Source organism: Actinomadura kijaniata NBRC 14229, from assembly GCF_001552175.1.
In the GTDB taxonomy this organism is placed as follows: Bacteria; Actinomycetota; Actinomycetes; order Streptosporangiales; family Streptosporangiaceae; genus Spirillospora; species Spirillospora kijaniata.
This window is the reverse complement of record NZ_BCQR01000011.1, coordinates 1-52,540: the sequence shown is the minus strand read 5'-3', so window position 1 is coordinate 52,540 and position 52,540 is coordinate 1. Positions and strand designations below refer to the sequence as shown.

The following is a 52,540-nucleotide window of genomic DNA, read 5'->3' as shown; positions in this document are numbered from 1 at the left end:
CCCAGCATCTCCCCGGCGGTCCAGCCGAACATCCGCTCGGCCGCCGGGTTCCACACCGTGACGCGGTAGCGGTTGTCGACGGCCACGATCGCGTCGGCCGCGCTGTCGAGGACGGCGCGGGCGATCGAGTCGTGGGCGAGGTCGTGCACGACTGCCATCGTGCCACCGGATGGTGGGGCGGCGCCGGGCAACGGCCACCGAAAGGTTCTTGCGACCTTCCGGTCACCTCCGGAGGAACGCCACGTCACGGGTGACGGCCGCCGCCGGGCCCGGTCAGGACGACCGGCGCGCCAGCCGGCCGGCCAGCAGCGCCGCGAGCCCGGCCACCAGGAACGACAGCAGCGACGCGCTCATCCACGACTGCGGGGTGAACCCGACCGCGCCCTGGAGGTCCTTCCAGAACGCGGCCCACCAGCCCACCGCGCCGGGGTAGATCATCTGGTAGGTGACGAACCCGGCCAGCCAGGCGACGATCATGCTCCAGCGGGACGGCGCGTCGCGGTCGGTGTTCCAGCCGCGCCGACCGCCGCCGAGGAAGAAGTCGGCGGCCAGCACTCCCAGCATGGGAACGAACACCGAACCGATCAGTGACAGGAAACTGGCGTAGTCGCCGATGTCCAGCAGCAGCGCCAGCCCGGTGATCAGCACGCCGAGGGTGACGGTCAGCACCCGCCGGTCGGCCTTGGGCACGAGGTTCTGGATGGAGACGGCGGTGGAGTAGACGTTGGCGAACGACTGGTCGGCCTCCCGCAGCACGAAGACCGCGAAGAACACCACGCCCAGCGCCACGTGCAGGAACGGGTCGAACACCTTGCCCGAGTCGCCCGCGACCAGCGCCAGCGCCAGCAGCCCCAGGATGTAGGCGAAGATCTGCGTGACGGAGTAGCCGATCGCCGCCGCGCCGAACGCGCCCCGGGCGCTGCGCGCGTGCCGCGTGTAGTCGGCCGCGACCGGCACCCACGAGATCGAGACGGCCAGCGCCGCGTCCGCGCCGATCCAGAACCCGCCCCACGAGCCTCGCGTCAGGTCGGGCAGCGGCTCCCGGAGCAGCTGCACGTAGAAGTAGACCAGCGCGACGAGCACGGCGGCGGTGACGTACCGCCGCAGCAGCCGCACCGACCCCAGCGGCCAGATCGTCAGCGCGGTGGTGAGCACCCCGGCCACGATCACGTACACCTCGCGGGGCAGCCCGTCGTACAGGGCCCGCGCCGCGTCGGCGATGACGATCAGCTCGAACGTCCCCCAGCCGATGAGCTGGGCGATGTTGAGCACGGTCGGGACGTAGGACAGCCGCGCGCCGAACAGCCCGCGCAGCAGCACCATCGCGGGCTTGCCGGTGATCGCGCCGGGCGCGGCGGCCAGGCCGAGCATGAGCCCGCCGACGGCCGTTCCGACGATCATCGCGACGATCCCGGCGACGATCGACATCGTCGGCCGGCCGTTCTCGTCCGGGGCGAGCAGCGTGTACGCCCCGGAGAAGGCGAACAGGCTCACCCCGAGGTTGGCCCAGAACGCCCCCTGGTCCCAGAACCCGAGCACCCTGGGCGCGGGTTCGTCGAGGGTGAGGGGGGCCTCGGCGGGCTGAGGGCGTTCTTCGACGGCGGACGTCACGGGGTCACACTCCCTACGCCGGCATTACCCGGACAGGTTCAGGCGGTCGGTGACGCCTCCGGTCACCCTCTCAGCCCGGCTGACCCGAGCTCCCGCGTTGTTTCGGTCGGTCGGAAATCGTACCCTCACCGCCAGGCCACCCGATACCCCTGGTGAACCCGCCTATGCTCCGGAAATGAGGGCACGAGCACTGATCTTGACGGTGGGCGCGGGGGCGCTGCTGCTCACCGGCTGCGGCGACGGCGACGTGCGGTCGGAGTTCCGCAAGGGGTACCAGCAGGGGCAGCGCGAGGCGGCCACCGAGATCGCCGCCAAGGCCGCGCTGGCGGGGGTCGGGGTGCCGCTGGCCGGGGACCTCGACTGCACGGCGACCCCGCCCGCGCAGGGGCAGAGCTCCGGTCCGGTGGCCTGCACGGGCCGCACGAACGACGGGCAGGCCGTGGCGCTCAGCGGCCGGATCGACTCGATCTCCCCGGACGACCGGGCCGACTTCGTGCGCGGGGACTTCACGGTCACGGTCGGGGGAAGGCAGGTCCTGAAGGGGAACTGCCTCGGCCCCGGCTGCTGACCGGCCGGTCGGGCCCGCCGGTCAGGCGACGTGCGGTGGGCCGTCCTGGGTGGGGCCCGCCTCCATGGGGCGGCCGTTCTCGGCCCAGCGCTTCATGCCGCCGTCCACGTTCCGGGCGACCCAGCCCGCCTGGTTGAGCGCGACCGTGACCTGCGCCGACCGCATCCCGGACCGGCAGATCACGAAGATCTCGCGGTCGCGCGGGATCTCGGCGGCGCGGTCGCTCAGCTCCCCCATGGGGATGTGCACGGCCTCGGGCGCATGGCCCGCCTCCCACTCGTACTCCTCGCGGACGTCCAGCAGGTACGCGTCCTGCGGAACCTCGGCCGCGTCCACCGCCGGTACGTCGTCCCCGAAAAACATCACACCTCCATGGAACCGTGTGGAGCGCCCCTGCGTCGAATTCCGCATGCGGTATCGGACGCTCCTTTTCGCCACGTCCAGTCTGGCCATGATCCTGCCACTGGCGGGATGCGGCTCCCAGCAGGCCACGAACCGACCCGCTGACAAGCCCCCCGCCACCTCGGTCGTCCCCACGCCACCGGCGGGGGACTCCCTCACCGTCGAGGTCAAGGCGTCGCCCGAGGCGCCCGCGAAGACCTGGAAGCTGACCTGCGATCCGCCGGGCGGCGACCATCCGAAGGCCAAGGAGGCGTGCGCGGCGCTCGCCAAGGCCAAGGACCCCTTCGCGCCCCCGCCCAAGGACCGGATCTGCACGAAGATCTATGGCGGCCCCGAGGTCGCCGTGGTCAGGGGCACCTGGCAGGGCAGGCCGGTCGACGCCAAGTTCACCCGCACCGACGGCTGCGAGTTGCACCGTTGGAGCAGCGTGGGTCCGCTGTTCGGCGACGTCCCCAAGGTCCGCTGAGCCCGCGTTCCGACCGGTCCACCGTCCCCGGCTCCACAGGTCCGCCGACGCGGGCGAGACCTCCCCGTTCCGGCTCGACCGCGGGAAAAAGGCCCCGGCCGCCCGGCCGGGGCCGTTCCCTTGCCCGGGGACGTGCGAGACCATCGATCGAGTCGATCTTCCGTCAAGGCTTCGCGACGAAGAAACCCACAGGCTTGTGGAAAGCTGTGGACAGCCCTGTGGACAACTTCGCGACCCTCGGGAACTTCGCGACATTCACCCTGGCCATCCGGTCACCAGTGGACAAAAACCCTAGGGATTACCGACTCCGGCTCCACACATCCTGTGGATAACTTCCGTGTAACAAGGCGCCCAAAGTCCTCCCATCCACGGCCGTCCCCGCTAGACGGCGTTTCCGGTCACTCGCCGCGAGCGGGGAACGGGCGGCCCCGGGGGCCCGGGGCCGGGAGAGGCCCGCGCGGCGCCCATGGGGCGTCCACGCATCCGATGTGTCCCAGGTCACGGGGAACCCATACCCCCTAGGGGTTGCAATCCCGGCTCCGATGAGTACTATCGAGGCTATGGGATACCCCCTAGGGGTACTTGAGAGGGAGGTTCGGGATGAGCGTTGACACCACCTACACCGTCGCCGGGATGACCTGCGGCCACTGCGTCGGCTCCGTCAAGCAGGAGGTCGGCCAGATCGCCGGGGTGACCGCCGTGGACGTGGACCTGGCGACCGGCAGGGTGACCGTGACCAGCGACGGCCCGCTCGACGACGCCCGGGTGCGGGACGCCGTCGAGGAGGCCGGCTACGAGGTGAAGGTGTGACATGAACGTCGCGACCAAGCTGGGGGCGTTCGCCCTGGGCCTGGCCGCCGTCTTCGGAGGCGCCGTCGGGGTCGGGCAGATCACCGGCCCCGTCGGCGCGACCGCCGAGACCGGCGGACACGGCCACCAGGCGGGCGGCACCCGGAACGGAACGCAGAGCGGCGGCCACGGTGACGGCCACGGCGGCGGGAACGCACCGGCGTCCTCCCCCGTCCCGGGCGGGCTCCAGGTGTCCGAGGACGGCTACACGCTCGTCCCGGCCGCCACGACGGTCGAGCCGGGCGAGCGGACCGACTTCCGGTTCACGGTGAACGGCCCGGACGGCAAGCCCGTCACCGCCTACGAGACCCTGCACGGCAAGAAGCTGCACCTGATCGTCGCGCGGCGGGACCTGTCGGGGTTCCAGCACCTGCACCCGACCCTGCTCGAAGGGCAGGCCGGGGGTGGGGTCTGGTCGATCCCGCTGACCCTGCCCGACGCCGGGACCTACCGCTTCTTCACCGACGTCAAGCCGCAGGGCGCCAAGCGGCAGCTCACGCTGGGAACCGACGTCGTCGCGCCCGGCGGGCAGAAGCCCAAGCCGCTGCCCGAACCCGGGCGCACCGCCCGCGTCGACGGCTACGAGGTCACTTTGAACGGCGACCTCGTCCCCGGGCGCAGCAGCAAACTGACCCTGTCGGTGCGCAAGGACGGCCGGCCCGTCACCGACCTGGAGCCGTACCTTGAGGCGTACGGCCACCTGGTCGCGCTGCGCAGCGGCGACCTGGCCTACCTCCACGTCCACCCGGACGGGGAACCGGGCGACGGCAGGACCAGGCCGGGGCCGGACATCACGTTCTACGCCGAGGTCCCGAGCACCGGAACATACCGCCTCTACCTGGACTTCCAGCATGAGGGCAAGGTCCGCACCGCCGAGTTCACCGCGCGGGCGGGAACGGCCGCGACCCCGCCGCCCGCCGGAGACGGCGGACACGGGGACGACGGACACACGCACTGAGACATCCCGCACGAAGATCACAGAGAGGAGCGAGCAATGGGCACCGGCAGCACGTCCGGGCAGATCGAGCTGGCGATCGGCGGGATGACCTGCGCGTCGTGCGCCGCCCGCATCGAGAAGCGCCTGAACAAGATCGAGGGCGTGACCGCGACGGTCAACTACGCCACCGAGAAGGCCAAGGTCGAGTTCCCCGAGGGCATCTCGGTCCAGGAACTGATCGCCTCGGTGGAGAAGGCCGGCTACACCGCCGCGCCGCCCCCGCCGCCCAAGGACGACAGCGCGGGCGCCGAGGAGACCCCGGAGGTCGACGAGCTGCGGCCGCTGCGCCAGCGGCTGGTCACCGCGCTGGTGCTGGCGGTCCCGGTGATCGCGATGGCGATGGTTCCGGCGTGGCAGTTCACCAACTGGCAGTGGCTCTCGCTCACCCTGGCCGCCCCCGTGGTGGTCTACGCCGGATGGCCGTTCCACAAGGCGGCCTGGACCAACCTGCGGCACGGCGCGGCCACCATGGACACCCTGGTCTCGCTGGGCACCCTGGCGGCGTTCGGCTGGTCGCTGTGGGCCCTGTTCTTCGGCACCGCCGGAACCCCGGGCATGAAGCACGGCTTCGAGTTCTCCATGACCCGCACCGACGGCTCGGCCAACATGTATCTGGAGGCCGCCGCCGGGGTGGTCGCCTTCCTCCTGGCCGGGCGCTACTTCGAGGCCCGCTCCAAGCGCCGCGCCGGAGCCGCGCTGCGCGCCCTGCTGGACCTGGGCGCCAAGGAGGTGTCGGTCCTGCGCGACGGCCGCGAAGAACGCATCCCCGCCGGCCGGCTCGCCGTGGGCGACCGGTTCGTGGTGCGGCCCGGTGAGAAGATCGCCACCGACGGCCTCATCGAAGAAGGCTCCTCCGCGATCGATGCCTCCCTGCTGACCGGCGAATCGGTGCCGGTGGAGGTCGGGCCCGGCGACACCGTGGTCGGCGCGACCGTGAACGCGGGCGGGCGGCTGGTGGTGCGGGCCACCCGCGTCGGTTCCGACACCCAGCTGGCGCAGATGGCGCGGCTGGTGGAGCAGGCCCAGACCGGCAAGGCCCAGGTGCAGCGGCTCGCCGACCGGATCTCCGGGATCTTCGTGCCGATCGTGATCGCGATCGCGGTGGCCACGCTGGGCTTCTGGATCGGCACCGGCACCGGCATCGCCGCCGCGTTCACCGCCGCGGTCGCCGTGCTGATCATCGCCTGCCCGTGCGCCCTGGGCCTGGCCACCCCGACCGCGCTGCTGGTGGGCACCGGGCGCGGCGCGCAGCTCGGCATCCTGATCAAGGGTCCGGAGGTGCTGGAGTCCACCCGCCGCATCGACACCGTGGTGCTGGACAAGACCGGCACCGTCACCACCGGCAAGATGACCCTGACCGAAGTGATCACCGCCGACAACGCCACCGAGGACGAGGTGCTGCGGCTGGCCGGGGCGCTGGAGGACGCCTCCGAGCACCCGATCGCCCAGGCCGTCGCCAAGGGCGCGGTCGAACGCGTCGGGGAGCTGCCCAAGGTCGAGGACTTCGCCAACGTCGAGGGCCTGGGCGTGCAGGGCGTCGTGGACGGGCACGCCGTCCTGGTGGGCCGTCCGCAGCTGCTGGCCGAGTGGTCCCAGCACCTCACCCCCGAGCTGGAGCAGGCGATGGCCGAGGCCGCCAAGGCCGGGCACACCGCCGTCGCGGTCGGCTGGGACGGCGAGGCCCGCGCGGTGCTGACCGTGGCCGACCAGATCAAGCCGACCTCCGCCCAGGCCATCACCCAGCTCAGGGCCCTGGGGTTGCGGCCGGTGCTGCTGACCGGCGACAACCAGGCGGTGGCCCGCACCGTCGCCGACCAGGTCGGCATCGAAGAGGTGATCGCCGAGGTGCTGCCCCAGGACAAGGTCGAGGTGGTCAAGCGTCTCCAGGGCGAGGGCCGCACCGTGGCGATGGTCGGCGATGGGGTCAACGACGCCGCCGCCCTGGCCCAGGCCGATCTGGGGTTGGCGATGGGCACCGGCACCGACGTGGCGATCGAGGCCTCGGACCTGACCCTGGTGCGCGGGGACCTGCGGGCCGCCGCCGACGCGATCCGGCTGTCGCGGCGCACGCTGCGCACCATCAAGGGGAACCTTTTCTGGGCGTTCGCCTACAACGTGGCCGCCCTGCCGCTGGCCGCCGCCGGGCTGCTCAACCCCATGATCGCCGGTGGGGCGATGGCGTTCTCCTCGGTCTTCGTGGTCAGCAACAGCCTGCGGCTGCGCGGCTTCAAACCACTGAACGCCGAGTGATCCAGGAGCGGACGCTCCACGGGAACAGGCCCCGCCCGGGTTCGGGCGGGGCCTGTTCCGTCTGCTTCGCCGGGGTCACCGCTGGGCGGGGACCAGCCCTCGGGGTCCTCCCGGGAACGCCTTGACCTGGAAGCCCTGGCAGGTCGGGCAGAGGGGGTCCACCCATGGAGGCAGCGCGGCGTGACCGTTGAGCCGCCAGACGACGTGGTCGCCGCCGTGCCCGTCGTCGCAGTGCCGTGCCTCGAAGTCCCGCTGCCACGAGCAGAGGCAGTTCATGCAGTAGAAGTACCACTTTTCGGTGATGACCTGAACGTCCCGGACGCGCATGGATTCCCGCTCCCTTGTCTGCCGGTCTGGACGGATGTCGCCGGACGCGGGCGGCTCGGCGGTCGCCGAGGGCCCGCGAGGCGGGTCACGTCCGGGAGATCTGGAGGCCGGTGAGCAGGCGCGCGCCGGGGGTCCGGCGGGCCGGGCCCGCCCGGGGACCGGACAGCGGGGCCGGATGCGCGGCGGGAAGGGGCGGGGGCGCGTTCGGGACGATGACCGTCAGGAGCCGGAACGGCAGCGGCCGCGCCACGAACGGCCCGGCCGACCGGCCCCGGGCGGTGGCGTGGCCGCCGGGCTTCTCGCCCCGGCCGCTCTCGCCGTCGCCGCGCAGCACGCGCTCGCCGGAGCCGCCCTCCTCGCCGCCGCGCTGCTCCTCGGGAACGGTTCCGGAGGAGCCGGACGACGCGCCCGCGTACGGCTGGACGGCGGAGGCCGGGGCCGGACCGCCGACCCCCGCCAGGCAGGTCAGCAGGAGGACCGCGACGAGGAGGGCCGGCCACGTTCCCCCGCGGGGGCGGCCGGCCGATACCTGGCGGTACCTCCTGCACACGAAAGGAATCTTACTTCACTCTGCGTAGTCATCATATAACTCTTTGTCAAAGAAACTCGGCGCCACCTGCGCGTTTATTGCGACCATGAAGGCGATCCGGCTCACCCGGGGACAGTGTCGCGAATCACATCCCACCCTGATGACATATACCCCCTGGGGGTATAGATTCGGTGTCATCGAAGGGAGCACGACAATGAACACCACGAGCCACACCACCGGCCACACCACGGGCCACACCACCGGCCACGCCCACCACGCCGACGCCGCGCCCGGCGGGCTTCAGATCACCCGGGACGGTTACACGCTGGCCCTCGACCAGACCGTCCTGCGCCCCGGCCGCAACGAGCTGACGTTCCGGATCCTCGGCCCCGACGGCCACCCCGTCACCGAGTACGGCCTCCTCCACGACCGCGAGCTGCACCTGATCGTCGTCACCCGCGAGCTGACCGGGTTCTGGCACGTGCACCCCGAACGCGCCGCCGACGGCACCTGGCGCACCGAGCTCGACCTGCCCGAGGCGGGCGCCTACCGGGCCTTCACCGACATCGCCCCGCGCGACCTCGGCCGCCCCCTCACCCTCGGCGCGGACCTGGCCGTCGCGGGCGACTACGCCCCGCGCCCCCTCCCCGGGCCCGCGCCCACCGCGACCGTCGACGGCTACGAGGTGACGCTGACCGGCGACCTGGGCGGCATGGTCACGCTGACGGTGCGCAAGGACGGCGCCCCGGTCACCGACCTCCAGCCCTACCTCGCCGCGTACGGCCACCTGGTGGTGCTGCGCGCGGGCGACCTGGCCTACGTCCACGTCCACCCGAACGGCGAACCGGGCGACGGCGTCACCCCGCCCGGCCCGGAGATCACGTTCCACGTCGCCGTCCCGGGCCCCGGCGTCTACCGGATGTTCCTGGACTTCAAGCACGACAACACGGTCCGCACGGCGGCGTTCACCCTCGAAGCGCCCATCGCCGCCCCCGCCCCCACCGCCCATGACCATGCCCACCACCACTGATCCCTCCGACGACGCGGACGCCCGGCGAGAGCCGGGCGTCCGCGTTTCGCGTCGGCGGCCGGTGGGAGGAAGCCTCGCGGAGGTGCGTTCATGTCACTGGGAACGGTCGTCCTCACCGGCGCCGCGGGCCGGATCGGATCGGTGCTGCGGGAGCCGCTGCGGCGGGAGGCCGAGCGGCTCGTCCTCGTCGACCGCGTGCCGTTGACCGCCGAGGCCCCCAACGAGGAGGCCCGGACGGCCGACCTGACCGACCCCGACGCGGCGGTCCCCCTGGTGGAGGGCGCGGACGGGATCGTCCACCTGGCAGGGGTGCCGGGCGAGGCCCCGCTCCCGGACCTGGTCGAGGGCAACGTCCTGGCCACCCACCACGTGCTGGAGGCGGCCCGCCGCGCCGGGGTGCCCCGGGTCGTGCTGGCCAGCAGCAACCATCTGACCGGCCACTACCCCCGGTCGCGGCGGGTCTCCCCGGACCTGCCGCCGCGACCGGACGGGCTGTACGGGGTCAGCAAGGTCGTCGTGGAGGCGCTGGGCCGCCTGTACGCCGACAGGTTCGGCCTCCAGGTGGTGTGCCTGCGCATCGGCAGCTTCGAGGCCGAGCCCACCGAGTCCCGGCACCTGGCGACCTGGCTGAGCCACCGCGACGGCGCGGGGTTCGTGCGGGCCGCCCTCACCCTGCCCGGCGTGGACTTCCTGACGGTCTACGCCGTCTCGGACAACAGCCGCCGCTTCTGGGAGCTCAGCGACGAGATCGGTTACGTCCCGCGGGACGACGCCGAGGAGTACGCCGCCCGGATCCCCGACGCCGACGCGTTCTTCACCGGCGACCCGATTCAGGGTGGTGACCCGGCCGGTTCCGGGACCGCTTCCCGGCGGGCGACCGGGGCCGCTTGCCCTCGCGGGGCGTGACCTTCGGCGCGGTGTCGGTCACGGAGACGCCCAGCAGCGTGCCCGTCCACTTCCCTTCCGTGCGCAGGCCGATGACCTGGAACGTACGCCGGTCGAACACGATCTCCCCCCGCTCTCCACCGCCCTTCCAGACCTTCCCCGGCATGGTGACGGCGACGGCGGGGCGGCCCGCCGGGTCGGTGATCCCGTTGACGACCCGGCTGCCCGGCATGCGGCTCACCATGGTGAACATCGCGGCGCGCAGCTTCGGCGGCACGTACTGTTCGAGCAGCGTCCCCTCGATCTCCATCCAGATGCGCTGCTCCACGGTCGGCTTGCCCTTCTCGAAGGTGTGGCCGGCGCCGATGTCGCGGCGGAACCACGCCTCCAGCGCCTTCGGGTCGGTCGGCAACCGCCGGTAGAAGGCGGTGGGACGCCCCTCCTCACGGAAGGAGTCGGTGCACGCCCCCTTGCCGGAGGGATTGCACGGGTCCCGGTGGAGCACCGACGCCTTCTTCCCGTCCACCGACCTCCAGAGCTCACGCCTGATGCCGTTCGCGTTGTCGACCGACCTGATGTGGATGTACTGGTCGTCGCGGGGGTTCAGGTCGGGTTCGCGGCCGGCGGCGTCGGCGGCGCGGCGTAGCACCTCGCTCGCGCTCGCCAGCCGCACGACGGGCTCGGTGGCGGACGGCCGCACCCGCGGCTTCTCGGTTCCGGGGACGACGGCGACCGCTCCGGCCGCCGTCGCCACCGCGCCGACCGCGACCAGCCCGGCCGTCCAGCCGCGCCGGGACTTCCGCGTGCGGACGGGCGCCCCGGCCTCGTGGGCCGCCGCGAGCAGCCGCACGCGGCCCTCGGCCAGCACGTCCGGGCCGACCGGGCGCACCTCGTCGTACATCTTCCTCAGCTCGCTCATCGGTCAGTCCTTCGCGTTCGTCAGGGGGTCGCGGCCGTCCAGCGCGGCGCGCATCCTGCGGCGCGCCCGGTTCAGCCGGGAGTGGACGGTGCCGGGGGCGACGCCGAGCGCCTCCGCGATCTCGGCCGGGGTCAGCTCCCCGGCGGCGGTCAGCAGCAGGACGTCGCGCTGCCCCCGGTTGAGGCGGGCCAGGGCGGCGGCGAGCGCGGCGCGTTCGCCCTGGGCGCTGACCCGTTCGGCGATCCGGTCGGCGGGGGAGTCGACGGCCGGGTCGATCCCGGTCCGCGCGATCATCCGCCAGAACCGGACCTCGGCGCGGCGGTGCCCGCCGACCAGGTTCGTGGCGATGCCGTACAGCCAGGGGCGGGCGTCGGCGCGGGCGCGGTCGTAGCGGTCGCGCTGCTGGAACGCCCGCAGGAACGTCTCGGCCATCAGGTCGTCGGCCAGGTCGGGCCCGAGGCGGCGGGCGAGGTAGCGGTGGACGGCCGGAGCGTGCTGGTCGTACAGCGCGGCGAACGCCTCGGGCTCGCGCAACGACCGTTCGATGACCTCGGCGTCGCTCTCGGTGCGCACCGCGGTCACGTCGGACTCGTTCTCATCGCGGACGGCCTCTCTCAGGGGGATGGGACACCGGTTATTGGTCCGGTGCGGCCGTCCGCTTCCCGAGGGGCTCTACGCGAGGGCGTACTGGCTTCTGAGGGTGGTGACCAGGGGGGCCAGGGTCTCGTCGCCGGCGGCGGCGTCCAGGGCCTCGGTCAGGACCGCATGGTAGGTCGGGTTCGCCTCGTCCTGGATGGCGCGGCCCTCCTCGGTGATGACCGTGTAGACGCCGCGGCGGTCCCCGGGGCACAGGTCGCGGCGGGTGAAGCCCGCCGCCTCCAGGCGGGCGACCAGGCGGCTGACCGAGCTCTGGTTGAGGCCGATGAGGTCGGCGAGCTCCTGCATGCGCAGTTCGCCGTCGTCGGCGTGGGCCAGGCGGCACAGGGCGCGGAACTCCGACAGGCCGAGGCCGTGTCTGCGCTGCATCGCCTTGGACAGGGCGTGTTCCACCCGGCCGTGCAGAGTGATCACCCGGTCCCAGACCTGCGCGTCCACCGTCGCACCTCGCTCTCTCCTGTTGACAGAAGAATACCTCTCATGCAATCTATGCATGTACATGCAAGACATGCAGGTACATGCATCTACTTTTGGAGGACCCGTGTCCGAGCGCATCGAGAAGATCGCCACCGACCCCGACTGGTACGCGCCCTACCGGATCTCCCAGGCGATCAAGGCGAACGGCGTGCTGTACGTCTCCGGCCAGGCCGGGATCGACGAACAGGGCAAGACCGTGCCCGGCGGCTTCCTGGAGCAGGGGCGGCAGGCGTTCGAGAACCTGCGCAAGGTGCTGGCCGCCGCCGGGGCCGACCTGACCGACGTGGTGCGGGTTGGGATCTTCGTCCGGGACATGGCCGCCCATCTGGACGAGCTGATCAAGCTGCGCGAGGAGTTCCTGTCCGAGCCCTACCCCGCCGACACGCTGGTGGAGGTCTCCTCGCTCGCGCAGCCGGACTGGCTGATCGAGGTCGAGGTCACCGCCCTCGCCCGCTGACCCCCGACGACTCTCTCCCGAAAGGTCTTCCGCAGATGAGCCCCCTGCTCACGTCCTACGAGGGACCCCACCTCCGCCTGCCCAACCGGATCGTCATGGCCCCGATGACGCGCGGCCGCGCCGACGACGCCACCGGCGTCCCCGGGCCGCTCACGAAGGTGTACTACGCGCAGCGCGCCGGCGCCGGGCTGATCGTCTCCGAGGGGATCTGGGCCGACCCGCTCGGCAAGGGCGGCCCCGGCATCCCCGGCCTGGTCACCGACGAGCAGGTGGCCGGGTGGCGGGAGGTCACCGAGGCCGTGCACGCCGCCGGTGGGCGGATCTTCGCGCAGCTGTGGCACGTCGGGCGCATGACGCACCCGAACATCCTGCGCGGGGAGACGCCGGTCGCGCCGTCGCCGGTGCGGATCGAACACGAGCAGATCTTCACCGCCGAGGGGATGGCCGACCACGTGACGCCCCGCGCGCTGACGACCGCCGAGGCCGAGGGCGTGGTCGAGGCGTTCGCGGCCGAGGCGCGCAACGCGGTCCGCGCCGGGTTCGACGGCGTCGAGATCCACGGCGCGAACGGCTACCTGATCCAGCAGTTCCTGGGCAGCAACACCAACCGGCGCACCGACCGGTACGCCGAGCCGACACGGTTCGCGACCGAGGTGGTGGAGGCCGTGACGGCGGCGGTCGGCGCGGACCGGGTCGGGCTGCGGATCTCCCCCGACAACCCGGAGAACGAGATCGTCGAGGACGAACCGCAGGCCGTCTACCGACGGCTGGTCGACGCGGTCGACCCGCTCGGGCTGGCCTACCTGCACGTCATCGAGCGCGGCGCGTACGGGGCGCTCGCCGACCTGCGTCCGCGCTGGTCGGGCACGCTGGTCGGCAACTTCAACGGCCCCGAGCCCACCAGCCGGCGGGCGGGCGAGGAGGTCCTGTCGGCGGGGCTGGCGGACCTGTTCTCGTTCGGGCGGCTGTTCCTCGCCAACCCGGACCTGCCGGAACGGTTCGCCGCCGACGCCCCGCTCGCCGCGTACGACCCGGCGACCGTCTACGGCGGCGGGGCCGAGGGGTACGTCGACTATCCGGCGTTGACCGGTGCGGACTCGACGTCGTAGCGCATCGTCGTCACCGCGCCGAAGCCCATCAGGCGACGCAGGTACGGGGTGCGGACGGTCTCACCGGCGCGGAAGCCGAAGCGTTCGTAGAGGGCGCGGGCGCGGGGGTTGGTGTCCACGACCTCCAGGCGGACGCGCCGGAGGCCGCGGGCGCGGGCCTGCTCGACCACGGCGTCCAGCAGCGCGCCGCCGACGCCCCGGCCGCGCGCCGCGCCCGACACGGCGAGCGAGTCGATCATCAGTTCGTCGGCGTCGGGCGTGGTGGAGGCCAGGCAGCGCGCGAGCAGCCCGCGCCACAGCCCCCGGACCGGGCCGAACTCGCGGACCAGCCGCCGGAGCGACAGGTCCATGGGGGCGGCGCCGTCCTGCTGGAGGAACGCGACGCCGAGCAGGCGGTCGCCGTCCCACGCGCCGAGGACGCGGCCGGGCACCAGCGACTCCGCCACGAACCCGGCGCGCCGGGGACCGTCCAGCACCGGACCGGCCTTGCGGGAGAACGCCTCCCAGTACAGGGCGGCCGCGGCGGGGCGGGCGTCGGCGGGCAGTCCGAGTCGGATGTCGAGGGTCGTCGTGGTGCTCATACCTCAGAGAACGCCACGACGGCCTCGACTGATTCCATTGGGTGACGGACTCCTCACCGAGGAGGACGTCAGAGCGGGACGTCCCAGAACGCGATCTCGTGGCGCATGCCCTCCAGGAACAGCACCTCGGAGCGTTCCCGGTCCCCGCCCGCCTCGTCGATCATCTGGGCGATGCGGCGGGTCAGCTCGGCGAAGCCGGGGTCGGCGTAGGTGTCGACCCAGCGGCGGTACCGGGGTTCGGCGGGCGGGTTCTCGGCGAGCCGCCGCCCCAGCGTCGAGTAGCCCCACATGCAGGGGTAGAGCGCGGCCAGGCCCTCGGCGTAGCTCGCGGCGCTGTCCAGCAGGAACGCGGTGTAGGCCGCGCAGGCCGGGCCCTTCTTCGCGCCCGCCAGGTCGGCCCCGAACTCCGCCGACAGGGAGCGGTGCAGTTCCAGTTCGTCGTGGAACGTGGCGTGGGCGAGGTCGACGAGGTCGCCCAGGTGCGCGTCCGGAGCCTGCCAGGCCAGCCGGGAGAACACCCGCACGTAGTCCAGCAGGAAGAGGTAGTCCTGCTCCAGCCAGGACCGGAACACCGCGACGTCGAGATCGCCGCGGGCGATGCCCGTCACGGTGGGGTGCTCCAACTGCTCCTCGACCAGCGAAAGGCCGGTCTTCTCCAGGTGCGCGGCGAGACTCATACCGGAAGTGTCCCATTCGCCGTGGACGACGAAGGCCCCGCCGGACGCGGGGTCCGGCGGGGCCTTGACGCTTGGATCGGTGCGCGGGTCGCCTCTCGGCGAAAGGCACGACACGGCTCCGGCCGAACGGTATTCCGTGAAGGCGACAGGTAGGGCCCGGGGACACCAGGCACACCGACCATCACGTGTAACCACCTGCCGCCGGACATTGTTCCCGGCCTGCCGCCGTCTTCTTCTGTAGCGATCGATACAGATATGGGCTAAGGTTCTTTAGCGACCGATACAGAAAGAAGGGAGCCTCCCATGACCTCGCCGTTCGCTCGTACCGTCCGCGGTTCCGGACCGGGCCTGGCCCTCGCCCACGGCGCCGGCGGCGGTGTCGCCCCCAACTACGGCGCGATCCTCGACGGCCTCGCCGAGCACCGCACCGTCGTCGGCGTGGACTACCCCGGCACCGGCGACACCCCGCGCTCGGGGCGGCCCCTGGAGCTCGACGAGCTCGCCGACCAGCTCGTCGCGGCCGCCGTGGACGAGGGGCTGGGGACGTTCGCGGTCGCCGGGTACTCGCTGGGCGGCGCAGTCGCCGTCCGGGCCGCCGTCCGGCACCCCGAACGGGTCACCTCCCTCGTGCTGACCGCCGCGTTCGCCCGGCCCGACAACCACATGCGGCTCACCCTGAACACCTGGGCCACGCTGCTGGAGCACGAGGACCGCGGCCGCCTGGCGGACTTCCTGCTGCCGACCGCCCTCTCCCCGGCGGCCCTGGAGGCGCTGTCGGAGGAGGAGCTGCGGGGCGCGCTCGCCGGGACCGCCGCGACCGTCCCGCCGGGGACGCCCGAGCACGTCGACCTCGTGGGGCGGGTGGACGTGCGCGGGGACCTGGCGGGGATCTCCGTTCCGACGCTGGTCGTCGTCACCACCGCCGACCGGCTGGTCCCGCCCGGGGCGCAGCGGCGGCTGGCCGCCGGGATCCCCGGCGCGCGGGTCGCCGAGCTCGACACGGGCCACCTGCCGTTCGCCGAGCGCCCCGAGGAGTGGCGCAAGCTCATCGCCGACTTCCTCGCGACGGCGGACGGGCCGGCCGGCCGGACAGAATAGGCCGCATGCCGCAGATCACCATCGAGTACTCCGCCGTCCTCGCCGACCTCTTCGACCGGCGCGGGTTCGCGCTCGCGCTGCACCCCGCCGCGTCGGAGCTGATCGGCAGCCCGCCGGCCGACTTCAAGACCCGCTTCCACGCCCTCGACGAGGTGGTCATCGGCGACGGCGGCGCGGCCGAGGCGATGGTCCACGCGGACGTGGCGATCCTGCCGGGGCGCGCCGCGGCCGTGAAGGAACGGCTCGGCGCGCTGACGCTGGAGACCCTGTGCCGCTTCCTCGGTCCCGAATCCGGACGGAACACCCAGGTCACCGTGGAGGTCCGGGATATCGCCGCCTATCACAAGCGCGTCCTGCCGCAATAGTCACGCCGATGCTGGGTAGAGGGGGGCAGAACAGCCGACCACTTACGGGGTGACCCTGGTGATCAAGGAGACGACACCTCCGGACGACGCAGTGGAGATCAGCCGGCGGGTGGAGGGGCGGTGGGTCGTGGTGTCCGTGGCCGGCGACCTCGACCTCGCCACGGCGCCGCGATTGGAGGCCACGCTCGACCCCTCCCACCTGGGAGAGCACAAGCATGTCGCCATCGACACGCACCGCCTGCGCTTCATCGACTCCTCCGGCCTGAACACCCTGATCAGGGTGTGGAAGCGCCTGCGGGGGGCGCAGGGGCAGCTGGTGCTGATGCGGGTCCCGCCCTCGCTGGGCGAACGCCTCAACTGGATGGGGCTGGACCGGTTCCTGACGGTGACCGACACGCTGCCCGAGCCGCGGAACCGCGACCGGTTCCGCGTGTCCGCCGAGCCGGAGCGGCGGACGACCGAGAACGCCTGACTTCGGCCCCTCCGGCACGCGGCCCCGCCGAAACCCTCTTCACCTCGGCAGATCCAGGGGAGATCATGAGGTGTCGTGAGATACGAGAAGGCCACTCCCGGGACGTGCCGGGCCCGGGATCGCCTGGCGGCGCACGCGCGCAACGCGCTGGCCGCGGCCGGGTTGCCGCTGATGCCGAGCGATCTGGAGGTCACGCTCGGCTCCGGGGCCGAGATCGAGGTGGACTACGGCGCGGACGCGGCCGGCGGCGTCTACGCGACCTGGCGGTTGCACCCGCAGCTCGCCCGCGCCGCCGCCTACGCCATCGGGGAGGAGACCGGGGAGGACGACCCGGCGCTGCTGTTCAGCGGCGCGGTGGCGGTCGCGATGGAGCGGGCCCTCGGCGCGATCCTCACGGCGGCGGGGTTCACGGTGGAGGAGGCCGACGACGAGTACCGGCCGTTCACGCTGCGGATCGTCGCCGGACCCGCGGGCGGCCCGGACCCCTGGGCCGACCCCGAATGACCCGGACGCGCGGCTAGGCGGGCTCGATCTCCGCTGACGCGACCACCCTGCCGAAGCGGGGCAGGCTCAGCGTCGTGGCCGCGCGGTGCTCGTCGGCGGTGAGAGCCGTCATCGCGTCCTCGGCGAACAGCAGCTCGTAGCCGTGGTCGTCGGCGGAGCGGGCCGTGGACTCCACGCCCATGTTGGTGGCGATGCCCGCCAGGACCAGCGTGGTCACCTCGCGCTGTTGCAGGGTCCAGTGCAGGCCGGTCTGGTGGAAGCCGCCGACCGTCCGCTTGACCACGACCGCGTCGGCGAGCGCGGCGGCGCGTTCGGCCAGGTGGCTGCCCGGGGGCTGCTCGGCCGTGGGGCGCTCGGAGCGCAGCGCGACCACCAGGGCCCCGGCCGCCCGGAACCGTTCGGCGAGGCGGCAGCCCGCCTCCAGCGCGTCCGCCCCGGGACGCGGCGCGAGCGGCAGGTCGACGATCCGCTGCATGAGGTCGACCAGGACGAGGGCGGTACGGGCGGGATCAACGGTGACCATGATCACACCATAGGGGGTGATCTGCACCACCCTGGACAGCGACTGAACACTTGTTTAGTGTGCTGAACATGCGTTCAACAAACGACGACCGGACCGCCCGCGCGGTCATCCGCGACGAGGCGCTGCGGCTGTTCGCCGAGCACGGCCCGGACACGGTGACGGTGCGGCGGGTCGCCGCCGCCGCCGGGGTCTCGCCGGGACTGGTGATCCACCACTTCGGGACCAAGGACGGGCTGCGCGAGGAGGTGGACCGGCATGTCGTCGAGACGTTCGACGGCATGCTCGGGGAGCTGACCGCCGACTCCTCGGGCGGCGGGTCGCTGGCGGCGGCGCTGCTGCGGTACCTGCCGCCGGACTCCCCGATCCCCGACTACCTGCGCGGGCTGCTGCTGGGCGACGGCGAGGCCGGGCGCGCGCTGTTCCGCCGCCTGTTCGAGGTGAGCCGGGCCAGGCTGGACGCCATGCCGGAGGACGCCCGGGGGCCCGACCCCGCGGTGCGGGCGGCGTTCCTGACGGTCAACGACCTGGCGATGATCCTGCTGCGCGACCGCATCACCGACGTGCTCGGCCTCGACCCGCTGTCGACCGAGGGGCTGGTCCGCTGGACGTCCGAGGCGATGCTGGTCTACACCCGGGGCCTGCGGCCATGAGCGCGCGGCCGAGCTGGTTCTTCGGGACCGGGACCACGGCGGCCGAGTACGCGCTGCCCTGCGCGGCGGCCGTCGCCGGGATCGCCGGACTGCTGGCCTCCGCCCGCGGCCTGGACTGGGAGTGGTGGCGCCACCTGGTGGCGATCGCGCTGGTGGTGGACCTGGCCGGGGGCGTCGTCGCGAACGGCCTCGACGCCGCCAAGCGCTTCTACCACGGTCCCCTGCCGCTGCGGCCGACCCGCCTGAACCGCCTCCTGCACGACCCGGTCGGCTTCACCGCCGTCCACGTCCAGCCGATCGTGGCCGGGCTGGTGTTCGGCGGGCCGTGGTGGTGGGGGCCGCTGTGGTACGCGTGGGCGCTGGCCGGGGTCGTGCTGGTGGTGCGCGCGCCGTCGTACCTGGCGCGGCCGGTGGCGCTGCTGGTGGTGCTGGCCGGGGTGATGGCGTCGACGTCGCTGCCGGACCCGGCGGGCTTCGGCTGGCTGCCCGCCGTGCTGCTGCTCAAGCTGGTGCTGGCCCACGCCGTCCCGGAGCAGCCGTACGAGCGGGTGCCCGAGGGCGGCCCCGCGCGTCGGGGGACGTGATCGGTAGGTTCGGCGTGTGGGCGGAATGGCGGGGACCGTCGGGACGGCGGTCGGGATGTTCGTCGGGACGAACATCGACGATCTCGTCGTGCTGACGGTGCTGTTCCTGTCCGCGCGGGCCGACGGGACGCCGCGGGCATGGCAGGTGTGGGCCGGGCAGTACGCCGGGATCGCGGCGCTGACGGCGGTGTCGATCGTGGCGGCGCTCGGGTTGACCGTGGTCCCCGACGACTGGGTGGGGCTGCTGGGGCTGGTGCCGTTCGCGCTGGGGGTCCGGGGGCTGGTCGGGGCGCTGCGCGGCGGGGACGACGACCCGCCCGCCGTCGCCGCCGGGGTGCTGTCGATCGCCGGGGTGACCATCGCGAACGGGGCCGACAACATCTCCGTCTACACGCCCGTCTTCCGGACCGTGGGAGCCGGGGCGACGGCCGTGACCGTCGCGGTGTTCGCGGCCGGGGTCGCGGTGTGGTGCCTGGCGGCGTCGTGGCTGGGGTCGCACCGGTGGGTCGTCGGGCTGGTCGAGCGGTACGGGAGGTGGCTCGTGCCGGGGGTGTTCATGGCGATCGGCGCGCTGATCGTCGCGGAGTCGGGAGTGCTGGGGCGGATGCCGTGACCGTGGACGTGCACGTGGTGCGGGTGTTCTGCGACGAGGACGGCCGGTTCGGGAACCGGCTGGGCGGCGTGTTCGACTCTGCCGGGCTGCCGGGCGAGGCGGGGACGGCGCTGGCGGCGCGGCACGGGAGGCCGCTGACGGTCCGCCAGGGCCGGGGGTCGGTGATCTCCGCGCGGCCCGCACCCGGGGCGGGGCGGGCCGACGTCGGCGGGCGGGTCGTGCTGGACGGCGTCCGCTCCGTGGCGCTCTAGACCTCCGGGTCGCCCCAGGCCAGGACGTCGATCGCGGCGCCGGTCGTCAGCGTTCCGGGCCGGGTGACCGAGAGCTTGACCCCGAACGCCACCCCGCCGCCGGGCGCGCGACGGTAGGTCGCGAGCGTGCGCAGCGGCTCGGGTCCGGCCTTGGCGGCGGTGTCCTGGTCGACCAGGGTGACCGCGCAGCGGAGCGCGGGCTTGGCGTAGGCGAGTTCGGCGTCGCCGACGGCGAGGCGGCGGACGCGGTCCTCGCGATGCGGGTCGTCCCAGCCGTCGATCACCAGGTTGGGGCGGAAGCGGGACAGGGGGACCGGCGGGCCGGGAACGCGGTCGTTCAGCGCGCGCAGCGTCGCGCGGGAGACCGCGTGGACCGCGCCGCTGTCGGCGTAGGCGGCGCGGCCGGGGACGAGGCCGTCGGTCACGCGGTCGAGCCCGGGCGGGAAGCGGACCAGGCGACTAGGGGTGCCGAGCGCCTCGGTGAACCATTCGGCGGCGGTCTCGCCCTGGTCGATTCCCTGGTAGGGGGCGCCGAACATGGTGACGTCGCGGCGTCCGGCGCCCAGGTCGACCTTGAGTCGCAGGTCGTCGAGGCCGGGCGCGCGGAGGGTGAGCTCCTCTCCGTCCTCGGAGACGTCGGGCCGGATGAGCGCCAGGCGGGGGTCGCGACGCTGGCTTCGGAACGTTCCGTCCGGCCCCGTCACCATGAACGCGCGGTCGTGCGCCAGGCCCGCCGGGGTGAGGACGGCGGCGGCGCGCGGGACCCCGGCGCAGCCCTTCACCGGATACGTGATCAGCTCCACGATGGTCGCCATGGACGCGAGCCTAGGAGTGATCATCCGCTCGGGGCCAGGGCGGGGCGCGATACCTGACGAGGATCTGTCAGATACCGCGACGAGTCCGGGCCGCCGGGCCGGTCGGCACCCGTGGCCGCCACCGGAGGAGGGCATCGGATGAGGGAACTGGTCGTCACCGAGAACATCACGCTCGACGGGGTCATCGACGCGGCGAAGGGGTGGTTCGCCGTCGCGAACGAACCCGGGGTGGACCAGTCGGACATGACGGCGGTGCTCCGAGAGCACATGGCCGCGAACGACGCCGTGCTGTTCGGTCGGGTGACGTTCGAGGAGATGCGCGGCTACTGGCCGCACCAGACCGACGACACCTCCGGGGTGACCGCGCACCTGAACGCGGTGGAGAAGTACGTCGTGTCGAGGACGCTGCGCGATCCGGGGTGGGAGCGGACCACCGTGCTGCGCGGGCCGCTGGAGGAGGAGGTCCGGGCGTTGAAGGCCGCGCCGGGCGGGGACATCGTCGCGACCGGGAGCACGACGCTGGTGCGGGGGCTCGTCGCGGCCGGGCTGGTGGACGAGTACCGGCTGTTCGTCCACCCGGTGGTGGTCGGGCAGGGCACGCGGCTGTTCGAGGAGGCGGAGATCCCGAGGCTGCGGCCGGTGGAGACGCGGCCGTTCCGCTCGGGGGTCGTGCTGCTGCGGTACCGGGCGGGGTGACGCCGCCGGGCGCGGCTGGCATGCTGTCGGTCATGACCGACACGCGAAAGGACGATGCCGCGTAGGCGGCCTTCACGGGTACGCGCCGAGTCGCGCGACCGTTCCCCCTACCTTCGTGACCAGCCGGGTCCGGCGTCCGCGTCGTCCGCGCTCGTCGCCGCGTTGAGAGTGCTGGACCGCGAACGTTTCTTGCCGGGCGCCGGTGTGCGGGCGCTGCGCCGCTGGGCGGAGATCTCCCGGGAGCCCCGGCCCTACTGCTGCCCCTGCTGCGACGAGGGGCACCGCGAGGTCATCGAGGTGGCCCTGCACGCGTTGCCGCCGCGGACGGCGCGGGAGCTGCGGGCGCTGGTGGAGCCGCTCGACGCGGCGTTCGCGGCCCGCACCTCCCCCGATCCGTTCGCGCCGCCCGACGACCCGTGGTGGCTGCGGCGCCATGCCGACTGAGGCGGCTACAGGCCGTGGCGGCGGGCCTGGAGTTCGGAGCGGACCAGTTCGAGGAGGCGGCCGATCCAGTTGCGGCCCTCCTCGCCCGTCCCCCAGAACGGGGACGGCGCGGAGGCGTAGTGGATGCGGCCGTCGCCGGTGGCGAGCAGGACGTCGGCGAGGTCGGGGTGCTGGTCGAACTTCGTCCGCAGGAGCTCGGTCATGACCGCCAGCCGGACGTCGTCCCAGCCGGGACGGCTGGGGCCCTCGGCGGCCAGGTCGCGGGCGGCGGCGCTGTCGCCGGCGCGGACGCGTTCGGCCAGCGCCTCGTCGGTGGTGGACAGCGCCCAGTAGGCGTGCTCGACCGTCGGGTAGGTCGTCCCGTCCACGGTGATGGGGGCGGGGAACTCGTTGCGCAGGCCGTGGCTCTCCGGGTACATCGGCTTGCCGTAGTTCAGCACCACGGTGGGGGAAGTCGTCGTCTCCCGCGGCTCGCGCCGCCGGAAACCCGGCACCCCGTACTCGGCGAAGTAGTCGAGCGCCCACTGCCTGACCTGCTCGGTGACGACGAGGTGGCCGTCCCGCGTCATGGCGTCGTCGGCGTACTCCAGCTCGTAGGTGGTGTAGTCGTCGCAGACGTCGCCGATCCCGGCCACCAGCAACCGCAACGGGACGTCGCGGTGGTCCATGTCGCCGAGGACGTAGACGCGCTGGTGGGACGGGATCGCCTCGTAGGCCGCCCTCAGCGCGAGACGGTCCTCCTCCCGCCGGGTCTCCAGGTACCGGGACACGGCCTCCAGGCACCGTTCGGCGGAGGTCGGGCGGCCGTTGAGCTCCTCGATGACATCGGCGACCTCGCCCAGCAGGTCCTCGGCCGACACCGCCGTCGCCGGTTCCGCGAACCGCCAGCTCGCCAGGTGGTGGACCGAGGCCCGCCCGTCGGGCTCCAGCTCCGTCGCGATCCAACCGGACTCCAGCTTGCCGCGCAGGCCGTCCAGGTCGGTCCACCCCCAGCAGTCGATCGCGCCGTCGGCGAAGATGGCCATGTTCGTCAGGTAGTAGTCGCCGTTCCGGACGAACACCGGGCGGAGAACGCCTTCGATGCGTTCGCCGTCGACGACCCGGTACGTCCGGTCGAGAGGCATGCCCGACAGGCTAGTCCTTCCCGATCACTTCTCTGCGAAGTCCGCGCCGATGTCGGGCCCCGTCCCTACAGTTCCCGATCATGGACATTCGAGGTAAGCGGGTCGTGTTGGACTCCTCTGTGCTCTCCGGACACCAGGAGGGGCTGCGGCGACGCCTGGAGGAGCTCCGCGCCGAGGTGGTCCCGAGGTCGCTCGGCCCCGGCGACGTGGCGTTCGGCTGGTCCGGTGACGCGTTCGAAGGGGTCCCGGTGCTTCCGGTGGCCGAGCTGGTGGACGCGGTCCTGAGCGGCGGCGGCCATGACGTCGCCGTGCCCGAGTGGTTCGCGGAGGAACGCGAACGGCTCGCGGCCCTCGAACGCGAGCGCGGCGTCACCGACGAGCACCGGGCCGCGACGGCGCGGCTCCGCGAGCTGGGCGCGCGGCTGCGGCACCCCTACGTCAACGCGGCGGCGACGTTCAAGGACTACGCGCTGAGCCCGTGCGGACGGTGGCTGGCGACCGCCCGCTGGGACATGCGCGACGACCGCGGCACGCTCCAGATCTGGGAGATGGGGACCGGACGGTCGGTGAACGTGATCGACGAGATCGAGGAGGGGGTCGGCTGGCCCGGGTACCGCGAGACGGTCCAGTGGTCGGCGGACGGGACGCGGGTCGCGGTGGCGTTCAGCACCAACCTGGTCGGCGCGTGGGAGGCGTTCGGCGAACGCCTCGACCCGCTGGGGACCGCGGACGTGACCGACGGCAAGGACGCGGCGGCGGTCTTCGCGTTCAAGCCCGACGGGAGCGGCGCCTACATCTCGATGCGCGGCGACCACGAGGTGACGGGGTGCGTCGCGGCGCTCGACCAGGGCAAGATCTTCCACCCCGAGTCCGAGCACGGCGTGGAACAACTCCCCGAGCCGATCCCCGAGGAGTTCGCGCGTCACCTCGACGATCGCGAGTGGTCCTTCGTCCGGGTGCGGTGGTCGAAGGACGGCACTCGGCTGCTGGGGTCCGACGGCCGTGGCTGGGCGTGCTCGGTCGACATGCCGGGCGGGCGGATGCGGTGGCTGGTGCGGGCGGACTTCCCCGTCGAGTTCAGCCCGGACGACCGGCGCCTGGCGTCCGTCACCGACGGGCTCCTGCGCGTGTTCGACGCCGACACCGGCGAGGAGGTCGGCGAGCCCGTGCGGCAGGCGGAAGGCTCGCTCCACTGGGGCATGCGCGGGAACACGCCGGTGCTGGCCGTCGTGGCCGAGCACGGCGGCGGCGTCACCGTCCACGACGAGAACGGCCGTCCCCTCCACCGCCTGGACATCGCCACGACCGGGAACACCGGCCGTGGCTTCTTCGAGGGCGAGGAGCGTCCGTGGGCGTGGGCGCCGTCCGGGACGCACGGGGCCTGCCTGACCGGCGACGGCCGGGTCGAGGTCTGGTCGCTGGACGACACCGCGGCGCGGGTCGGGTCGTTCCCGGTGCCGGAGGGGTCGGTGGCGGTGCTGTGGGGGGCGGGCGACGTGCTGGCCGTGCTCGGCGAGCGCACGCTGCGGTTCGTCCGGGCCCTGACGGGTGAGGCCATGGGCGACTACACGTTCGGCGAGGACGAGGACGGCGAGGACGACGAAAACGAGCCGCCCGTGGAACAGGGGGACCTGCTGCACGGCGTGTTCGAGGCCGACCCGTTCCCGCTGGGCGGCGGGCGGTGGGGCGTTCTGGCGTCCCCGGCGGCGGGGCCCGGCGAGGCCCTGGTGATCACCGACGGGGAGAACCGCGACGACCTCGACGCGGTGCTGGCGTGGGTGGTGGGACGCCGGTTCGCGTGGCCGGTCCGATGGGGTGACCTCGACGTCGTCCCGGACGTCGAGGCCGCCGAGGACCGGCTCGCCCGCTGACCCCCGGCGGACCACCGGCGCGGATCGCATCAGGCGATCTACGAAAATCTACAGCGACCCGAGTAGATATTTGGGCGGACGGCAGGTAGAGTTCCTGTCATCGAACAGCGAAGGTCCAAAAGACGCGGCAGAGGACGAACTGCCCGTACAGATGGATGGCGCAGACCGGGCGTGCCGGGGCCAGCGCAGTGGAAGGGGCTCCGGCAGCCGGTCTGCCGCCCGGCGGACGACGAGCCGCCGGTGAGGAGAGACGCAGTACCGCAACACGCAGATGAAGTTGAGGAAAGGAGAGTTCGGCGCCATCGGGATCGCCCGCAGCAGGCTCCAGTCACGCCGCGCGGGTACCGCAGCCTCCACGAAAAGGACGGTGGTCTACGGTCACGCATTCGCGATCCCCACGTCCCCGCGGAAATGAGCGGTCGACGTGGAAGACCGGCCGCAGGGCCGGGTAGATGGTGTTGTACCTCTGGGCCCCGGCGCCGCGGTTTGGCGCCGGGGCCCTCGTTGCGTTCCCTCCACCGCGGCAGTACTGATAAATGGAAGCACCGACGGCAGTACGGAAGGTTTCGTGACAGCACCTGAGCCGGCCCTGACCGGCGACCAGCAAGCACTCGTGCGGGCGGTCCCCGACGACAGCCTCGACGACAAGTTCGAGGACGAGGACTACCCGGCCTACAGCATGGGCCGCGCCGCCGAGATGCTGGGGGTCACCCCGGCGTTCCTGCGCAGCCTGGACGCCACCAAACTGATCGTCCCCCAGCGCTCGCCCGGCGGGCACCGCCGCTACTCGCGCTACCAGCTCCGCCTGGCGCAACGCGCCCGCGACCTGGTCGACCAGGGCACCCCCCTGGAGGCGGCCTGCCGCATCATCATCCTGGAAGACCAGCTCGCCGAGGCCCAGCGCATCAACGCCCAGCTTCAGCGCGAACGCCAGCACACCTGACCGCTACCAGGGCACCGGACCGTCGTGGGTGAAGAACCCGGCGGTGGGGCCGCCCGCGTCCAGCGTGGCCAGGTGGACCAGGATCGCGGCGCCCTGGGCGGGCGTCAGGTGTCCGGTGTGGTTGTTGCTGTCGGTGTCGACGTAGCCGGGGGCGGCGGCGTTGACCAGGATGCCGTCCTTGCGTAGTTCGTTGGCGTACTGCACGGTCAGGGCGTTGAGGGCGGCCTTGGACGGGGTGTAGGCGGCCGAGGGCAGCAGCGCGGCGAAGGGCCCGTCGGGGTCGCTGGTCAGGGCCATCGACGCGGCGTGGCTGCTGACGTTGACGACGCGCGGGGCCGAGGAGCGGCGCAGCAGCGGCAGCATGGCGTTGGTCACCGCGATCACCCCGAACACGTTGGTCTCGAAGACCGCCCGGACCATGTCCAGCTCGACGGTGCTGGGGATCTGGTCGGTGGCGTCGGTGGGCGAGACCTGCCCCGAGCCGGTGATCCCGGCGTTGTTGATCAGCACGTCCAGGTGACCGAAGTGTTCACTGATCTGCCGGGCGGCCTCCTGGACGGTGACCGCGTCCGTGACGTCCAGGGTGAGCGCGTGCGCCTCACCGCCCGCCGCACGCAGCGCCGCTGCGGACTCCTCACCGCGCTGCGCGTCCCGGGCACCGACCAGGACGGTCATGCCCAGCGCGGCAAGCTGTTCGGCGGCCGCGCGGCCGAGGCCCTTGTTCGCCCCGGTGACCAACGCGATCTTCTGTTGGGTGGTGTGCTCGTTCATGGCCAAGCTCCTGTCGTTGGCACGGCATGCTGACGACCATGGAGATGCCGGTGCCCCGATCCCTGTGACAGCCCAGTCATGTGACGTACGCCACCGACCGCGGACGCCACCGGGCGGTGGGCGCGGCTCACTATGATCCGTAGCGGTTCCGCGCCCGACGCGGCCCTTCGACCAGAGGATCCGCGGTGCCCCCTGCCGACGACGCGACCCCCGCCGCCGAGGTGGACGCCTCGCCTCCCAACTCACCTCCCAACGCCTACGGCTGCCTGTTCCCCTCCGCGGGGCTGCACGCGCTGGGCCTGGTCCTGGCGCTGTCCCCGCTGCACTGGACGGCCGTCGGCTACCTCCTCGCCCTCCTCGGCGCGAACCTGCTGGCGATCACCTGCGGTCTCGCCCGGCTTCCGGCCGGCTCCCCGGAGAGACCGCGCGCCGTGCGCGCGGCGGACCACCAGATCCTGTACGGGGCGGCGGCGACGGCCATGACCGTGGTCGTGGCAGCCGTCACCGCGGACGACACCGCCGTCTGGATGGGGTACCTGTGCCTGGTCCCGGTGGGCACGGGGATCTACACCCGTGGCGGCCTGCTGGGGTGGGACCGCGCCCTGCCCGCCGGGGCCGTCACCGCCCTGGTGGTGGCGGTTCCCCTGCTGTGCGCCACGGGCGCGCTGTTCGCCCACGGCACCGAACGCCTCCCCGCGCTCACGGTCCTGCTGACGATCGCCGGTGTCGGGCTGCTGGGCGTGAGCCTCTTCCGCTCCCGAAGGGGCGTCGTTCCGGGCGCGGTCCTGCTGTCGCTGGTGTGCGCCCTGTTCGTCACCAACTTCACCGGCGGCCTCCACGCGTGGCTGGGCGTCGCCGGGCAGCGCGTGGACTGCCGCCACGTGGACACGACGGAGTTCCGGCCGAGGGCGGCGTCGCCCGAGGCCGTCCACCACTACCGGTGCGGGGACCGGCGGATCGACGTCCGGGGGTCCGAGGCGGGCCGCGCCGCCGACGGGGCGCTGCTCGTCGACCCCACGGGCGTCTCCGACCGCGGCCTGCGCGTCGCGGAGGCCCCCGGCGGGCGCGGCATGCTCTGGTGGGCCACCCTCGCCGCCGTCATCGCCGCCATGGGCGCCGTCCTTCTCCTCAACAAAAGATCGCGGCGGCTCTGAGCCCCTGCGCCCGTAACGGCCTAAGCGCCCTCGCCCTTCAGCCCGTCCACGACAAGGGACCACCAACTGTTGGGGATTTCGAGGGCAGGCCGGTCCGCTTCCGTCAGGCGGCGGCGCAGTTCCTCGACGGCCTCACGACGTCCTTCCCCGGCGACAGCGCCGACCTCCGCCAAGAGGATTCCGCATTGGTGGAGGAACGTGACGAAGTGATGAACCGTGCTGTTGATGATCTCCATGTGCGGGGCGCTCTCGTTCAGGGAGAACACGCCGACGAGCCCGTTGCGAATGTTGAGGAAATACCGCGACTCCTCGTCGCCGGGAGGACCGCCGATCACCAGGATCCTGCCCTCCTCACCGTTGGCGTCGAACTCGTGGGCGGAGAAGTTGACCGGCTCGCCCACGACCCGCGTGGTGAAGACCCCCGGAACATGCCGGGGAAGACCGACGTCGGCGAGAACCCGCGCGGCTTCGAAGCCAACGCCAGCGTCGCGGAGCTGGTCGTAGTTCACCGAGGTGACGTTGTCCTCGCCGAACGTCCCCACGAGTTCCGGATACGAGGTCATCGAAACCGCGTCCACCCGACTTCACCGCCGTTCCCTGGGAAGGTGCCTCCAGGATGATCATGCTGACACACGCGGGCTCCCGGGGTGCGCGTTCAGCTCCCGCCCGCTCGGTCCGGTGCACGCCCTGAGTCTGGACCGGTCGGCCGACCGGTCCAGACTCGGAGACCCGGGAGGGGTTCTGGCGGGTGACGTCGGCGACCTTCCACTGGCCGGAGGCGTCCTGGTACGGGTGGTAGCCGTGGGCGTGCGGACCGGGGGTCCCCGCCCGGGTGCCCGGCACCATGGTGCCCTTCAGCCCGAGAGGGCGCAGGATCCGCCGCTGCATCTCCTCGCCGTAGGGGCAGCCGGTGACCTTCTTGACCAGCAGCGAGGCCGGCACGTAGTCGGCGTTGGAGTAGCTCCAGCCCTTCCCCGGCTCGAACCGCTTCCTCCAACGCCAGCCGCACCAGCTCCTCCGGCGGGTAGGCCTTGAACCGGTTGGCCACCCACTCCTCGTCCTGCCGGGGGATCCCCGGCACCGGCGTGCCGTCGTCGTAGTATCCGCCGACGAAGTCGTAGATCCCGGTGGTGTGCTGCAACAGCATCCGCACGGTGATCCGCTCGTCCAGCTCGAACTGGGGCAGGTGACCGGCGACCGAGTCGTCCAGCCCGAGCTTCCGTCGGCCACCAGCCGCAGCACCAGGATCGCCACGAAGGTCTTGGTGCTGCTGCCGACGCGGAACCGCCCGCTGGTCGGCGGATTGGCGGGCTGGCCCAGCTTGCGCACCCCGGCGCTGCCGACCCACTCGCCCTCCCGTCGCGCACCCGTAGTTGCATCCCGGCGAATCCGGCGTCGACGAGCGCCTGCATGGCCTTCTGCAACTCGGGGCGGTTGTGAGCTGCGGCGCCGGTGTCCGGGGCGGCCATCGCGGGCACGGCCGTCCCGGCCAGCAGCGTGGTCGCCATCGCCGTGACCGTCACTCGCCGGAGGATCCGTCGCGTCGGGCCGTCGTTGCGGTTGGTGGTGCGGGGGGGTTCACCTATGACCGTCCCTTGTCTTGTGAGAGCTGGTCGTTGGCGCGGCCCGAAGCGCGAGGCCGAGGCGGCCATGCGGTGAGCCTGGGCCCTGCCCCAAGGTCAAGGTCAACCTCCCGGCGCGGCCACCGGGGTGGCCGCGGGGCGGGGTCGTCCCAGGCGGTTCCTTTCACCGAGGGCACCGTTTTCACCGGAAGATCGCGGGATTCCGGGAGGCGCGTCTAGCCTGGCGCCATGGACAGGGTGGCGGTTCGGGTGGCGAGGGTGTTCGACGGCGAGCGCGTGCTCGACGGCCCCGTCGTGGTGTTCGTGGAGGACGGGCGTGTTCTCGGCGTCGAGCGGGGCACGGCGGTGCCCGGCGGATGGCCGACACGGGACCTGCCCGGCGGCACCCTGCTGCCCGGCCTCATCGACGCGCACGTGCACCTGTGCGCCGACGGCACGCCGGGACCGCTGGACCGGCTCGCCGGACACTCCGCCGAACGACTGGACGCCACCATCGAGGCGTCGCTGCGCGCGCACCTCGCCGCGGGCGTCACCACCGTCCGCGACCTCGGCGACCAGGACGGCGCCGTCCTGTCCTGGTCGTCGCGCGCCACGGCGGGCCTTCCCACCGTGCTGGGCTCGGGCGCGCCGATCACCACGCCCGGAGGCCACTGCTGGACGATGGGCGGCGCGGTGCGCGGCGTGGCGGAGCTCCGCGCGGCGGTGCGGCGGCGGGCCGAGCAGGGCGCGCACGTCGTGAAGATCATGGGCAGTGGCGGCGTGATGACGCCGGGCACCGACACCATGCGGCCCCAGTTCACCGACGAGGAGATGCGGGTCGCGGTCGCCGAGGCGCACGCGGCCGGGCTGCCCGTCACCGTGCACGCGCACGCGCTGACCGCCGTCCGGCAGGCCGTGGACGCCGGAGCCGACGGCATCGAGCACTGCACCTGCGTCACCCCCTCGGGGGTGCGCGTTGACGACGCCCTGCTCGGCGCGCTCGCCGGCGCGGGGGTCGTCGTGTGCCCGACGCTGGGATCCGACCCCGGGTTCGTGGTGCCGCCGGAGATCGTCGCGATGGCGGCGCGTGCGGGCCTCACGCAGGGGGCCCTGAACGAGGTGGTCGCCCGCCTCCACGAGGGCGGGGTCCGGCTGGTCGCCGGGACCGACGCGGGCATCGGCCCGCCCAAGCCCCACGGGCTGCTGCCGGTCGCCCTCCGCGAGTACGCCGGGTGCGGCATGCCCGCGACGGACGTGCTGGCCGCCGCCACCTCGGCCGCCGCCGCGGCCTGCGGCGTGGCGGACCGCAAGGGCTTCGTCCGCCCCGGCCACGACGCCGACCTGCTCGCCGTGGACGGCGACCCCACCGCCGACATCACCACGCTGGCCAGGCCCCTCGCCGTCTACCTGGCCGGGGAACCGGTGAACGCGCTACCGGACCAGCGGCCAGACCCCGGAGCCCGGCACCACGGCCTGAGGTGACGGCGACGGGGCGGCCGTCCACCGAAGCGACGTCCATACACGTGATGTCACCCTCCGCTCCGGGCGCGGCGGCCGGGTCTCGGTGCTCGTCGGGGGAACGGACGGGGCGTTGCGGGTGACCGTCTTCTGGCGGGGTAGCCGGTCAGCGCAGCGCCACCACTCCGGTCGCCGTGCGGACGTAGAGCATCCCGTCCGCCGGGAGCACGGCGGAGGCGGTCTCCTCGTAGAGCGCCTCGTCGTTGGGCTCCTTGAGGTCGATCTCCAGGCCCGTGTCGAGGGTCCAGCGCGGTTCCCCCGTCGCGGCGTCGAGGGCGAGGACCGTTCCCTTCGAGGTCGCCGTGTAGACGGCTCCCGCCGCGAACACGGGCGTGCCGACCCCGGCGGCGGGCAGGCTCCGGGTCCACGCCTCCTCGCGGGTCTCGATGTCGACGGCGTGGACGGCGGGCCCGTCGCCGCGGGTCGTGAAGTAGACCCTCCCGTCGGCGACGGCCACGGATCCGTTCGGTGCCGCCTGCCGCACCCGGTGGCGCCACCGCGGCTTGCGGGTGAGGGGGTCCAGGCCCACGATCTCGTCCGTGGCCCGGTGGACCGGCTTCCAGATCAGGCCCTCCGCGACGGTGGCGTGCGGAGGGTTGTCCCCGTACGACTCCTCCCGCGGGGAGTACCTGAACCGCCGCTTGCCGGTGCGGAGGTCCAGGGCGAGGATCCCGCCGTGCGTGCGGTTGCCCTCCCAGCCGCAGGGCAGGCAGAGGAGGTCGTCCGGACCGGCCGCCGGTGCGGTCTGCACGCAGCCCTCGGCCTTCCTGTTCCACCACAGCGGGGTCAGGTCCGGGAGGCCGAGCGCCCGCACGCCCGAGTTGAGGCCGATGAGCAGGAGCGTGTCGCCGACGACGGCCGGGTAGCCGCCACGGCCCACCTTCCGCAGGAGCGCGCCCGACCGGAGGTCGAGGATCCCGACCTCCCCGTCGTCGAGCTCCTCGTCGTGTCCGGCGTCGGCGAAGCCGTCGAAGTAGCCCGTGCCGTCGCACACCCCGACGACGACCTGGTCCCGCCACACGTCGACGGCCGTCGTGAACACGTCGTATCCGGGGCCCGGTGTGCAGTCCTCGTCGGGGGAACGCCAGCGCCGCTCGCCCGTCGCCGCGTCGAACGCGTGCACCCGGCCTGCGGAGTCGCCCGCGAGGAGGGTGTCGCCCGCGAGCACCGGTGTGCCGTGCACCGGGAAGCCCGTTTCCGCGGTCCAGGCGATCCGCGCGCGGTCGGGCAGTCCGGTGGCCGGGTGAGCGCCGCTTCGTCCGCCGTCCGCCATTCGCACCGTCCATGCCGACCCGACCGGGAAATGAAGATCAACAATAGGCCGCGCGCCGCGCGGAGGCCATGTCGCCGGGGAGGACCCCACCGATCAGCGTGGGCGGCTGAGGGCGGCCTCGGCCAGGTCCGTCCACTTCTCGACCGAGGAGTGGGGTACGACCACCCAGTCCTTGACCTCCCTGCCCCGCCCCGAGGGGTCGAACAGGGACGCTCCGGGCAGCTTGAGCGCGGCCGTGTGCTCGGGGGTGTCCCTGACCAGCCGGAAGACCATCGCGCCGTCGCGCTGGAGGCTCGCGAACACCTTCCCGTTCTGGTCCTTGAGCGCGGGACTGCCCATCATCCGGGAGATCCCCACGCCCAGGTCGGCCAGCTCGGCGCCGACCTGCCTGAAATCCTCTTCCGCGCTCATCGTCAGCCGGTCTCCCACTCCATGACGGCAGGGCGCTCAGGCTAATCACCCCCACGGAAATGATCAAGATCGGAACGACAGGCCGCGTTCGCGCAGGGCCTCGCGGAGGATGCCGACCGCCTTCGGACCCACGCCGTGGATCTTCAGCAGTTCCCTCTCCGACAGGGCGGTGAGCTGTTCCAGGCGCGTGTAGCCCTGGTGGACCAGGGCCCCGCGCGCCGGGTTTCCGATCTTGGGGAAGTCCGTGATGTCGTCGGTCATGATCGGTCAGACCCTCCGGGGTGCGGTTTCTCATCGGTGGACGGCATGCGGCTTTTCCTGGGATCTGACGGGCTCGGAGCGCTGCCCGCGTGGCTGCCCGAGACGCGGAGGGCGGTGGTCGTTCCCACGGCCGCCACGCCGCTGGGGTCGCCGCCGTTCGTCGCGGCGGCGTTCGCCGTGCTGCGCGGGGCGGGTGCGCGGGTGGAGGCCCTTGAGCTCGCCGACGCCTCGGAACGCGACGTCGCGCGGGCGTTGCGGGGCGCGCGGGTCGTGTTCGTGACCGGCGGTCATGCGATCCATCTGCTCCGGCACGCGCGGCGGAGCGGGTTCGACCGGGTGGTGGTCGAGGCCGTCCGGGAGGGGCGGCTCGACTACGTGGGGATGTCGGCGGGCGCCGCGCTGGTGGGGCCCGACCTGGAGTGGTTCCGGGACCCCGGGGATCCGGGGGTGGTGGGGTCGGCCAGGGGGCTGGGGCTGGTGCCGTTCACCGTGCTGGCGCACCGGAACCGGGGGCGGGCCGAGCGACACGACCGGCTGGGCGGTCTCTCGATCAGGGACGACCAGGCGGTGGTGGTCGACGGGGAACGCTGGCGGATCATCCCCTCCCCTTCTTGTTGCGAATGATTTGCAATAAGCTGGCGCCGCCGATCCTGAGGGAGGAACATGCCGGTCAGGCCCGAGGTCGTCGACGACTGGGTGCGGGGGTGGACGGTTTCCCGTGGAACATCGGCCCCCGTCGCGGTGCCGGACGGGTACCGGATCGACGTCGGGCGGCCGGGGCACCTGGTCCGGTACGTGGTCCCCCGCTTCGACCCCGAACGCCTGCGACGCCTGGCCGGGCCGCTGACCGGGCCGGGAACGTGGCTGAAGCTGTTCGCCGACCCGGCGGACGTGCTGGCGGCGCTGCCGGACGGCTGGAAGGAGGACGCCCCCGGCTTCATGATGACCGCCGCGCTGCGGACCGCCGAGATCGCGCCGCCCGACGGCTACTCGCTGTCGGTCGTGGAGGAGGACGGCGTCCTGCGTGCCGCCGTGCGCACCGGGAACGGCCTGGTCGCCGCCCGGGGGCAGGCGGGCCTCGCCGGGGACGTCGCCGTCATGGACCAGATCGAGACCGACCCCGCGCACCGGCGGCGGGGCCTCGGCGGGCTCGTCATGACCGCGCTCGGGCACGGGGCCGCGCTGCGGGGCGTCGGGCGGGGCGTGCTCGGCGCGACCGTCGAGGGCCGGGCGCTGTACCTGTCGCTGGGCTGGGAGGAGCACTCCCCGCTGGTGTCGGTCTACCGGCCCTGACCCGTGACCTCGTCCCGCAGGACGCTGTAGAGGACGCCGTCGCGCCAGGCCCCGTCGCGGAACGTGACGCTGCGCATGACCCCCTCGCGGGTGAAGCCCGCCTTCTCCAGGGCGCGCTGCTCGGCGCGGTTGTCCACCTCGGTGCCCGCCTGGATCCGCACGGCCTGGGTGTGCGCGAACAGGTAGCGGACGACCTGGCGCTGCGCCTCGGTGCCGATGCCCCGGCCACGCGCCTCGGGCAGCAGGTTGATGCCGATCTCCCAGCAGAACGAGGAGCGCGAGGTGACGACCTTCCACCAGGCCACGAACCCGTGCGTCTCGGTGTCGGAGCAGACCATCAGCATGCTGCGGTCCGTGCCGAGCAGGCCGTCGTCGGCCCAGCGGCGGCGCCAGACGTTCGGGTCCGACCAGCCGTACCACTCGAACGCGCCCGCGGCCTCCGGGTCCGTCAGGTGGCGGTCGAGGACGTCCAGGTCGCCCTCCAGTACGGGACGGAGCCGCACGGGGGCGGGGACTGAGGTGTCAACGGGCTCGGCGCTCACAGGTCACGCATCGTAGGCCCGCATGGCGAGCGCGGCCACCCTCTCCAGGTCCTCCCTGCTCGCGCCGTCCTGGGCCTGGCGGGACATGCCCTGGATGACGGCGGCGTAGTAGGTGGCCAGGGCGGTGACGTCGGTGCCCGCGGGCAGGCGGCCCGCGCGGACGTCGTCGGCGACGCGTTCGCCGATGGCGCGCTTGGACGCCTCGCGGTGGCCGCGCAGCTCCTCGACGACGTCGGGGTCGGCGCAGTTGGTCGCGGCGGTGATGATGAGGCAGCCCGGAGGGTGGGCCGGGTCGGTGTAGTCGGCGGCGGCCTGCGCGAGGACGCGTTCGATCGCGGCGCGGCCGGTCGGCTCCTCGCGCAGGGCCCGCGTCGTGGCCGCGCCGTAGGTCTCCTGGTAGCGGCGGATCGCCTCGGAGAACAGCGTCCGCTTGTCCCCGAACGCCGCGTACAGGCTCGGCGGGCGGATCCCCATCGCGCCGGTCAGCGCGGCGATGGAGGTGGCCTCGTAGCCGTCGCGCCAGAACGCCACCAGGGCCTTCTCCAGCGCGGCGTCGCGGTCGAACGAGCGGGGCCGGCCCGCGGTCTTCGTCATACCCGAATTCTATAGCGATCGATACAGCTTGACCTCAAGTTAAGTCAAGGTCGCAGTCTGGGGTGCAGGCCGCCGAGCCCAGTCATCCGACAGATTCCCCCGGCGGCCCGGACCCGTAGCTTCAAAGAAGTCGGAAAACGGCTCTGAGCAGGGAAAACAGGAGGATGTCATGACCGAGCAGCCGCTGCGCGTCGCCATCATCATCGGCAGCACCCGGGACGGCCGGTTCGGGCCGACCGTCGCCCGGTGGGTCGAGGAGCAGGCGAGCGGGCACCCCGGGCTGGACGTCGAGGTGATCGACCTGGCCGACATCCCGCTGCCGCACGCGCTGGGCACCCGCCCCGCCGACCCGGCCGGGCTGGACCGGGCCACCGCCGCGCTGGAGACCGCCGACGCGTTCGTCGTGGTCACGCCCGAGTACAACCACAGCTTCCCCGGCGTGCTGAAGAACTTCATCGACACGCACTTCACGCAGTGGCAGGCCAAGCCGGTCGCGTTCGTCTCCTACGGCGGGATGGCGGGGGGCCTGCGGGCGGTCGAGCAGCTCCGGCTGGTCTTCGCCGAGCTGCACGCCGTCACCGTGCGCGAGTCGCTGTGCTTCCACAACCCGTGGAACCGGTTCGGCGAGGACGGCCGCCCCGACGACCACGAGTCCGCCTCCGTCGCCGCGAAGAAGATGTTCGAGCAGCTCGCCTGGTGGGCGCACACCCTGCGCGACGCCCGCGCCACTCGTCCCTACGCGGCCTGATCCCCCGTTTTCCCCCGCGAATCCCTAGGAGTTCCCCATGGCCACCGCAGCCCCGCCCCGGGAGGATGCCGCCGCGTCTCCCGCCGCCGACCCCCGCGCGATGACGATCGCCCTCGTCCTCGTGCTCGGGGCGATCATGACGACCCTGGACATGACCATCGTCAACGTCGCGATCCACCGGTTCACGCTCCAGTTCGACGCGCCCCTGTCGACCGTGCAGTGGGTCACGACCGGGTACTCGCTGGCGCTGGGCGCGGTGATCCCCAGCACCGCGTGGGCGGTGGGCCGGTTCGGCGCGAAGCGGCTGTACCTCGTGGCGATCGTGCTGTTCGTGGCCGGGTCGGTGCTGGCGGGGATGGCGTGGAACATCCAGTCGCTGATCGCGTTCCGGGTGGTGCAGGGCCTCGGCGGCGGGATGGTGATGCCGGTCGGCATGACGATCCTGATCCGGGCGGCCGGGCCGGACCGGATGGGGCGGCTGATGTCCACGCTGGGGCTGGCGATCCTGGTCGGCCCGCTGGCCGGGCCGGTGCTGGGCGGCTACCTGGTGGACGAGGTGTCGTGGCGGTGGATGTTCCTGCTCAACCTGCCGCTCGGCGCGGTCGTGCTGCTGCTGGCCACGCGGATCTTCCCCGGCGACGTGCCGGGTGAGCGCCGCCCGCTGGACGTGCTGGGGCTGGCGCTGCTGTCGCCGGGGCTGGCGGCGTTCGTGTACGGCGTGACGGCCGGGGGCGAGCGGGGCGACTTCGGCTCCGCCGGGGTGCTGGTCCCGACGGTCGCCGGGGTCGTGCTGGTGGCGGCGTTCGTGGCGCGGGCGCTGACCGCGCGGTACCCGCTGATCGACCTGGGGCTGTTCCGGAACCGGGCGTTCGCGGCGGCGACCGCGACCACGACGGTGTTCGTGCTCGGCTACTTCGGCACGATGATCCTCGGCCCGCTGTACTTCCAGGTGGTGCGGGGCGAGAGCGCCACGGTGGCGGGCGCGCTGGGCATCCCGTTCGCGCTGGCGTCGGGCACGGCGATGCAGGTGACCGGGCGGATCGTCGACCGGGTGGGGCCGGGCCGGGTCGTGCCGTTCGGGGTCGTGACGGCGGTCGCCGGGTTCGGGCTGTTCACGTTCCTGCTGTCGGCGGACGTGCCGTACTGGGCGCTCGGCGGGGCGATGCTGCTGATGGGCGCGGGCGGCGGATCGACGATCATGCCCGCCATGACGGCCGCGACCAAGCAGCTCGCCCCCGGGCAGGCCGCGTCGGGCAGCACGACCGTCAACCTGATCAACACGACGATGGGCGCGGTCGGCACTGCGGTGATCTCGGTGGTGCTGGCCGCGAACCTGCCCGGCGGGTCGGGCGCGCTGCGCGGCGCGGTCCCGGCCGACGCCGGGGCGTTGACGGAGGCGTTCCGGGGGACGTACGTGTGGTCGCTGGCGTTCGTCGCGCTGGCCATCGTGCCCGCCCTGCTGATCCCGCGCCGGAGGTGAACGCGCCGGCGGCCCCGGTCCCGCGTGGACCGGGGCCGCCGGCGTGCCCGGTTCAGCGCGCGGACCACAGGGCGCGGACGGCCTCCACGACGGCCGCGCGGCGGCGGGCGAGGGCGACCCTCTCGTCGTCCTCGTCCAGCACCAGGCGGCGCAGCTGGGGGACCGCGAAGTTCCAGGCGATCAGGCCGAGCAGCGTGAACATCCAGTCCTGGGCGGCGTGGACGCGGGCCCGGTCGCCGGGCGCGTCGGCGGCGTACCCGGCCTCGACCCAGCCCCGGACGTGGCCCCGGTAGGCGTCGCGGCGCTCCGGCTCGCCCTGGACGGGGCCGGGGCCGTTCTCCAGCGCCTCCCAGAGCAGCAGGCGGACCAGCTCGGGATGCTCCTGGTACCAGTCGAACAGCCGGCCGACGGTCTCGGCGACGTCGTCCGGGTCGAGCGCGCCCGTCTTGCAGACCTCGTCCACCTTGGCGCCCACGACCGCGCCGAACAGCTTCTCCTTGTTGCCGAAGTAGAGGTAGATCGCCTGCTTGTTGGCCTTGGCCGCGGCGGCGATCCGCTCGATGCGCGCCCCGGCCAGGCCGTGCGCGGCGAACTCCTCGGTGGCGGCCTGGAAGATCCGGCGGCGGGTGGCCTCGGCGTCGTACCCCATACCGAAATTAAACCATCCGGTTGACTTTCCACCCGCATCCGATCATGCTCTAAACCAACCGTCTGGTTTATTTCGAACGGAGATTCCCCATGACCCTCGCCGCCGCCCCTCTTCCGGTCCGCTCGCCGCTGCCCGACGGGCTCGCCGGATCGACCGCCGTCATCCTCGGCGGCACCTCCGGCATCGGGCTGGCCGCCGGGCGTCTGCTGGTCGGCCTCGGCGCCCGCGTCGTGCTGTCCGGGCGCGACCGGAGCCGCCTGGACGCCGCCCTCGCCGCGCTGCGCGCCGACGCCCCGGCCGACGCCGTGCTCGGCGGCACCGCCGACGCCGCCGACGAGGACGCCGTCCGCCGCGTCTTCGACCTGGCCGAACGCGTGGACCACGTCCTGGTCACCGCGGGCGGCTACGTCGGGGCCGGTCCGCTGGAGGAGCTGACCCCCGACACCGTCCGCACCGTCGCCGACCTGCGTCTGTGGAGCGCGCTGGCCGCCGCCCGCGTCGCCGCCGAGCGGCTGCCGGCCGGCGGATCGATCACCCTGACCTCCGGCACCTTCACCGTCCGGCCCGTGCCCGGGGTGAGCGGGGCGATCGCGGCGGTCGGCGGCGTCGAGGCGCTGGCCCCCGCCCTCGCGGTCGAGCTCGCTCCGCGCCGCCTGCGCGTCAACACGGTCCGGTACGGCGCGTTCGACACCCCGCTGATGCGCTCGGCCGGCGGGCTGGACACCGACGCGAAGATCGCCGAGGCCGGGGCGGCGGTGCCGCTCGGCCGGTACGGGACCGCCGAGGAGGCGGCCGCGGCCGCGCTGTTCCTCATGGCCAACCCCTACATGACCGGCCAGGTCCTCACCGTCGACGGCGGCCAGACCCTCGCCTGACCCGCCCGCGCGGCTACGAGGGGATCGGGATGCGCACCTTCGGCAGCGTGGGGCGGGGCTCCCGCCACGCTCCCGACAGCAGGACGGCCAGGGTGTAGATGTGCCAGGTCTGGAGCACCCACGTCCCGGAGACCGCGGCGAAGTGCTCCTTGGCCCTCACCTCGTCGACGATGTCGAAAAGCTCGCGCGGGGCCGCCGCCACCTCGTCGCGCAGGAGCTTCAGGAACGCGTCGTCGTAGCTCTTGCGCCAGTTGAAGCCCGAGGTGCGGCCCCTGGGGACGAGGGCGGCGCGGCGCCGCCAGGCGAGCAGGTCGCGCAGGCCGCACGGGCGGTTCTCCTCGAACCGCCAGCGCTTGCCCTCGGGCGGGATGTCGGCGAGTTCGGGCGCGAGCGTCTCGATCAGCCGGAAGACGACCTCCTCGCTCGCCCGCCAGCCCGGCGGCAGCGCCAGGGCCTCGCGGACCACCCGGTTGTCGAAGAACGGGTGGTAGTAGGGGCCGTTGGTCAGCGTCGCGGTGTGCGAGCCGACGATCCAGCGTCCCGAGCGGTAGTAGAGGTAGAGGCGGTCGAGGACGTCGGCGCCGTCGCGCTCGGCGCGTTCGGCCCAGGGCCGGAGCGCCGCACGGGCGCGGTCGTTGGCGCCCGGGGTGCAGAACCGCTCGGCCGACAGGAAGATCGTGCGGACGCGCCTGGCGATGCCCGCCGGGGACCGGTCGCCCTGGTCGTAGAGGAAGCCGCCGCGCAGCGTCTCCCCGCCGGACCCGGAGGTGCGCGGGGTGAGGGAGTAGGGCGTCCAGCCGTTGACCCGCTCGTAGGCCGAGGTCATCCCCTCGCAGCGCCGGATGATGTCGTAGGCGCGAAGGAACGGGTGCTCGACGACGACCTCGTCGCGCGCGTCGTCGGTGGCCGGCAGGCTCACCCGGTGCTCGATCCCGAGGCGGCGCGCGATGCGGGTGGCCAGCACGACGTCGGGGTCGTCGGCGAACCCGTGGGTGGCCGCCGTCATCGGCACGCCCGCCGCCTTCAGCACGGCGGCCATGAGGCGGCTGTCGCGGCCGCCCGACAGCGCCAGGGTGACCGGTTCGCCGTGCCGGGCGAGCGGCGCGGCGGACGCGACCAGCGCCTCGGCGAGGTCGGCGACGCGGGCGCGGGCCCGGCGGGGGCCGCCGGGGGCGGGCTCGGCGACGGGGGTGGGGACCTCGCGGGTCTCGGTGGGCTCGCCGGGACGGGCGGTGAGGACGGTCGCGGCGGGCAGCGTGCGCACGCCCCGGAAGGGGGTGTCGTCGTTGGTGAAGAACCCGTGCCGGACCATCGGCTGCAACGCCGGGACGTCGAGGTCCACGCCGGGGTCGGCGGCGCCGGTCCCGATCGCGCGGGCGACCAGGTGGACCAGCAGCGCGCGGGTGCCGATCACCCGGGCCCCGCCGGTCTCGGCGTGGTAGACGGGGCAGACGCGCGCGATGGAGGTGGCGGCCTCGACGCCGTCCGGGCCCGCCCGGAAGACCGAGAAGCAGCCGCCGAGCGTCTCGGTGACCGGCCCGACCCGGTCGGCGGCCAGCAGCGCCCGCTCCCCGGCGTCCGGGTCGGCGAGATAGCCGCAGTAGCCGAGGACGCGTCCGCCCTCGCGCCGCAGCGGGCGGGGCAGCAGGGCGTGCTCGGGCTCGTTGGCCCAGGCGAGCAGGGTGACCGCGCCGTCCTCGCTCGTCCAGCGGTCGGCCGTCAGGACGTCGGCCGGGACGGGGACCGCCTCGTGCACGGCCCGCTCCGCGGCCTCGATGACGCGCCGGGGGACGGGTCGGCCGCGGTCCACCGCCACGACGGCCAGATACGCGCGCATGCGACTCCTGTGCGGGGTGGGATCCCCCAGCGAAGCAGCGCGCGGTGAACGCCCGTCGAGCCGGACGGTAGCGCCGCGTGAACGCCGTCTGGCGTCCGGCGCGGCCGGGGTCAGTGGACGAGCTCCTCCTCCCGCTCGGCGCGGCGGTCGTAGGTGTGGCGGGCCTCGGCGATCTCGCGCTGGTGGTTCTCGGTCCAGTCGACCAGGGCCTTGATGGTGGCGTGCAGGCTCACCCCGAGCGGGGTCAGCTCGTAGTCCACCCGCGGCGGGACCACCGGGTGGACGGTGCGCTTGACCAGGCCGTCGCGTTCGAGGTGGCGCAGGGTGCGGGTCAGCATCCGCTGGCTGACGCCGTCGATCTCGCGCTTGAGCTCGGTGAAGCGCAGGCTCCGCTTGTCCAGCAGCGCGATCACCAGCAGCGACCACTTGTCGGCGACGCGGTCGAGGATCTGCCGGACCTCGCAGCCCTCGCGGGTGTCCCACTGGAACGCGTCGTAGTCGGTGCCGGTATCACAGGGGGTACCGGGGAACTCTGAAGTGCCGTCTTCCATGGTCACCAATGGTCACCCAAGATGAGGTCGGTAACAAGAGGGAACCGGCACCCTTTCGGTGACCGCCCCTCGTCCCCCCTTGTCGACGAGGAGACAGCCATGTCCGCAACGCTGTCCGGCGCGCGTCCGCCGGGTCAGATCACCGAGATGAACGGCCGCGCCTGGGCGATGCTGCTGGTGCTGTGCGGCGCGATCTTCCTGGAGGGGATCGACGTCGCGATGCTGAACGTCGCCCTGCCGAGGATCCGCACCGATCTGGACCTGTCCACCGGCATGCTGAGCGGCGTCGTGTCCGCCTACGTGCTCGGGTACGGCGGGTTCATGCTGCTGGGCGGGCGCGCCGCCGACCTGCTGGGACGCCGCCGCATGTTCCTGACGTGGCTGGTGGTGTTCCTGGTCTTCTCCGGCCTCGGCGGGTTCGCCACCGAGGGGTGGACGCTGCTGGTCTCCCGGTTCGTGACCGGGGTGGCGGCGGCGTTCCTGGCCCCGGCCGGGCTGGCGCTGATCACCACGAACTTCGCCGAGGGGCGGGCGCGCAACCGCGCGCTGATGTTCTACGCGGGCACGGCCGCGGGCGGCTTCACGCTGGGCCTGGTCATCGGCGGTCTGCTGACGATGGCGGGCTGGCGGTGGGTGTTCTTCGCGCCGGTCATCCTGGCGGCGCTGATCCTGGCGGCGGCGGTTCCGCTGGTGCGCGACGACGCCGCGCCGGAGCGGGTGCGCGGGCGGTTCGACCTGGCCGGGTCGTTCAGCATCACCGGGGCGATGCTGCTGCTGGCCTACGGCGTGGTGCGGCTGGAGCACCCGGCGGACGGGCCGGGGCTGACGGTCGCGGCGTTCGCGGGCGGGCTGGCGCTGCTGGGCGCGTTCGTGGCGATCGAGCGCCGGTCGGCCGCGCCGCTGGTGCGGCTGGGCGTGCTGCGGTCGGGGCCGCTGGTGCGGACCAACATCGCGGCGCTGCTGTTCATCGGCTCGTTCGCGGGCTTCCAGTTCCTCGTGACGCTGTACCTCCAGGAGCTGCGCGGCTGGTCCACGCTGGAGACCTCCCTGGCGATGCTGGTGATCGGGATCGACATGGTGCTGGCGCCGACGGTGACGCCGAGGCTGACCGAGCGGTTCGGCAACGTGCGGGTGCTGTTCGGCGGGCTGGTGCTCGGCGCGATCGCCTACGCGCTGTTCCTGCCGGTCTCCTCCGACTGGTCGTACGCGGCGATGTTCCCGGCGTTCCTGCTGCTCGGGCTCACGTTCTCGCTGGTCTACGGTCCGCTGACGGTGGCCGCCACCGAGGGCGTCGCGGAGGAGGAGCACGGGCTGGCCGGGGGCCTGCTCTACACGTCGATCCAGTTCGGGACGGCGCTCGGGATCTCGGCGGTGACGGCGGTGAGCGTGGCGGCCGGGCCGTTCGGGATCGACGCGGTGCGGTCCGCGATGGTGGTACCGGTGGTGGGCGCCGTGGTGGCCCTCGTGGTGACCGCGTTCGGGCTGGGGCGGCGGGACTCCGCCGGCGTTCCCGCCCCCGCCGTCACCGAGCGCGTCGAGGCGGGGGTCTGAACCATGGCGACGAAGGTGAGGTCGTTCGCCGACCTGCGGGAGCAGTTCGAGGCGTACGTCGGGAGCATCGTGTACGCGACGATGACCACGGTCGACAAGAAGGGGCGGCCGCGGGCCCGGGTCCTGATCCCGGTGTGGGAGGTCGTGGACGGGAAGCCCGTGGGGTGGCTGGCCACCTACAAGACGCCCGTGAAGGCCGCGCACCTGGCGAACAACCCGCACACGACGTTCTCCTACTGGACCCAGCGGCAGAACGCGGTCAGCGTGGACACCGTCGCCCACTGGGTGGAGGACCGCGAGACCAAGCGGCACGTGTGGGAGCTGTACCGGCGGACCAGCCCCCAGGGGGCGGGCTACGACCTCGGGCAGTTCTGGAAGGGGATCGACGATCCGGAGCTGCACGTGCTGCGGCTCGACCCCTGGCGGGTCCAGGTGATCCGGGGAACGGACCTGGCCAGCAAGATCTGGCGGAGCGAGTGAGGGACGGACGAGAGAGAAGACCCCCTTTCCGGGGGTCTTCTCCTTTCCGTCTAGGCGATGTGGTGGTTGAGGCGGAACAGGTCCGACGGGTCGAGCTTCGCCTTCAGCGTCACCAGCCGCTCGTGGTCGGCGGGCTCGTAGGCGCGGCGGACCTCGGCCTCGGTCGCGTCGTCCCCGTAGAGGAAGTTGACGTGGCGGCCCAGGTCCCAGGGGGCGAGCGCGTCGATGAACGCCTCGTGGGCCGGCCTCGTCGCCTCGGGGCCGTGGCCCGGCAGGATCGGGGACAGCACGGCGGCCAGGTACCGCGCGTCGCGGTGGCCGACGGCGTTCGGCACCGCCGGGGGCCGGGACATCGCGCCGCCCAGGTGCCGGATCTCCACGATGAACCGCTCCCCGGCGTCCAGCGCGGCGGCCACGATCGCCGGGTCGAGCTCGCCGACCAGCGCGTGCGCGCTGTGGTAGGCCATCGGGAACGGCGGCTCGGCGTGGATGGTGGCGCACTCGGCGTACGGCATGTCCCGCACGGTGTCGATCAGGCGGGGGGCGACGGCGCGCAGCGGCTCCACCAGGCGCTCGCCGGTCGCGGCGTCGCCCGCGTGGATGATCCGGACGTGCGCGGCGTACCGGCCGCCCAGCGGCTCGGGCACGCCCGGGGCGTCCGGGAACGGCACCAGCGCGACCGAGGAGGTCATCTCCTCCGGCACGGTCGCGGTCCACGCCCGGTAGGCGTCCAGCACGGCGGGGATGTGGCCGGTGTCGAAGTACAGGCCGCCGCCGTAGATCCGCTCCACCGGCATCAGGTCGAACTCCAGCGCCGTGACGACGCCGAAGTTGGCGCGTCCGCCGCGCAGCGCCCAGAACAGGTCCGGGTCGCTCTCGGCGGTGACGTGCCGGAACTCTCCGTCGGCCGTGACGACGTCGATGGCGCGGACGTGGTCGGCGGCGAACCCGAACCGGCGTGACAGCAGGCCGACGCCACCGCCGAGCGTGTACGACACCGCGCCGACGGTGGGAGAGGAGCCGTTGACGGGGGCCAGGCCGTGGTCGGCGGCGGCCGCGACGACCGCGCCCCACCGGACGCCCGCCTCGACCCGCGCCGTGCGGGCCGCGGCGTCGATCCGGACCCCGTCCATCCGGCCCGTGGTGATGAGCATGCCGCCGTCCGCGCCCCGCGGCAGCCCGTGCCCGGTGGCCTGCACGGCGATCGGCGTCCCGTGCGCGGCGGCGGACGCGACGGCCTCCCGCACGTCCTCCACCCCGGCCGCCGCGACGATCACGTCCGGGCGGTGCTGCCCGTGCAGCTGGAAACCGGAACGCTCCGCGTCGTAGCCCTCGTCGCCGGGGACGAGCACGGCGCCCGCGATCCGGTCGGCCAACTCCTGATGGTCCTTCATTTCGGTCTCCCCGTAACGGTCGTTCTCGCTTCACCTCCAACCCTGCCGACACTTGGATCAGAAGTCCAAGAGATGGATTTGCTACTAATGAGAAGGATTACTTATGACAGTGGCCGTGCCGGAGCCCGAGGGATCCGGCACGGCCAGGGGGTGTCGCCTACAGCCCCTTCAGGGAGCCGCCGTCCACCACGACCTCGGCCCCGGTCGTGCTGCCCGAACGCGGTGACGCCAGCAGCACCACCGCGTCGGCGACCTCCTGCGGCTCGACCAGGCGGCCGGTGACCAGGTTCATCATCTCCGGCGCGACCTTGTCCATCACCGCGTCCCGGTCGGCGCCGGTCGCGCCCGCCAGGATGTCGGCCGCGCCGCCCTCCTCGGTCCACCACGCGGTGCGCACCGGACCGGGCGAGACGGTGTTGACGCGGATCCCCTGCGGGCCGAACTCCTCCGACAGTCCCTTGGTCACGTTGGCCAGGCCCGCCTTGGCGGCGCTGTAGTCGTAGTTCATCGGGCCGGGCTGGCGCGCCATGGTCGTGGACACGTTGACGATCGCGGCGGCGTCGCTCTCCAGCAGGCGCGGCAGCGCCTCCCGGATGAGCCGCACCGGCGCGAACAGGTTGAACTCGAACATCCGCCGCCAGTCGTCGTCGTCCGGCGTGGTGAACCCGAACTGCGGCAGGCTCACCCCGGGCGGCGGGCCGCCGGCGTTGTTGACCAGCACGTCCACGCCGCCGAACGTCTCCACCGCCCGCGCGACGATCCGTGCCGGGGCCCCCTCGTCCATCAGGTCGGCCGTGACGTGCAGCAGGTTCGGCCCGGCCAGCGCGTCCAGCTCGGGGGTGGTCCGGCGGGAGACCGCGACCACCTTCGCGCCCTCCTCCAGCAGGGTGCGGGTGACGGCCAGGCCCATGCCCTTGGACGCTCCGGTGACGATCGCGACGCGGCCGGTCAACTGCAGATCCATAGTGGTTCCTCTCGTGGGGGACGGAAGGTGGAACCCCGTCCCCGCCCCGGCGGTTGCAGGTGAGATCAGGAAATCTCGGCGAGGTCGACCGCGTCGGCCATCGCGCGGTATCCGGCGGCGTTGGGGTGCTTGTGGTCGCCGCTGTCGAACGCCGCGCGCAGCCGCTCCGGGTCGCGGGGGTCGGCGACGGCCTTGTTGAAGTCGGCGACCGCGTCGTACTCGCCGGAGGTGCGGATCCAGTGGTTGAGCCGCCGGATCTTCTCGGCCGAACGGGGCGTGTAGTACTCGGCGCCCTTCATCGGCAGCAGCGTCGCGCCGATCACCTTGACGCCCCGGGCGTGCGCCTGCCGGATCAGGGCGCGGTGCCCGGCGATCAGCTCGGCGAGCGAGCGGTCCGGGTTCGGCTTGTAGGTGGGCAGGTCCACCTCGCTGAAGCCGATGTCGTTCAGGCCGTGCAGGACCACGACCGTGCCGACGCGCGGGTCGGCGAGCGCGTCCCGGCGGAACCGGCCGAGCCCGTGGTCCCCGAACCAGGCCGAGTCGGACAGGATCATGTTGCCGCCGATGCCCGCGTTCAGGACCGGGCGGGGGCGGCCCGCCTTCGCCAGCCGCTCGGCGAGCGCGTCGGGGTAGCGGGCGTCGGTGTCGTTCCCGGCCCCGAACCCGTCGGTGATGGAGTCGCCGAACGCCACCACCGTGTCGCGCCGCGCGGCGCCTCCCGCCACGTCGATGCCGCTCAGGTAGTACCGGGAGTGCGTCACCTTCCCGGCGTCGGTGGGGAACGCCCCGCCCGCGTCGGCCGTCCGGTCGCCCTGGGCGCGGTAGGCGGTCGCGTACCCCTGGAGGTGCGCGGTCGCCGGGCCGGTGGTCTCCGGCAGGTACATCGTCACGGTCAGCGACTCCAGCGGCGCGACCTTCAGCTTGGCCCCGTCGCTGACGACCTGCCCGCCGACCGGGACCACCACCGACCGGGACCGCCCGAACGTCAGGTGCCGCAGGCTGCCGGGCCGCAACTCCGGGCCCCGGCCCGCCTTCGCGACGGTCATCGCGGCGACCTTCAGCGGGGAGGCCCCGTAGCGGTTCGACAGCCGCACCCGCACCGCCGACCCTCCGGCGGTGATCCGCATGACCTGCCGCACGGTCTGCCCGGAGAACCCCTGCTCCGACCAGTTCGGCTCGAACCCGACGCTGGGCCGCTGCGGGGCCGCCGCCCACGCGGCCGTCCACTGCCGCGCCGCCTGCGCCGCCTGCGCCGTCCGCTCCGTGCGCTCCCGCGCCGCCAGCGCGATCCCCGGCGTCGCCGCCACCAGAGCGAACCCCACCGTCGCCGCCATCAGCTTCCGCATCACTGCCTCCGTTCATCGGTCGAACGGGAGACAGCCTGCTGCGCGCCGCACCGGCTACCCAGCCACCGTGCTTTCGTACCACCGGCAGGGTCAGGCTGAGGCGTCGAAGCTCTCCAGGACGTTGCGGCGCGAGTGCTGGAAGATCACCGAGGTGCGGAAGCCGCCGATCTCGGGGCGCGGGGCCAGCCGCTCCACCAGGAACGCGTGCAGGTGGTCCAGGTCGGGGACGGCCACGTGCAGCACCAGATCGTCCTCGCCCGCCACCACGAACAGCCCCATCACCTCCGGCATCCGGGACACGTCCCCCTTCACACCGTCGATCGCCGCCCGGTTCGGGGTCCGCAGCCGCACCGACACCAGCGCCTGCACGCCCCGGTTCAGCGCGGGCAGGTCGATGTCGGCGTGGTAGCCGCGGATCACGCCGCGGCGGGTGAGGGAGCGCACGCGTTCCAGGCAGGTGGAGGGGGCCACGCCGATCCGCCGCGCCAGCTCGCGGTTGGACAGCCGGGCATCCGTTTGGAGGAGCCGCACGATCTGCTCGTCGAGTTCGTCCATGACCGGATTATGGGCTCAATTCCGAACGAACATTCGGAAGACGGCCCATCTTTCCGTGCGAGTGCCTAACTTTCGTGGCGTTTCACTCCCCCTTCCGAAGGATCCTCCATGACCGTCTCCACTTCGGCCCGGCCGCGCGCGGACGTCGCGGCCGGGCACCGGCTCGGGCTGGGGCAGGGCACCGCGCTGCTGACCGGCGCGGTGCTCGGACCCGGAATCCTCGCGCTGCCGCACGCGGCCGCCTCGGCGGCCGGTCCCGCCGCGCTGGCCGCCTGGGCCCTGCTGCTGGCGCTGAGCGTGCCGGTGGCGTTCACGTTCGCGGCGCTCGGCGCGCGGTTCCCCGACGGCGGCGGGGTCGCGGCGTTCGCGGCCCGCGCGTTCGGGCCCCGCACCTCGGCGGCCGTCGGCTGGCTGTTCCTCGCCGTCGTCCCGGTCGGCACCCTGGCGGGCGCGATGATCGGCGGCGGGTACGTGGCGAACGCGGCGGGCTGGGGACGGCCGGGCGCGGCGGTCATGACGGTCGTGCTGCTGGCCGCCGCGTTCGCCGCCAACCACGGCGGGCTGCGCATGTCGGGCCGGGTCCAGCTCGTCCTGGTGGCGGGACTGGCGGTGCTGCTGGGCGTCGCCGTCCTCGCGTCCGCCCCGCACGCCGACGCCGCGCACTTCACGCCGTTCGCCCCGTACGGGATCGGCGGGGTGGTCCACGCGATCGGCGTGCTGTTCTTCGCGTTCGCGGGCTGGGAGGCGGCCAGCCACCTGTCGGCCGACTTCGCCGACCCGCGCCGCCTGCTGCCGCGCGCCACCGGGCTGGCGCTGGCCCTGGTCGGAACGCTCTACCTCGCGCTGGCGGCGGCCGTCACCGGCGTGCTGGGCGAGCGCGCCGAGACCTCGCCCGTCCCGCTGGCCCTGCTGATGGAGACCGGGCTCGGCGACCTGGCCCGCGCGGCGACGGCCGTGGCCGCGATGGTGCTGAGCTTCGTCGCCATGAACACCTACATCGCCGGGGGCTCCCGGCTCGGCGCGGCGCTGGCCCGCGACGGCGCGCTGCCCGCCTGGTTCGGGCGGGGCGGCCCGGTGCCGCACCGGGGGCTGCTGCTGCTGGAGGCGCTGGCGGTCCCGCTCGCGGTCGCGGTGACGGTCACCGAATTCGGGCTGGACCCGCTGCTGCGGGCGACCGCCGCCTGCCTGGCCTCGGTCACCGTGGTCGGCATGGCGTCGGCGACCCGGCTGCTGACCGGCCGCGCCCGCGCCGCGGCCCGCGTCACCACCGCGTTCACCGCCGTCGCGGCCCTGTCCTGCGGCCCCTACCTGGTGATCCCGGTCGCGGTGGCGGCGGTGGCGGCGCTCCGGGGACGGTTGACCTCAAGCAAAGTCGAGGATCTACGTTGAGCGGCATGGACGACAGGAACCAGCCGATCGCCTACTGGCTCGGCGTCGCGCACCGCGCGGCCATCGACTTCATCCGCACCGAGATCGGCAAGCAGGGGATCACCCAGCCGCAGTACTGGATCCTGCGGCACCTGCACCCCGGCGACCTCGGCGACGGCGCGCCCCGCACCGTCGCCGGGCTGACCGAGGCGATGCGCGACTACCTGCTGCCCGGCGACGACCTGGCGTCCGCCGCCGCCGACCTGGCGGCGCGCGGCCTGGTCGACCGGGACGCCACCGGCGGGCTCACGATCACCGAATCCGGCCGGGAGCTGCACGGACGCGTCAAGAAGGCCGCGCCCGCCATCCGCGACCACCTCCATGAGGGGGTCGCCGACGAGGACTACGCGGTGGTGCTGCGCGTGCTGCGGCGGGTGATGGCCAACGCCGGCCGCTCCTGATCAGCCGAACTGCACCGAGCGCTTGGCCATCCCCAGCCAGAAACCGTCGATCACGGTGCGCCGGTCGTCCAGGTCGGCCCCGGCCGCGCCGAGCGCGACGAACAGCGGCGCGAAGTGCTCGGTGCGCGGGTGCGCGAACCGGGCCGCCGGGGCCTTGCGCTCGAAGTCCAGCAGCGCGTCCACGTCCCCGGCGTCCAGCGCGTCCCGCCCCCACTCGTCGAACTCGGCGGTCGGCGTGGCCACCCGGTTGTCGGGGGACAGCGCCCGCAGGTTGTGGGTGAAGAACCCGCTGCCGACGACCAGCACGCCCTCGTCCCGCAGCGGCGCGAGCCGCCGCCCCACCTCGTACAGGCCGCGCGGGTCGAGCGTGGGCATCGACATCTGGAGAACGGGCACGTCGGCGTCCGGGTACATCTCCTTCAGCGGGACGTACGCGCCGTGGTCCAGCCCCCGGTCCGGCGCGTCGTGGACCCGGCCTCCCGGCCGGTCGAGCAGCCCGCGCACCCTGGCGGCCAGCCCGGGGGCGCCGGGCGCGGGGTAGGTCACCCGGTAGTAGTGCTCGGGAAAGCCCCCGAAGTCGTAGACGAGCGGGACCGTCTCGGTCGCGCCCAGCGTCACCGGGGCGTCCTCCCAGTGCGCCGACACCATCAGCACGGCCTCCGGCCGGGGCAGGTCCGCGGCCCAGGCGGCGAGCTGGCCGGGCCAGACCGGGTCGTCGGCCAGCGGCGGCGCGCCGTGTCCGAGGTAGAGGGTCGGCATCCTGTCGGCGGCCATGGGCACCTCCGGGGAACGGGATCATTAAGTTCAAATTTGAACTACTACAAGCCTACCTCCGCTTTCCGGACTTCAGCAGGTCGGCGAGCACGCCGATCCCCTCGGCGATGTCCGTCGCGCCGCCCGCCGCGTATCCCAGGACCAGCCCCGGCGCGAACGGGCGCTGCGCGTGCCACGACAGCGGGTGCACCTTCACTCCCCGCGCGAGCGCCGCCGCCGCCAGCTCGACGTCGCTGACGTCGCCGTCGAACGTGACCGTCAGGTGCAGGCCCGCCGCCGTCCCGTGGACGGTCGCGCCGGGCAGCGCCGCGTGGATCGCCTCGACCATGCGGTCCCGGCGCCGCCGGTGCCGCCGCCGCACCAGCCGCAGGTGCCCCTCCAGCCGTCCCGACTCCATCAGCCGCGCGAGCACGAGCTGCGGGAGGACGGCGTTGCCCAGGTCGGCGTGACGCTTGGCGGCCACCAGCGCCTCCCGGTACCGGGAGGGCACCAGCACCCACCCGGTCCGCAACGCGGGGGCCAGCAGCTTGGAGACGCTCCCGGCGTAGCAGACGCGCTCGGCCAGCACCGACCGCAGCGCCGGGACCGGCGGCCGGTCGTAGCGGTGTTCGGCGTCGTAGTCGTCCTCGATGACCAGGCCGCCCCAGCGCATCAACGCGCGCCGCCGCTCCCCGCTCAGCACGACTCCGGTGGGGAACTGGTGCGCGGGTGTCAGCAGCACGGCCTCCAGCCCCGCCAGCTCCGAGACCCGCGCCCCCTCCCCGTCGACCGGGACCGGCGGCGTCGCCAGCCCCGCGTCCGCCAGGTGCTGCCGCACCCCCAGCGACCCGGGGTCCTCCACGCCGACCGCCCCGATCCCGTCCTCCCGCAGCACCCGGGCCAGCAGCCCGAGCGCCTGGGCGGTCCCGGCGACGACCACGACCTCCTCGGGGTCGGCCCGGATCCCCCGGAACCGCGCCAGCCAGCGCGCGACCGCCACCCGCAGCGCCGGGGCGCCGCGCGGGTCCCCGTAGCCGAAGTCCGCCGCCGACAGCCCGGCCAGCACCTCCCGCTCCGCCCGCAGCCAGGCGGCGCGCGGGAACGCCCCCAGGTCGGGAACGCCCGGCGACAGGTCGATCCGCGCCGGAGCGGCCCGCAGCGCCTCGAAGACGTCCCCGCCCGGCGGGCCGTCGAAGACCCCCGACGGCGCGCGCCCCGACGGGACGGGCGGCGCGACCGGGGCCGCGACCACGACCGTCCCGCTCCGCCCGCGCCCGACGACCAGCCCCTCCTCGGCCAGCCGCTGGTACGCCTCGGTCACCACGCCCCGCGACACCCGCAGCTCGGCCGCCAGCACCCGCGTCGCCGGGAGCCTGCCGCCCACCGGAAGCCGCCCGTCGGTGACCGCCTCCCGCAGCCGCCCGGCCAGCCAGCCGGCCAGCCCTCCGGGCGGGGCCGCGCCCACGTCGAGCTGGAGGAAGTCCGACCCGCCTACGGACCTGTCGAAAGCACGCCCATTGGACCTGTCCACCGCGCCATGGTCGCAGCGAGAGTGCCGGGCATGAGCATCGCGTTCCTGCTGACCGCGCTCGTCGTGGTCGCCACCCCCGGCACCGGCGTCGTCTACACCCTCGCCGCCGGGCTCGCCCACGGCCGCCGCGCGAGCGTCGTCGCCGCGTTCGGCTGCACCCTCGGCACCATCCCGCACATGCTGGCGACGGTGACCGGCGTCGCCGCGCTGCTGCACACCAGCGCGGTGGCGTTCCAGACCCTCAAGTACCTCGGCGTCGCCTACCTGCTCTACATGGCGTGGGCCACGCTCCGGGACGAGGGGGCGCTGACCGTCGAGCGGACCGCGCCCGCGAGCCCCGTCCGCGTGATCGTCTCCGGGGTGCTGGTGAACGTCCTCAACCCGAAGCTGACGATGTTCTTCCTGGCGTTCCTGCCGCAGTTCGTCGGCCCGGCCGACCCGGTGCCGCAGATGCTCCGGCTGAGCGCGGTCTTCATGGCCGTCACGTTCGCGGTCTTCGCCGTCTACGGCGTGCTGGCCGCGTCGGTCCGCGACCGCCTGACCGCCCGGACCATGACCTGGCTCCGCCGGGTCTTCGCGGGCTCGTTCGTGGCCCTGGGCGCGCGGCTGGCCATGGCGCGCCTGTAGGTCAGGCGGGCCTGTGGCGCTGGTAGTGGCGGGCGACGCGCACCCGGTTGCCGCACCGCGAGGCCGAGCACCACCGGCGCCGGGGGTGCGCGGGCAGGAACAGCAGGACGCAGTCGTCCGCCTCGCACCGCCGCACCCGGGTGACCGCCGGATCGCCCAGCAGGTCCGCGGCGGCCTCGGCGAGCGCCGCCGCCAGCCGCGCCCCGTCCGGGCCGGTCCGGCGGCGCTCGGCCACGACCGCCGAGCC

Annotated in this window: 63 protein-coding genes, 1 pseudogene and 1 riboswitch (1 of these 65 cut by a window edge); of the genes and pseudogenes, 33 read left to right on the top strand and 31 right to left on the bottom strand. The window is 73.4% G+C overall.

All coding sequences use genetic code 11. The features are described from left to right. Together AKI01S_RS04915 and AKI01S_RS04910 are read right to left on the bottom strand one after the other, a co-directional pair. On the bottom strand, positions 1–158 hold the 5' end (the start) of the coding sequence (locus AKI01S_RS04915) for a sensor histidine kinase (RefSeq protein ID WP_083998902.1). It extends 1,876 nt beyond the left edge of the window; only the first 158 of its 2,034 coding nucleotides appear in the window; the start codon lies at positions 156–158; its stop codon lies beyond the left edge, outside the window. 115 nt (positions 159–273) lie between these two features. Beyond that, positions 274–1,611 carry a purine-cytosine permease family protein gene (locus AKI01S_RS04910; protein WP_067812544.1) on the bottom strand — a complete coding sequence of 446 codons (1,338 nt, stop codon included), beginning with the start codon at positions 1,609–1,611 and terminating at the stop codon, positions 274–276. Then, positions 1,606–1,717, bottom strand: a riboswitch (TPP riboswitch). Its footprint overlaps the gene before it by 6 nt. A gap of 69 nt (positions 1,718–1,786) precedes the next feature. Between AKI01S_RS04910 and AKI01S_RS04905 the strand changes: the two genes are divergently transcribed. Beyond that, complete coding sequence (locus AKI01S_RS04905; protein WP_157419665.1) at positions 1,787–2,179, top strand: hypothetical protein; 393 nt, start codon at positions 1,787–1,789, stop codon at positions 2,177–2,179. A gap of 21 nt (positions 2,180–2,200) precedes the next feature. Here AKI01S_RS04905 and AKI01S_RS04900 read toward each other — a convergent pair whose 3' ends face one another. Next, positions 2,201–2,542, bottom strand: coding sequence for a rhodanese-like domain-containing protein (locus tag AKI01S_RS04900; RefSeq protein ID WP_067812542.1), 342 nt, complete (start codon positions 2,540–2,542; stop codon positions 2,201–2,203). A gap of 88 nt (positions 2,543–2,630) precedes the next feature. Between AKI01S_RS04900 and AKI01S_RS04895 the strand changes: the two genes are divergently transcribed. From AKI01S_RS04895 to AKI01S_RS04880, 4 genes are all read left to right on the top strand, one after another. Then, a complete protein-coding gene (locus tag AKI01S_RS04895; protein WP_245681477.1) occupies positions 2,631–3,047 on the top strand; it encodes an SSI family serine proteinase inhibitor in 417 nt (138 codons plus the stop codon). 600 nt (positions 3,048–3,647) lie between these two features. Continuing rightward, positions 3,648–3,857: a heavy-metal-associated domain-containing protein gene (locus AKI01S_RS04890; RefSeq protein ID WP_067812540.1), complete on the top strand. Its 210-nt coding sequence runs from the start codon at positions 3,648–3,650 to the stop codon at positions 3,855–3,857. Between the two features lies 1 nt (position 3,858). Then, the gene (locus AKI01S_RS04885; RefSeq protein ID WP_067812539.1) at positions 3,859–4,854 is read left to right on the top strand and encodes a DUF8832 domain-containing protein; all 996 of its coding nucleotides are present in this window, start codon (positions 3,859–3,861) and stop codon (positions 4,852–4,854) included. 36 nt (positions 4,855–4,890) lie between these two features. Continuing rightward, positions 4,891–7,143 (top strand): heavy metal translocating P-type ATPase, encoded by a 2,253-nt coding sequence (locus tag AKI01S_RS04880; protein ID WP_067812538.1) that lies wholly within the window; start codon positions 4,891–4,893, stop codon positions 7,141–7,143. Positions 7,144–7,218: 75 nt separating this feature from the next. On the opposite strand, the gene AKI01S_RS04875 is transcribed toward AKI01S_RS04880, so the two are convergent. Then, positions 7,219–7,470, bottom strand: a complete 252-nt coding sequence (locus AKI01S_RS04875) for a hypothetical protein (protein ID WP_067812537.1) — start codon at positions 7,468–7,470, stop codon at positions 7,219–7,221. A gap of 85 nt (positions 7,471–7,555) precedes the next feature. Beyond that, positions 7,556–8,020 (bottom strand): hypothetical protein, encoded by a 465-nt coding sequence (locus AKI01S_RS04870; RefSeq protein ID WP_067812536.1) that lies wholly within the window; start codon positions 8,018–8,020, stop codon positions 7,556–7,558. Positions 8,021–8,213: 193 nt separating this feature from the next. On the opposite strand from AKI01S_RS04870, the gene AKI01S_RS04865 reads away from it, so the two are divergent. Next, complete coding sequence (locus AKI01S_RS04865; protein WP_067812535.1) at positions 8,214–9,029, top strand: DUF8832 domain-containing protein; 816 nt, start codon at positions 8,214–8,216, stop codon at positions 9,027–9,029. Between the two features lie 90 nt (positions 9,030–9,119). Beyond that, positions 9,120–9,935 carry an NAD-dependent epimerase/dehydratase family protein gene (locus AKI01S_RS04860; RefSeq protein WP_067812534.1) on the top strand — a complete coding sequence of 272 codons (816 nt, stop codon included), beginning with the start codon at positions 9,120–9,122 and terminating at the stop codon, positions 9,933–9,935. Here AKI01S_RS04860 and AKI01S_RS04855 read toward each other — a convergent pair. From AKI01S_RS04855 to AKI01S_RS04845, 3 genes are all read right to left on the bottom strand, one after another. Further along, positions 9,844–10,833 carry a CU044_5270 family protein gene (locus AKI01S_RS04855; protein WP_067812533.1) on the bottom strand — a complete coding sequence of 330 codons (990 nt, stop codon included), beginning with the start codon at positions 10,831–10,833 and terminating at the stop codon, positions 9,844–9,846. The genes AKI01S_RS04860 and AKI01S_RS04855 overlap by 92 nt on opposite strands. Before the next feature lie 3 nt (positions 10,834–10,836). Next, entirely contained in the window at positions 10,837–11,415 is a 579-nt protein-coding gene (locus AKI01S_RS04850; RefSeq protein WP_083998900.1) for an RNA polymerase sigma factor, read from the bottom strand. Positions 11,416–11,505: 90 nt separating this feature from the next. Continuing rightward, positions 11,506–11,928 carry a MarR family winged helix-turn-helix transcriptional regulator gene (locus AKI01S_RS04845; protein WP_067812531.1) on the bottom strand — a complete coding sequence of 141 codons (423 nt, stop codon included), beginning with the start codon at positions 11,926–11,928 and terminating at the stop codon, positions 11,506–11,508. Between the two features lie 103 nt (positions 11,929–12,031). On the opposite strand from AKI01S_RS04845, the gene AKI01S_RS04840 reads away from it, so the two are divergent. Both AKI01S_RS04840 and AKI01S_RS04835 read left to right on the top strand, forming a co-directional pair. Continuing rightward, positions 12,032–12,424 (top strand): RidA family protein, encoded by a 393-nt coding sequence (locus AKI01S_RS04840; protein ID WP_245681476.1) that lies wholly within the window; start codon positions 12,032–12,034, stop codon positions 12,422–12,424. A gap of 35 nt (positions 12,425–12,459) precedes the next feature. Then, positions 12,460–13,533 (top strand): alkene reductase, encoded by a 1,074-nt coding sequence (locus AKI01S_RS04835; RefSeq protein ID WP_067812529.1) that lies wholly within the window; start codon positions 12,460–12,462, stop codon positions 13,531–13,533. On the opposite strand, the gene AKI01S_RS04830 is transcribed toward AKI01S_RS04835, so the two are convergent. Together AKI01S_RS04830 and AKI01S_RS04825 are read right to left on the bottom strand one after the other, a co-directional pair. Continuing rightward, a complete protein-coding gene (locus AKI01S_RS04830) occupies positions 13,497–14,114 on the bottom strand; it encodes a GNAT family N-acetyltransferase (RefSeq protein WP_067812528.1) in 618 nt (205 codons plus the stop codon). The genes AKI01S_RS04835 and AKI01S_RS04830 overlap by 37 nt on opposite strands. 68 nt (positions 14,115–14,182) lie before the next feature. Next, a complete protein-coding gene (locus tag AKI01S_RS04825; protein ID WP_067812527.1) occupies positions 14,183–14,791 on the bottom strand; it encodes a TenA family protein in 609 nt (202 codons plus the stop codon). Between the two features lie 303 nt (positions 14,792–15,094). Here AKI01S_RS04825 and AKI01S_RS04820 point away from each other — a divergent pair, with 303 nt between their 5' ends. The 4 genes from AKI01S_RS04820 (at position 15,095) to AKI01S_RS04805 (ending at position 17,230) form a co-directional block, all read left to right on the top strand. Further along, complete coding sequence (locus AKI01S_RS04820; RefSeq protein WP_067812526.1) at positions 15,095–15,889, top strand: alpha/beta fold hydrolase; 795 nt, start codon at positions 15,095–15,097, stop codon at positions 15,887–15,889. A gap of 5 nt (positions 15,890–15,894) precedes the next feature. Next, positions 15,895–16,254 carry a 5-carboxymethyl-2-hydroxymuconate Delta-isomerase gene (locus AKI01S_RS04815; protein WP_067812525.1) on the top strand — a complete coding sequence of 120 codons (360 nt, stop codon included), beginning with the start codon at positions 15,895–15,897 and terminating at the stop codon, positions 16,252–16,254. Between the two features lie 49 nt (positions 16,255–16,303). Then, positions 16,304–16,726: an STAS domain-containing protein gene (locus AKI01S_RS04810; RefSeq protein ID WP_083998898.1), complete on the top strand. Its 423-nt coding sequence runs from the start codon at positions 16,304–16,306 to the stop codon at positions 16,724–16,726. A gap of 75 nt (positions 16,727–16,801) precedes the next feature. Further along, entirely contained in the window at positions 16,802–17,230 is a 429-nt protein-coding gene (locus AKI01S_RS04805; RefSeq protein ID WP_067812523.1) for a hypothetical protein, read from the top strand. Between the two features lie 13 nt (positions 17,231–17,243). Here AKI01S_RS04805 and AKI01S_RS04800 read toward each other — a convergent pair whose 3' ends face one another. Next, positions 17,244–17,753 (bottom strand): isochorismatase family protein, encoded by a 510-nt coding sequence (locus AKI01S_RS04800; protein WP_067812583.1) that lies wholly within the window; start codon positions 17,751–17,753, stop codon positions 17,244–17,246. 68 nt (positions 17,754–17,821) lie between these two features. Here AKI01S_RS04800 and AKI01S_RS04795 point away from each other — a divergent pair, with 68 nt between their 5' ends. From AKI01S_RS04795 to AKI01S_RS04780, 4 genes are read left to right on the top strand one after another with little or no spacing between them, the layout of a single operon-like run. Continuing rightward, positions 17,822–18,403 (top strand): TetR/AcrR family transcriptional regulator, encoded by a 582-nt coding sequence (locus AKI01S_RS04795; protein WP_067812582.1) that lies wholly within the window; start codon positions 17,822–17,824, stop codon positions 18,401–18,403. Next, on the top strand, positions 18,400–18,987 hold the full coding sequence (locus tag AKI01S_RS04790; RefSeq protein WP_067812522.1) for a hypothetical protein: 588 nt from the start codon (positions 18,400–18,402) through the stop codon (positions 18,985–18,987). Before AKI01S_RS04795 ends, AKI01S_RS04790 begins: the two co-directional genes overlap by 4 nt. A 25-nt stretch (positions 18,988–19,012) precedes the next feature. Further along, complete coding sequence (locus AKI01S_RS04785) at positions 19,013–19,600, top strand: cadmium resistance transporter (protein WP_067812521.1); 588 nt, start codon at positions 19,013–19,015, stop codon at positions 19,598–19,600. Further along, entirely contained in the window at positions 19,597–19,851 is a 255-nt protein-coding gene (locus tag AKI01S_RS04780; protein ID WP_067812520.1) for a 3'-5' exonuclease family protein, read from the top strand. Before AKI01S_RS04785 ends, AKI01S_RS04780 begins: the two co-directional genes overlap by 4 nt. Here AKI01S_RS04780 and AKI01S_RS04775 read toward each other — a convergent pair. Beyond that, positions 19,848–20,666, bottom strand: coding sequence for an MOSC domain-containing protein (locus tag AKI01S_RS04775; protein ID WP_067812519.1), 819 nt, complete (start codon positions 20,664–20,666; stop codon positions 19,848–19,850). The two genes, AKI01S_RS04780 and AKI01S_RS04775, sit on opposite strands and share 4 nt — an antisense overlap. A gap of 138 nt (positions 20,667–20,804) precedes the next feature. Here AKI01S_RS04775 and AKI01S_RS04770 point away from each other — a divergent pair, with 138 nt between their 5' ends. After that, positions 20,805–21,362 carry a dihydrofolate reductase family protein gene (locus AKI01S_RS04770; RefSeq protein WP_067812518.1) on the top strand — a complete coding sequence of 186 codons (558 nt, stop codon included), beginning with the start codon at positions 20,805–20,807 and terminating at the stop codon, positions 21,360–21,362. 162 nt (positions 21,363–21,524) lie between these two features. Continuing rightward, positions 21,525–21,806 carry a hypothetical protein gene (locus AKI01S_RS04765; protein ID WP_218009551.1) on the top strand — a complete coding sequence of 94 codons (282 nt, stop codon included), beginning with the start codon at positions 21,525–21,527 and terminating at the stop codon, positions 21,804–21,806. Between the two features lie 5 nt (positions 21,807–21,811). Here AKI01S_RS04765 and AKI01S_RS04760 read toward each other — a convergent pair whose 3' ends face one another. After that, complete coding sequence (locus AKI01S_RS04760) at positions 21,812–22,930, bottom strand: NADAR family protein (RefSeq protein ID WP_067812516.1); 1,119 nt, start codon at positions 22,928–22,930, stop codon at positions 21,812–21,814. 80 nt (positions 22,931–23,010) lie between these two features. Between AKI01S_RS04760 and AKI01S_RS04755 the strand changes: the two genes are divergently transcribed. Beyond that, complete coding sequence (locus AKI01S_RS04755; RefSeq protein WP_157419663.1) at positions 23,011–24,801, top strand: WD40 repeat domain-containing protein; 1,791 nt, start codon at positions 23,011–23,013, stop codon at positions 24,799–24,801. A gap of 679 nt (positions 24,802–25,480) precedes the next feature. Further along, positions 25,481–25,744, top strand: coding sequence for a MerR family transcriptional regulator (locus tag AKI01S_RS04750; protein WP_083998916.1), 264 nt, complete (start codon positions 25,481–25,483; stop codon positions 25,742–25,744). Positions 25,745–25,747: 3 nt separating this feature from the next. Here the strand turns inward: AKI01S_RS04750 and AKI01S_RS04745 are convergent, their stop codons facing one another. Then, on the bottom strand, positions 25,748–26,515 hold the full coding sequence (locus AKI01S_RS04745) for an SDR family oxidoreductase (protein WP_067812514.1): 768 nt from the start codon (positions 26,513–26,515) through the stop codon (positions 25,748–25,750). A 185-nt stretch (positions 26,516–26,700) separates the two neighbouring features. On the opposite strand from AKI01S_RS04745, the gene AKI01S_RS04740 reads away from it, so the two are divergent. Beyond that, positions 26,701–27,669, top strand: a complete 969-nt coding sequence (locus AKI01S_RS04740) for a hypothetical protein (RefSeq protein WP_067812513.1) — start codon at positions 26,701–26,703, stop codon at positions 27,667–27,669. Between the two features lie 20 nt (positions 27,670–27,689). Here the strand turns inward: AKI01S_RS04740 and AKI01S_RS04735 are convergent, their stop codons facing one another. Together AKI01S_RS04735 and AKI01S_RS54585 are read right to left on the bottom strand one after the other, a co-directional pair. Beyond that, positions 27,690–28,247, bottom strand: coding sequence for an SUKH-4 family immunity protein (locus tag AKI01S_RS04735; protein WP_067812512.1), 558 nt, complete (start codon positions 28,245–28,247; stop codon positions 27,690–27,692). A 259-nt stretch (positions 28,248–28,506) separates the two neighbouring features. After that, positions 28,507–28,611, bottom strand: a pseudogene (locus AKI01S_RS54585) (hypothetical protein); the annotation flags it as partial. 869 nt (positions 28,612–29,480) lie between these two features. On the opposite strand from AKI01S_RS54585, the gene AKI01S_RS04730 reads away from it, so the two are divergent. After that, on the top strand, positions 29,481–30,713 hold the full coding sequence (locus AKI01S_RS04730; protein ID WP_067812511.1) for a metal-dependent hydrolase family protein: 1,233 nt from the start codon (positions 29,481–29,483) through the stop codon (positions 30,711–30,713). Between the two features lie 142 nt (positions 30,714–30,855). On the opposite strand, the gene AKI01S_RS04725 is transcribed toward AKI01S_RS04730, so the two are convergent. The 3 genes from AKI01S_RS04725 to AKI01S_RS04715 all read right to left on the bottom strand — a co-directional run bounded on the left by AKI01S_RS04725 (position 30,856) and on the right by AKI01S_RS04715 (position 32,694). Beyond that, entirely contained in the window at positions 30,856–32,022 is a 1,167-nt protein-coding gene (locus AKI01S_RS04725) for a PQQ-binding-like beta-propeller repeat protein (RefSeq protein WP_067812510.1), read from the bottom strand. A 93-nt stretch (positions 32,023–32,115) separates the two neighbouring features. Beyond that, positions 32,116–32,433: a hypothetical protein gene (locus tag AKI01S_RS04720; protein WP_067812509.1), complete on the bottom strand. Its 318-nt coding sequence runs from the start codon at positions 32,431–32,433 to the stop codon at positions 32,116–32,118. A gap of 63 nt (positions 32,434–32,496) precedes the next feature. Further along, positions 32,497–32,694: a helix-hairpin-helix domain-containing protein gene (locus AKI01S_RS04715; RefSeq protein ID WP_067812508.1), complete on the bottom strand. Its 198-nt coding sequence runs from the start codon at positions 32,692–32,694 to the stop codon at positions 32,497–32,499. Positions 32,695–32,739: 45 nt separating this feature from the next. On the opposite strand from AKI01S_RS04715, the gene AKI01S_RS04710 reads away from it, so the two are divergent. Together AKI01S_RS04710 and AKI01S_RS04705 are read left to right on the top strand one after the other, a co-directional pair. Further along, on the top strand, positions 32,740–33,318 hold the full coding sequence (locus tag AKI01S_RS04710; protein WP_157419662.1) for a Type 1 glutamine amidotransferase-like domain-containing protein: 579 nt from the start codon (positions 32,740–32,742) through the stop codon (positions 33,316–33,318). Positions 33,319–33,357: 39 nt separating this feature from the next. Further along, positions 33,358–33,987, top strand: coding sequence for a GNAT family N-acetyltransferase (locus AKI01S_RS04705; RefSeq protein ID WP_067812506.1), 630 nt, complete (start codon positions 33,358–33,360; stop codon positions 33,985–33,987). On the opposite strand, the gene AKI01S_RS04700 is transcribed toward AKI01S_RS04705, so the two are convergent. Beyond that, positions 33,975–34,529 carry a GNAT family N-acetyltransferase gene (locus AKI01S_RS04700; RefSeq protein WP_245681475.1) on the bottom strand — a complete coding sequence of 185 codons (555 nt, stop codon included), beginning with the start codon at positions 34,527–34,529 and terminating at the stop codon, positions 33,975–33,977. The genes AKI01S_RS04705 and AKI01S_RS04700 overlap by 13 nt on opposite strands. 3 nt (positions 34,530–34,532) lie before the next feature. Then, positions 34,533–35,123, bottom strand: a complete 591-nt coding sequence (locus AKI01S_RS04695; RefSeq protein WP_067812504.1) for a TetR/AcrR family transcriptional regulator — start codon at positions 35,121–35,123, stop codon at positions 34,533–34,535. Between the two features lie 169 nt (positions 35,124–35,292). Here AKI01S_RS04695 and AKI01S_RS04690 point away from each other — a divergent pair, with 169 nt between their 5' ends. Next, positions 35,293–35,871, top strand: coding sequence for an NADPH-dependent FMN reductase (locus AKI01S_RS04690; RefSeq protein ID WP_067812503.1), 579 nt, complete (start codon positions 35,293–35,295; stop codon positions 35,869–35,871). A 37-nt stretch (positions 35,872–35,908) separates the two neighbouring features. After that, positions 35,909–37,351 carry a DHA2 family efflux MFS transporter permease subunit gene (locus AKI01S_RS04685; RefSeq protein ID WP_067812502.1) on the top strand — a complete coding sequence of 481 codons (1,443 nt, stop codon included), beginning with the start codon at positions 35,909–35,911 and terminating at the stop codon, positions 37,349–37,351. A gap of 52 nt (positions 37,352–37,403) precedes the next feature. Here the strand turns inward: AKI01S_RS04685 and AKI01S_RS04680 are convergent, their stop codons facing one another. Continuing rightward, on the bottom strand, positions 37,404–38,000 hold the full coding sequence (locus AKI01S_RS04680; protein ID WP_067812501.1) for a TetR family transcriptional regulator: 597 nt from the start codon (positions 37,998–38,000) through the stop codon (positions 37,404–37,406). Positions 38,001–38,089: 89 nt separating this feature from the next. Between AKI01S_RS04680 and AKI01S_RS04675 the strand changes: the two genes are divergently transcribed. After that, complete coding sequence (locus tag AKI01S_RS04675) at positions 38,090–38,875, top strand: SDR family oxidoreductase (RefSeq protein WP_083998890.1); 786 nt, start codon at positions 38,090–38,092, stop codon at positions 38,873–38,875. Positions 38,876–38,888: 13 nt separating this feature from the next. On the opposite strand, the gene AKI01S_RS04670 is transcribed toward AKI01S_RS04675, so the two are convergent. Beyond that, the gene (locus tag AKI01S_RS04670; RefSeq protein WP_067812500.1) at positions 38,889–40,712 is read right to left on the bottom strand and encodes an asparagine synthase-related protein; all 1,824 of its coding nucleotides are present in this window, start codon (positions 40,710–40,712) and stop codon (positions 38,889–38,891) included. A gap of 110 nt (positions 40,713–40,822) precedes the next feature. Continuing rightward, positions 40,823–41,263 (bottom strand): winged helix-turn-helix transcriptional regulator, encoded by a 441-nt coding sequence (locus AKI01S_RS04665; protein WP_157419661.1) that lies wholly within the window; start codon positions 41,261–41,263, stop codon positions 40,823–40,825. Between the two features lie 99 nt (positions 41,264–41,362). Here AKI01S_RS04665 and AKI01S_RS04660 point away from each other — a divergent pair, with 99 nt between their 5' ends. Together AKI01S_RS04660 and AKI01S_RS04655 are read left to right on the top strand one after the other, a co-directional pair. After that, positions 41,363–42,814 carry an MFS transporter gene (locus AKI01S_RS04660; RefSeq protein WP_245681474.1) on the top strand — a complete coding sequence of 484 codons (1,452 nt, stop codon included), beginning with the start codon at positions 41,363–41,365 and terminating at the stop codon, positions 42,812–42,814. Positions 42,815–42,817: 3 nt separating this feature from the next. Further along, positions 42,818–43,294, top strand: coding sequence for a pyridoxamine 5'-phosphate oxidase family protein (locus AKI01S_RS04655; RefSeq protein ID WP_067812498.1), 477 nt, complete (start codon positions 42,818–42,820; stop codon positions 43,292–43,294). A gap of 50 nt (positions 43,295–43,344) precedes the next feature. Here the strand turns inward: AKI01S_RS04655 and AKI01S_RS04650 are convergent, their stop codons facing one another. From AKI01S_RS04650 to AKI01S_RS04635, 4 genes are all read right to left on the bottom strand, one after another. After that, positions 43,345–44,688, bottom strand: a complete 1,344-nt coding sequence (locus AKI01S_RS04650; protein ID WP_067812497.1) for an FAD-binding oxidoreductase — start codon at positions 44,686–44,688, stop codon at positions 43,345–43,347. 157 nt (positions 44,689–44,845) lie between these two features. Next, complete coding sequence (locus tag AKI01S_RS04645) at positions 44,846–45,652, bottom strand: SDR family NAD(P)-dependent oxidoreductase (protein WP_067812496.1); 807 nt, start codon at positions 45,650–45,652, stop codon at positions 44,846–44,848. A gap of 65 nt (positions 45,653–45,717) precedes the next feature. Beyond that, complete coding sequence (locus tag AKI01S_RS04640; RefSeq protein WP_083998888.1) at positions 45,718–46,998, bottom strand: SGNH/GDSL hydrolase family protein; 1,281 nt, start codon at positions 46,996–46,998, stop codon at positions 45,718–45,720. 90 nt (positions 46,999–47,088) lie between these two features. Continuing rightward, a complete protein-coding gene (locus AKI01S_RS04635; RefSeq protein ID WP_067812495.1) occupies positions 47,089–47,553 on the bottom strand; it encodes an Lrp/AsnC family transcriptional regulator in 465 nt (154 codons plus the stop codon). Between the two features lie 108 nt (positions 47,554–47,661). Here AKI01S_RS04635 and AKI01S_RS04630 point away from each other — a divergent pair, with 108 nt between their 5' ends. Both AKI01S_RS04630 and AKI01S_RS04625 read left to right on the top strand, forming a co-directional pair. Then, positions 47,662–48,942, top strand: a complete 1,281-nt coding sequence (locus AKI01S_RS04630) for an APC family permease (protein WP_067812494.1) — start codon at positions 47,662–47,664, stop codon at positions 48,940–48,942. Positions 48,943–48,947: 5 nt separating this feature from the next. Next, a complete protein-coding gene (locus AKI01S_RS04625; RefSeq protein WP_067812493.1) occupies positions 48,948–49,382 on the top strand; it encodes a winged helix DNA-binding protein in 435 nt (144 codons plus the stop codon). On the opposite strand, the gene AKI01S_RS04620 is transcribed toward AKI01S_RS04625, so the two are convergent. Next, positions 49,383–50,156, bottom strand: a complete 774-nt coding sequence (locus AKI01S_RS04620) for a dioxygenase family protein (protein ID WP_067812492.1) — start codon at positions 50,154–50,156, stop codon at positions 49,383–49,385. A 52-nt stretch (positions 50,157–50,208) separates the two neighbouring features. Continuing rightward, positions 50,209–51,666: a MocR-like pyridoxine biosynthesis transcription factor PdxR gene (gene pdxR, locus AKI01S_RS04615; protein WP_067812491.1), complete on the bottom strand. Its 1,458-nt coding sequence runs from the start codon at positions 51,664–51,666 to the stop codon at positions 50,209–50,211. A 30-nt stretch (positions 51,667–51,696) separates the two neighbouring features. Here pdxR and AKI01S_RS04610 point away from each other — a divergent pair, with 30 nt between their 5' ends. Continuing rightward, positions 51,697–52,293 carry a LysE family translocator gene (locus AKI01S_RS04610; protein ID WP_067812490.1) on the top strand — a complete coding sequence of 199 codons (597 nt, stop codon included), beginning with the start codon at positions 51,697–51,699 and terminating at the stop codon, positions 52,291–52,293. Position 52,294: 1 nt separating this feature from the next. On the opposite strand, the gene AKI01S_RS04605 is transcribed toward AKI01S_RS04610, so the two are convergent. Next, positions 52,295–52,540, bottom strand: a 246-nt coding sequence (locus AKI01S_RS04605) for a CGNR zinc finger domain-containing protein (protein WP_169813903.1), incomplete at its 5' end; no start/stop codon positions are given.

Bases quoted from the DNA above. Each gene is read 5' to 3' on its own strand.
- AKI01S_RS04905 (WP_157419665.1), top strand. From the start codon at position 1,787: ATGAGGGCACGAGCACTGATCTTGACGGTGGGCGCGGGGGCGCTGCTG.
- AKI01S_RS04900 (WP_067812542.1), bottom strand. From the start codon at position 2,542: ATGTTTTTCGGGGACGACGTACCGGCGGTGGACGCGGCCGAGGTTCCG.
- AKI01S_RS04895 (WP_245681477.1), top strand. From the start codon at position 2,631: ATGATCCTGCCACTGGCGGGATGCGGCTCCCAGCAGGCCACGAACCGA.
- AKI01S_RS04890 (WP_067812540.1), top strand. From the start codon at position 3,648: ATGAGCGTTGACACCACCTACACCGTCGCCGGGATGACCTGCGGCCAC.
- AKI01S_RS04885 (WP_067812539.1), top strand. From the start codon at position 3,859: ATGAACGTCGCGACCAAGCTGGGGGCGTTCGCCCTGGGCCTGGCCGCC.
- AKI01S_RS04880 (WP_067812538.1), top strand. From the start codon at position 4,891: ATGGGCACCGGCAGCACGTCCGGGCAGATCGAGCTGGCGATCGGCGGG.
- AKI01S_RS04875 (WP_067812537.1), bottom strand. From the start codon at position 7,470: ATGCGCGTCCGGGACGTTCAGGTCATCACCGAAAAGTGGTACTTCTAC.
- AKI01S_RS04865 (WP_067812535.1), top strand. From the start codon at position 8,214: ATGAACACCACGAGCCACACCACCGGCCACACCACGGGCCACACCACC.
- AKI01S_RS04860 (WP_067812534.1), top strand. From the start codon at position 9,120: ATGTCACTGGGAACGGTCGTCCTCACCGGCGCCGCGGGCCGGATCGGA.
- AKI01S_RS04855 (WP_067812533.1), bottom strand. From the start codon at position 10,833: ATGAGCGAGCTGAGGAAGATGTACGACGAGGTGCGCCCGGTCGGCCCG.
- AKI01S_RS04835 (WP_067812529.1), top strand. From the start codon at position 12,460: ATGAGCCCCCTGCTCACGTCCTACGAGGGACCCCACCTCCGCCTGCCC.
- AKI01S_RS04830 (WP_067812528.1), bottom strand. From the start codon at position 14,114: ATGAGCACCACGACGACCCTCGACATCCGACTCGGACTGCCCGCCGAC.
- AKI01S_RS04825 (WP_067812527.1), bottom strand. From the start codon at position 14,791: ATGAGTCTCGCCGCGCACCTGGAGAAGACCGGCCTTTCGCTGGTCGAG.
- AKI01S_RS04820 (WP_067812526.1), top strand. From the start codon at position 15,095: ATGACCTCGCCGTTCGCTCGTACCGTCCGCGGTTCCGGACCGGGCCTG.
- AKI01S_RS04815 (WP_067812525.1), top strand. From the start codon at position 15,895: ATGCCGCAGATCACCATCGAGTACTCCGCCGTCCTCGCCGACCTCTTC.
- AKI01S_RS04800 (WP_067812583.1), bottom strand. From the start codon at position 17,753: ATGGTCACCGTTGATCCCGCCCGTACCGCCCTCGTCCTGGTCGACCTC.
- AKI01S_RS04795 (WP_067812582.1), top strand. From the start codon at position 17,822: ATGCGTTCAACAAACGACGACCGGACCGCCCGCGCGGTCATCCGCGAC.
- AKI01S_RS04790 (WP_067812522.1), top strand. From the start codon at position 18,400: ATGAGCGCGCGGCCGAGCTGGTTCTTCGGGACCGGGACCACGGCGGCC.
- AKI01S_RS04785 (WP_067812521.1), top strand. From the start codon at position 19,013: ATGGCGGGGACCGTCGGGACGGCGGTCGGGATGTTCGTCGGGACGAAC.
- AKI01S_RS04775 (WP_067812519.1), bottom strand. From the start codon at position 20,666: ATGGCGACCATCGTGGAGCTGATCACGTATCCGGTGAAGGGCTGCGCC.
- AKI01S_RS04770 (WP_067812518.1), top strand. From the start codon at position 20,805: ATGAGGGAACTGGTCGTCACCGAGAACATCACGCTCGACGGGGTCATC.
- AKI01S_RS04760 (WP_067812516.1), bottom strand. From the start codon at position 22,930: ATGCCTCTCGACCGGACGTACCGGGTCGTCGACGGCGAACGCATCGAA.
- AKI01S_RS04755 (WP_157419663.1), top strand. From the start codon at position 23,011: ATGGACATTCGAGGTAAGCGGGTCGTGTTGGACTCCTCTGTGCTCTCC.
- AKI01S_RS04750 (WP_083998916.1), top strand. From the start codon at position 25,481: ATGGGCCGCGCCGCCGAGATGCTGGGGGTCACCCCGGCGTTCCTGCGC.
- AKI01S_RS04745 (WP_067812514.1), bottom strand. From the start codon at position 26,515: ATGAACGAGCACACCACCCAACAGAAGATCGCGTTGGTCACCGGGGCG.
- AKI01S_RS04730 (WP_067812511.1), top strand. From the start codon at position 29,481: ATGGACAGGGTGGCGGTTCGGGTGGCGAGGGTGTTCGACGGCGAGCGC.
- AKI01S_RS04725 (WP_067812510.1), bottom strand. From the start codon at position 32,022: ATGGCGGACGGCGGACGAAGCGGCGCTCACCCGGCCACCGGACTGCCC.
- AKI01S_RS04720 (WP_067812509.1), bottom strand. From the start codon at position 32,433: ATGAGCGCGGAAGAGGATTTCAGGCAGGTCGGCGCCGAGCTGGCCGAC.
- AKI01S_RS04715 (WP_067812508.1), bottom strand. From the start codon at position 32,694: ATGACCGACGACATCACGGACTTCCCCAAGATCGGAAACCCGGCGCGC.
- AKI01S_RS04710 (WP_157419662.1), top strand. From the start codon at position 32,740: ATGCGGCTTTTCCTGGGATCTGACGGGCTCGGAGCGCTGCCCGCGTGG.
- AKI01S_RS04705 (WP_067812506.1), top strand. From the start codon at position 33,358: ATGCCGGTCAGGCCCGAGGTCGTCGACGACTGGGTGCGGGGGTGGACG.
- AKI01S_RS04695 (WP_067812504.1), bottom strand. From the start codon at position 35,123: ATGACGAAGACCGCGGGCCGGCCCCGCTCGTTCGACCGCGACGCCGCG.
- AKI01S_RS04690 (WP_067812503.1), top strand. From the start codon at position 35,293: ATGACCGAGCAGCCGCTGCGCGTCGCCATCATCATCGGCAGCACCCGG.
- AKI01S_RS04685 (WP_067812502.1), top strand. From the start codon at position 35,909: ATGGCCACCGCAGCCCCGCCCCGGGAGGATGCCGCCGCGTCTCCCGCC.
- AKI01S_RS04680 (WP_067812501.1), bottom strand. From the start codon at position 38,000: ATGGGGTACGACGCCGAGGCCACCCGCCGCCGGATCTTCCAGGCCGCC.
- AKI01S_RS04675 (WP_083998890.1), top strand. From the start codon at position 38,090: ATGACCCTCGCCGCCGCCCCTCTTCCGGTCCGCTCGCCGCTGCCCGAC.
- AKI01S_RS04670 (WP_067812500.1), bottom strand. From the start codon at position 40,712: ATGCGCGCGTATCTGGCCGTCGTGGCGGTGGACCGCGGCCGACCCGTC.
- AKI01S_RS04665 (WP_157419661.1), bottom strand. From the start codon at position 41,263: ATGGAAGACGGCACTTCAGAGTTCCCCGGTACCCCCTGTGATACCGGC.
- AKI01S_RS04660 (WP_245681474.1), top strand. From the start codon at position 41,363: ATGTCCGCAACGCTGTCCGGCGCGCGTCCGCCGGGTCAGATCACCGAG.
- AKI01S_RS04655 (WP_067812498.1), top strand. From the start codon at position 42,818: ATGGCGACGAAGGTGAGGTCGTTCGCCGACCTGCGGGAGCAGTTCGAG.
- AKI01S_RS04650 (WP_067812497.1), bottom strand. From the start codon at position 44,688: ATGAAGGACCATCAGGAGTTGGCCGACCGGATCGCGGGCGCCGTGCTC.
- AKI01S_RS04645 (WP_067812496.1), bottom strand. From the start codon at position 45,652: ATGGATCTGCAGTTGACCGGCCGCGTCGCGATCGTCACCGGAGCGTCC.
- AKI01S_RS04640 (WP_083998888.1), bottom strand. From the start codon at position 46,998: ATGCGGAAGCTGATGGCGGCGACGGTGGGGTTCGCTCTGGTGGCGGCG.
- AKI01S_RS04635 (WP_067812495.1), bottom strand. From the start codon at position 47,553: ATGGACGAACTCGACGAGCAGATCGTGCGGCTCCTCCAAACGGATGCC.
- AKI01S_RS04630 (WP_067812494.1), top strand. From the start codon at position 47,662: ATGACCGTCTCCACTTCGGCCCGGCCGCGCGCGGACGTCGCGGCCGGG.
- AKI01S_RS04625 (WP_067812493.1), top strand. From the start codon at position 48,948: ATGGACGACAGGAACCAGCCGATCGCCTACTGGCTCGGCGTCGCGCAC.
- AKI01S_RS04620 (WP_067812492.1), bottom strand. From the start codon at position 50,156: ATGGCCGCCGACAGGATGCCGACCCTCTACCTCGGACACGGCGCGCCG.
- AKI01S_RS04610 (WP_067812490.1), top strand. From the start codon at position 51,697: ATGAGCATCGCGTTCCTGCTGACCGCGCTCGTCGTGGTCGCCACCCCC.